This window comes from Segatella baroniae DSM 16972 = JCM 13447, from assembly GCF_000426585.1.
Classification (GTDB): Bacteria; Bacteroidota; Bacteroidia; order Bacteroidales; family Bacteroidaceae; genus Prevotella; species Prevotella baroniae.
In genome coordinates, this window is the sequence record NZ_AUFQ01000017.1 from 1 (window position 1) to 57,671 (window position 57,671).

General features: G+C 56.5%; 43 protein-coding genes, 5 tRNA genes, 2 rRNA genes and 1 pseudogene (1 of these 51 running past the window's edge). 32 read left to right on the plus strand and 19 right to left on the minus strand.

All coding sequences use genetic code 11. From position 1 onward, the window contains the following. Together K334_RS0110420 and rrf are read left to right on the plus strand one after the other, a co-directional pair. Window positions 1-112: ribosomal RNA gene (locus K334_RS0110420) — 23S ribosomal RNA — on the plus strand; the annotation flags it as partial. Window positions 113-196: 84 nt separating this feature from the next. Beyond that, a 5S ribosomal RNA gene (gene rrf / locus K334_RS0110425) occupies window positions 197-309 on the plus strand. 173 nt (window positions 310-482) lie between these two features. On the opposite strand, the gene K334_RS0110430 is transcribed toward rrf, so the two are convergent. Together K334_RS0110430 and K334_RS0110435 are read right to left on the minus strand one after the other, a co-directional pair. Further along, window positions 483-1,223 (minus strand): SIMPL domain-containing protein, encoded by a 741-nt coding sequence (locus K334_RS0110430; protein WP_021588602.1) that lies wholly within the window; start codon window positions 1,221-1,223, stop codon window positions 483-485. A gap of 310 nt (window positions 1,224-1,533) precedes the next feature. Further along, window positions 1,534-2,001 (minus strand): nucleoside deaminase, encoded by a 468-nt coding sequence (locus K334_RS0110435; protein ID WP_021588615.1) that lies wholly within the window; start codon window positions 1,999-2,001, stop codon window positions 1,534-1,536. Window positions 2,002-2,142: 141 nt separating this feature from the next. Between K334_RS0110435 and K334_RS0110440 the strand changes: the two genes are divergently transcribed. The 9 genes from K334_RS0110440 (at window position 2,143) to priA (ending at window position 12,140) form a co-directional block, all read left to right on the plus strand. Then, on the plus strand, window positions 2,143-2,718 hold the full coding sequence (locus K334_RS0110440) for a hypothetical protein (RefSeq protein ID WP_154655596.1): 576 nt from the start codon (window positions 2,143-2,145) through the stop codon (window positions 2,716-2,718). Between the two features lie 135 nt (window positions 2,719-2,853). Continuing rightward, window positions 2,854-3,075 carry a DUF2795 domain-containing protein gene (locus K334_RS0110445; protein ID WP_007134761.1) on the plus strand — a complete coding sequence of 74 codons (222 nt, stop codon included), beginning with the start codon at window positions 2,854-2,856 and terminating at the stop codon, window positions 3,073-3,075. A 104-nt stretch (window positions 3,076-3,179) separates the two neighbouring features. Continuing rightward, on the plus strand, window positions 3,180-4,112 hold the full coding sequence (locus K334_RS0110450; RefSeq protein ID WP_036890348.1) for a PorP/SprF family type IX secretion system membrane protein: 933 nt from the start codon (window positions 3,180-3,182) through the stop codon (window positions 4,110-4,112). Between the two features lie 40 nt (window positions 4,113-4,152). Further along, on the plus strand, window positions 4,153-5,604 hold the full coding sequence (porK, locus tag K334_RS0110455) for a T9SS ring complex lipoprotein PorK/GldK (protein WP_154655597.1): 1,452 nt from the start codon (window positions 4,153-4,155) through the stop codon (window positions 5,602-5,604). A 3-nt stretch (window positions 5,605-5,607) separates the two neighbouring features. Continuing rightward, window positions 5,608-6,309: a GldL-related protein gene (locus tag K334_RS0110460; protein ID WP_021588634.1), complete on the plus strand. Its 702-nt coding sequence runs from the start codon at window positions 5,608-5,610 to the stop codon at window positions 6,307-6,309. A gap of 79 nt (window positions 6,310-6,388) precedes the next feature. Next, window positions 6,389-7,942 carry a type IX secretion system motor protein PorM/GldM gene (gene porM, locus K334_RS0110465; RefSeq protein WP_025882331.1) on the plus strand — a complete coding sequence of 518 codons (1,554 nt, stop codon included), beginning with the start codon at window positions 6,389-6,391 and terminating at the stop codon, window positions 7,940-7,942. Window positions 7,943-7,953: 11 nt separating this feature from the next. After that, window positions 7,954-9,003, plus strand: coding sequence for a type IX secretion system ring subunit PorN/GldN (gene porN / locus K334_RS0110470; protein WP_027444925.1), 1,050 nt, complete (start codon window positions 7,954-7,956; stop codon window positions 9,001-9,003). A gap of 28 nt (window positions 9,004-9,031) precedes the next feature. After that, on the plus strand, window positions 9,032-9,661 hold the full coding sequence (locus K334_RS0110475) for an outer membrane beta-barrel protein (RefSeq protein WP_027444926.1): 630 nt from the start codon (window positions 9,032-9,034) through the stop codon (window positions 9,659-9,661). A 208-nt stretch (window positions 9,662-9,869) separates the two neighbouring features. Next, window positions 9,870-12,140: a replication restart helicase PriA gene (priA, locus tag K334_RS0110480; protein ID WP_027444927.1), complete on the plus strand. Its 2,271-nt coding sequence runs from the start codon at window positions 9,870-9,872 to the stop codon at window positions 12,138-12,140. A 149-nt stretch (window positions 12,141-12,289) separates the two neighbouring features. On the opposite strand, the gene K334_RS0110485 is transcribed toward priA, so the two are convergent. Both K334_RS0110485 and K334_RS0110490 read right to left on the minus strand, forming a co-directional pair. Then, window positions 12,290-13,828, minus strand: coding sequence for a porin family protein (locus K334_RS0110485; RefSeq protein ID WP_027444928.1), 1,539 nt, complete (start codon window positions 13,826-13,828; stop codon window positions 12,290-12,292). Between the two features lie 189 nt (window positions 13,829-14,017). Continuing rightward, window positions 14,018-16,087 carry an HD family phosphohydrolase gene (locus K334_RS0110490; protein ID WP_025881326.1) on the minus strand — a complete coding sequence of 690 codons (2,070 nt, stop codon included), beginning with the start codon at window positions 16,085-16,087 and terminating at the stop codon, window positions 14,018-14,020. Window positions 16,088-16,201: 114 nt separating this feature from the next. Here K334_RS0110490 and gltX point away from each other — a divergent pair, with 114 nt between their 5' ends. Beyond that, window positions 16,202-17,719, plus strand: coding sequence for a glutamate--tRNA ligase (gltX, locus tag K334_RS0110495; RefSeq protein ID WP_025881328.1), 1,518 nt, complete (start codon window positions 16,202-16,204; stop codon window positions 17,717-17,719). A gap of 72 nt (window positions 17,720-17,791) precedes the next feature. Further along, window positions 17,792-19,015: a 3-deoxy-D-manno-octulosonic acid transferase gene (locus tag K334_RS0110500; RefSeq protein WP_025881331.1), complete on the plus strand. Its 1,224-nt coding sequence runs from the start codon at window positions 17,792-17,794 to the stop codon at window positions 19,013-19,015. On the opposite strand, the gene K334_RS0110505 is transcribed toward K334_RS0110500, so the two are convergent. Beyond that, window positions 19,005-19,187, minus strand: coding sequence for a hypothetical protein (locus K334_RS0110505; protein ID WP_025881333.1), 183 nt, complete (start codon window positions 19,185-19,187; stop codon window positions 19,005-19,007). The genes K334_RS0110500 and K334_RS0110505 overlap by 11 nt on opposite strands. Window positions 19,188-19,293: 106 nt before the next feature. Here K334_RS0110505 and K334_RS0110510 point away from each other — a divergent pair, with 106 nt between their 5' ends. After that, a complete protein-coding gene (locus tag K334_RS0110510; RefSeq protein ID WP_025881335.1) occupies window positions 19,294-22,188 on the plus strand; it encodes a M16 family metallopeptidase in 2,895 nt (964 codons plus the stop codon). A 589-nt stretch (window positions 22,189-22,777) separates the two neighbouring features. Here the strand turns inward: K334_RS0110510 and K334_RS0110515 are convergent. From K334_RS0110515 to rpsT, 10 genes are all read right to left on the minus strand, one after another. Next, window positions 22,778-24,334: a sulfatase family protein gene (locus K334_RS0110515; protein WP_027444929.1), complete on the minus strand. Its 1,557-nt coding sequence runs from the start codon at window positions 24,332-24,334 to the stop codon at window positions 22,778-22,780. A gap of 8 nt (window positions 24,335-24,342) precedes the next feature. Then, on the minus strand, window positions 24,343-25,992 hold the full coding sequence (locus tag K334_RS0110520; RefSeq protein WP_025881337.1) for a RagB/SusD family nutrient uptake outer membrane protein: 1,650 nt from the start codon (window positions 25,990-25,992) through the stop codon (window positions 24,343-24,345). A gap of 6 nt (window positions 25,993-25,998) precedes the next feature. Next, window positions 25,999-29,316, minus strand: a complete 3,318-nt coding sequence (locus K334_RS0110525) for a SusC/RagA family TonB-linked outer membrane protein (RefSeq protein ID WP_051218739.1) — start codon at window positions 29,314-29,316, stop codon at window positions 25,999-26,001. A gap of 122 nt (window positions 29,317-29,438) precedes the next feature. After that, window positions 29,439-30,425, minus strand: coding sequence for a FecR family protein (locus K334_RS0110530; protein ID WP_025881339.1), 987 nt, complete (start codon window positions 30,423-30,425; stop codon window positions 29,439-29,441). A 49-nt stretch (window positions 30,426-30,474) separates the two neighbouring features. Then, the gene (locus tag K334_RS0110535) at window positions 30,475-31,053 is read right to left on the minus strand and encodes an RNA polymerase sigma factor (protein WP_027444931.1); all 579 of its coding nucleotides are present in this window, start codon (window positions 31,051-31,053) and stop codon (window positions 30,475-30,477) included. A 28-nt stretch (window positions 31,054-31,081) separates the two neighbouring features. Next, window positions 31,082-31,960 (minus strand): helix-turn-helix domain-containing protein, encoded by an 879-nt coding sequence (locus K334_RS0110540; protein WP_027444932.1) that lies wholly within the window; start codon window positions 31,958-31,960, stop codon window positions 31,082-31,084. Between the two features lie 97 nt (window positions 31,961-32,057). Further along, window positions 32,058-32,972, minus strand: a complete 915-nt coding sequence (locus K334_RS0110545; protein ID WP_025881341.1) for an alpha-L-rhamnosidase N-terminal domain-containing protein — start codon at window positions 32,970-32,972, stop codon at window positions 32,058-32,060. Next, complete coding sequence (locus K334_RS0110550; RefSeq protein WP_027444933.1) at window positions 32,969-35,410, minus strand: glycoside hydrolase family 95 protein; 2,442 nt, start codon at window positions 35,408-35,410, stop codon at window positions 32,969-32,971. The genes K334_RS0110545 and K334_RS0110550 overlap by 4 nt, the downstream gene beginning before the upstream one ends. 193 nt (window positions 35,411-35,603) lie before the next feature. Further along, on the minus strand, window positions 35,604-37,574 hold the full coding sequence (gyrB, locus tag K334_RS0110555) for a DNA topoisomerase (ATP-hydrolyzing) subunit B (RefSeq protein WP_021588611.1): 1,971 nt from the start codon (window positions 37,572-37,574) through the stop codon (window positions 35,604-35,606). Window positions 37,575-37,806: 232 nt separating this feature from the next. Next, on the minus strand, window positions 37,807-38,061 hold the full coding sequence (gene rpsT, locus K334_RS0110560) for a 30S ribosomal protein S20 (RefSeq protein ID WP_021588619.1): 255 nt from the start codon (window positions 38,059-38,061) through the stop codon (window positions 37,807-37,809). A gap of 221 nt (window positions 38,062-38,282) precedes the next feature. On the opposite strand from rpsT, the gene recO reads away from it, so the two are divergent. Next, window positions 38,283-39,008, plus strand: a complete 726-nt coding sequence (recO, locus tag K334_RS0110565; protein ID WP_025881343.1) for a DNA repair protein RecO — start codon at window positions 38,283-38,285, stop codon at window positions 39,006-39,008. 183 nt (window positions 39,009-39,191) lie between these two features. Here the strand turns inward: recO and fucP are convergent, their stop codons facing one another. After that, the gene (gene fucP, locus K334_RS0110570) at window positions 39,192-40,505 is read right to left on the minus strand and encodes an L-fucose:H+ symporter permease (protein WP_027444934.1); all 1,314 of its coding nucleotides are present in this window, start codon (window positions 40,503-40,505) and stop codon (window positions 39,192-39,194) included. A gap of 286 nt (window positions 40,506-40,791) precedes the next feature. Between fucP and K334_RS0110575 the strand changes: the two genes are divergently transcribed. From K334_RS0110575 to K334_RS0110585, 3 genes and pseudogenes are all read left to right on the plus strand, one after another. Beyond that, window positions 40,792-41,541: a hypothetical protein gene (locus K334_RS0110575; RefSeq protein ID WP_154655598.1), complete on the plus strand. Its 750-nt coding sequence runs from the start codon at window positions 40,792-40,794 to the stop codon at window positions 41,539-41,541. A 183-nt stretch (window positions 41,542-41,724) separates the two neighbouring features. Continuing rightward, window positions 41,725-42,564 (plus strand): annotated as a pseudogene (locus K334_RS13915) (DUF3737 family protein); the annotation flags it as partial. A 158-nt stretch (window positions 42,565-42,722) separates the two neighbouring features. After that, complete coding sequence (locus K334_RS0110585) at window positions 42,723-43,901, plus strand: MalY/PatB family protein (protein WP_025881346.1); 1,179 nt, start codon at window positions 42,723-42,725, stop codon at window positions 43,899-43,901. 119 nt (window positions 43,902-44,020) lie between these two features. Here the strand turns inward: K334_RS0110585 and K334_RS0110590 are convergent, their stop codons facing one another. Next, the gene (locus K334_RS0110590) at window positions 44,021-46,315 is read right to left on the minus strand and encodes a family 20 glycosylhydrolase (protein ID WP_027444935.1); all 2,295 of its coding nucleotides are present in this window, start codon (window positions 46,313-46,315) and stop codon (window positions 44,021-44,023) included. Window positions 46,316-46,471: 156 nt separating this feature from the next. Further along, window positions 46,472-47,464 (minus strand): malate dehydrogenase, encoded by a 993-nt coding sequence (locus K334_RS0110595; RefSeq protein WP_027444936.1) that lies wholly within the window; start codon window positions 47,462-47,464, stop codon window positions 46,472-46,474. A gap of 188 nt (window positions 47,465-47,652) precedes the next feature. Between K334_RS0110595 and K334_RS0110600 the strand changes: the two genes are divergently transcribed. Further along, entirely contained in the window at window positions 47,653-49,452 is a 1,800-nt protein-coding gene (locus tag K334_RS0110600; RefSeq protein ID WP_025881348.1) for an aminopeptidase P family protein, read from the plus strand. Between the two features lie 810 nt (window positions 49,453-50,262). Here the strand turns inward: K334_RS0110600 and K334_RS14875 are convergent. Continuing rightward, complete coding sequence (locus K334_RS14875; RefSeq protein WP_154655599.1) at window positions 50,263-50,556, minus strand: hypothetical protein; 294 nt, start codon at window positions 50,554-50,556, stop codon at window positions 50,263-50,265. A 264-nt stretch (window positions 50,557-50,820) separates the two neighbouring features. Here K334_RS14875 and K334_RS0110615 point away from each other — a divergent pair, with 264 nt between their 5' ends. From K334_RS0110615 to rplK, 13 genes are all read left to right on the plus strand, one after another. Continuing rightward, entirely contained in the window at window positions 50,821-52,896 is a 2,076-nt protein-coding gene (locus K334_RS0110615; protein ID WP_025881351.1) for an outer membrane beta-barrel protein, read from the plus strand. A gap of 257 nt (window positions 52,897-53,153) precedes the next feature. Next, window positions 53,154-53,345: a 30S ribosomal protein S21 gene (gene rpsU, locus K334_RS0110620; RefSeq protein ID WP_021588595.1), complete on the plus strand. Its 192-nt coding sequence runs from the start codon at window positions 53,154-53,156 to the stop codon at window positions 53,343-53,345. Window positions 53,346-53,428: 83 nt separating this feature from the next. Further along, a complete protein-coding gene (locus K334_RS0110625) occupies window positions 53,429-54,310 on the plus strand; it encodes a tyrosine recombinase XerC (RefSeq protein ID WP_025881355.1) in 882 nt (293 codons plus the stop codon). A 25-nt stretch (window positions 54,311-54,335) separates the two neighbouring features. Further along, a complete protein-coding gene (gene hpf / locus K334_RS0110630; RefSeq protein ID WP_025881357.1) occupies window positions 54,336-54,635 on the plus strand; it encodes a ribosome hibernation-promoting factor, HPF/YfiA family in 300 nt (99 codons plus the stop codon). 99 nt (window positions 54,636-54,734) lie between these two features. Next, window positions 54,735-54,808: transfer RNA gene (locus K334_RS0110635), tRNA-Thr, on the plus strand. A gap of 43 nt (window positions 54,809-54,851) precedes the next feature. After that, a tRNA-Tyr gene (locus tag K334_RS0110640) sits at window positions 54,852-54,933 on the plus strand. A 69-nt stretch (window positions 54,934-55,002) separates the two neighbouring features. Continuing rightward, window positions 55,003-55,075 (plus strand) — tRNA-Gly (locus tag K334_RS0110645). Between the two features lie 6 nt (window positions 55,076-55,081). Then, window positions 55,082-55,153, plus strand: a tRNA-Thr gene (locus tag K334_RS0110650). Between the two features lie 81 nt (window positions 55,154-55,234). Continuing rightward, window positions 55,235-56,425 carry an elongation factor Tu gene (gene tuf / locus K334_RS0110655; protein WP_021588597.1) on the plus strand — a complete coding sequence of 397 codons (1,191 nt, stop codon included), beginning with the start codon at window positions 55,235-55,237 and terminating at the stop codon, window positions 56,423-56,425. Between the two features lie 56 nt (window positions 56,426-56,481). Beyond that, a tRNA-Trp gene (locus K334_RS0110660) sits at window positions 56,482-56,557 on the plus strand. Between the two features lie 22 nt (window positions 56,558-56,579). Next, complete coding sequence (secE, locus tag K334_RS0110665; protein WP_025881359.1) at window positions 56,580-56,771, plus strand: preprotein translocase subunit SecE; 192 nt, start codon at window positions 56,580-56,582, stop codon at window positions 56,769-56,771. A gap of 8 nt (window positions 56,772-56,779) precedes the next feature. Then, window positions 56,780-57,325, plus strand: coding sequence for a transcription termination/antitermination protein NusG (nusG, locus tag K334_RS0110670; protein WP_025881361.1), 546 nt, complete (start codon window positions 56,780-56,782; stop codon window positions 57,323-57,325). 90 nt (window positions 57,326-57,415) lie between these two features. Further along, a protein-coding gene (gene rplK / locus K334_RS0110675) for a 50S ribosomal protein L11 (RefSeq protein WP_025881363.1) crosses the window boundary here: on the plus strand, window positions 57,416-57,671 show its 5' portion. 185 nt of this gene lie beyond the right edge of the window; 256 of the gene's 441 nt are visible here — the first part of the coding sequence; the start codon lies at window positions 57,416-57,418; its stop codon lies beyond the right edge, outside the window.

The following is a 57,671-nucleotide window of genomic DNA, read 5'->3' on the forward strand; positions in this document are numbered from 1 at the left end:
CAAGATTAGAACTCCTTCGAGGGTCGTCCGAGACTAGGACGTCGATAGGGCGCAGGTGTATAGACGGCGACGTCACAGCCGAGCGCTACTAATTGCCCGAAACTTTCCTTGCGCTCCATCCTTTTGGCTGTCGTGCGGTGATGGTCTTTCGTTCTTCCTTCCGTCCTTGCCTGTGTCCCGATGTCAAACCATAAAATCAGGTGGTTCTTGCGGCAGGGCCCCACCTCTTCCCATTCCGAACAGAGAAGTTAAGCCTGCCTGCGCCGATGGTACTGCAATGCAATGCGGGAGAGTAGGTCGCCGCCTTCTTTCAGAGCCGAGCCCCGGTCACTTCACAGAGTGGCCGGGGCTCTTTGCGTTTGGGGGGAGGAAGGAGAGGGAGGGGCGGAGACGGGACAGCCGCAATGCGGCTGTCTACACAGGACGGCATGGGGGCATGGGGGCGGAGGTTGTGGGGACATGGGGGAGAGGAAGGGGATTTGTCAATCTTCAACCTCGTAGGTGGTGCGGACGGTGATGCTGGCGACCTTCACCTTGCTTGACGTGTTGAAGGTGCCGCCCCAGCTGTATTCCTCTTCACTGTTGAGCCCCACAATCTGGAAGACGCCCATGGACGACGTGAGGAGGGCGCCGATGGAGGAGTGGCTGCCGCCGGCAATCGTCCGGGCACGCTCGTAGGCGTTTTCGCTGGCCTTGTTGAGCATTTCCATCTTCAGGTCGTTGAGCCTGGTGTAGTAGTAGAGGGGTGCGTTGGAACTGAAGTCAAGGCCTTGGTTGTAGAGTTCCGATATGTTTTGATAGACGCGTTCCACGAGCGGCAGGTTGCCCGAGCGGACGGTGAAGGTCTGAGAAACACTGTAACCGTCGTTATAGGTGTCATACTGGTGTGACTCGGAGTTGTAGACCTGGCGCGTCTCGGGGCTGATATCCACGCTGCTCGTGGTGAGACTTGAGTCGGCAATGCCTTGTTCCTTCAGATATTTCTTCATGACTTTGGCCGCACGTTGATACTCGTTGTACGCGCTGGCACGCGTGTTGTCCTTGGCCTTGAGGGTCAGGTTCCACACGATGAGGTCACTCGTGATTTGCTTTTCGGCCAGGCCCGTCACGTTGATCTTGGGACTTTCGGCCCGGAAATTCCTGACTCCCTGGGCCAGCAGCCAGGCACTGATGATAATGACAAGGCCGGCAAAGGCGGCCAAAGATACTTTTGTCTTGTTCATGACGCTTTATTTTTGAAAGGGTTATCTAATAAACAATCGATAATCGTGGCAAAAGTGCAATAATTTTCCATCAATTACAAATCTGTTGTCTTAATTTTTCTTTAGGGACAACCGATCCGCGCTTTCATGCCGTCATGTGCTCGTATTCCCAAAGGCCAGCTGTTGCAGCGCTGTCGCAGCCCTTTGGCACGATGAAAGCAGCCTTCTTGCACGATGGAAGCTGCCTTTTTACACGATAAAAGCTGTCCTTTTGCGAGCCAAAAGGACAGCCGTTGAAAATGAATGTCAAATGCGGTGCGCGCCAAGCGGCTCAATAGGCCGCCTTGTCTGCCTTCTGCCTCCACATCTCGAACGCCTTCTTGCCCTCTTCGGGCAGCAGCGGCTGCATCAGCTTGTGCCGCTCGGCCGGCAGACGGTCGATTTCCCGATAGATGAAGTCGTCGTCGAAGCCGATGTCGGCGGCATCCTGCCGGTCGTTGGCATAATAGATGCGGTCGATGCGTGCCCAGTAGATGGCCCCCAGGCACATGGGGCACGGCTCGCACGACGTATAAATGTCGCAGCCTGTCAGATCGAACGTCTTGAGCAGGCGCGTGGCCATGCGGATGGCGTTGACCTCCGCATGCGCCGTGGGGTCGTTGTCAATCGTCACCCGGTTGGACGCCTCGGCGATGATGCGCCCGTCCTTCACGATGACGGCACCGAAGGGGCCTCCTCCCTGCCTGACACTTTCTTCCGATAGTTGGATGGCACGTCGCATCCATGTTTCTTTTTCCATATAGTGTGATTATAAATTTGTGGATCGAGCGTTGTCTTTGTTGTCGCAAATATACGCATTCTTTTGCCAAAACAGTCTCTTTTGCGCCGCAAAATGCCGCAAAACGTCGGTTATAAGAGGAAAAGTGCTATCTTTGCAGCGATGTTTTCAAGAATCCGGATGTTTCTCGTCTGGCTGCGCCGCATCGACAAGTGCCAGGGATTTGGCGTGCAGTCGCCTTCCGCCTACCGTTTCATTCGGCAGGTGGTCAACTGCCACGAGCCTTATCCGGCCTATTCCATCCTGGAGGAAGCGCAGCGACTGAATCCCGTGGCGCGCAAGTTGGGCCGCCTGTTCTATCGTCTTTCCCGTGAAGTGGGCCAGGCCACATGGCACATCAGTCTGCAAACGCCATTCCTACCTTACTATATAAGGTGCGTCGAGCACGGTTGCGACCGCTCCGACGTGGCCCCCGTGCCGACCGGCGGCCCCGACATCCGCCGCGTGCTCCTCGCCGACGGGAGCGTGGAGAGCCGCGCCGACGCCGAGCGTTTCATGTCCTCCGCCCGCGAAGGCGACCTGCTGGTCATGACGGGCATTCATGACAGCCGCGCCAACCGTGCCGAATGGCTCCGCCGGGCTGCCGACGGCCGCTGCAGCGTGGGCTTCGACCTCTACTATTGTGGCATTTTGTTCTTTGACAAGCGGTTCAAGCAGACATATATCGTTAATTTTTGACGACAAGTGATTGATTTTGCTTATTTTACTTAATTAGCTGCTGACACTTTGAAAAATAACTGTTGAATTATTTGCGATTATAATTTATTTTGCTATTTTTGCACGCGAAATCGTAATTGCTAAATAAAAGACACTATGTATTGGACACTTGAACTTGCGTCTAAATTGGAAGATGCGCCTTGGCCCGCCACCAAGGAAGAATTGATAGACTATGCTATCCGTTCCGGAGCCCCACTGGAGGTGCTTGAAAACCTACAGGAAATAGAGGACGAGGGTGATGTGTACGAAAGCATTGAAGATATATGGCCCGACTATCCTTCCAAGGATGATTTCCTGTGGAATGACGACGAGTATTGATTCCCTGAGGATTCGCTCGAAATATACATGAGACCGTTGCCGTAAGACAACGGTCTTTTGCTCTTATAATATATTGCCCCGTCCGCCGTTATCCTATTGTGAAGATTCCGAAGACCCATTTGCTGCTGCTGGCCGGCCTGCTCCTGTCGCGACAGGCCTCGGCCCAGTACGACGCGTCGTTCAGCCATTATTTCGACATGGAGACCTCGTTCAACCCCGCCGCCGCAGGCCAGCGTGACGCGGTCAACATGACGGCGGCATACGCCATGGACTTGACCGGCTTCAAGCACAATCCGCAGACCTTCTATGCGGCGGCCGACATGCCCTTCCTCCTCCTCAACCGCCGGCATGGGGGCGGCGTCCAGCTCCTCAACGACAAGATTGGACTCTTCACCCATCAGCGTGTGGCCGGCCAATACGCCTTCCGTGGCAAGTTGCTGGGCGGCGTGGTGGCCCTCGGCGTGCAGGCCGGAATGCTCAGCGAGAAGTTCGACGGAAGCAAAGTCGACACGGAAGACCCCGGCGACCCGGCTTTCGCCACCTCGCTCGTCACCGGCAGCGCGCTCGACCTGGGCCTCGGACTGATGTATTTCCGCCCCCTTTGGCATGCCGGCGTTTCCGTCCAACATGTCAATTCGCCCACCGTCATCCTGGGCGCGACCAACGAATTGGCCATAGAACCTTCCTATTATTTGACGGCGGGATGCAATATAAAGCTGCGAAATCCGTTTCTTACTATAAAGCCCACCATGCTGTTGCGAGCCGACGGCACGGGCTGGCGGGCCGACGTCACGACGCGGCTGGTCTATACGCACGACGACAAGATGATGTACGGCGGCCTGGGCTACAGTCCCGGCAACTCGCTGACCGTGCTGGTCGGTGGCAAGTTCCACGGCATAGTGCTGGGCTACAGCTACGAAGCCTACACCTCCGGGCTCGGGGGCAACGGCAGCCACGGAGTCTTCCTGGGCTATCAGCTCGGCATCAGCCTGACCAGGAAGGGACGCAACCGCCATCAGAGCGTCAGACTGTTGTGACGACGCCGCTTTTGCATGAAACCAACGAATGAAACACGATATGAAGAAAACAATGATACGCCTCTGCATGCTCTCGACCTTGGCCGTACTGACGGGATGTCTGGGCAGCAAGAGCCTTTCGCAGGCCGGCCGAGGCGGCGAAGTGGTGGGCGTGGGGGGCAGCCGGCCCTTTGCCGAGCCCACTCCTTACGGCATGGTGAAGGTGGACCGAGGCTACCTGCACATGGGATTGGACAGCCTCGACTCGCTTTGGGGCCACCGGAACGTCACGAAAGACGTGTCGGTGGAGGGCTTCTGGATGGACGAGACCGAGGTCACCAACGCCAAGTACAGGCAGTTTGTCATGTGGGTGCGCGACAGTATCTTGCGCACTCGTCTGGCCGATCCGGCCTACGCGGGCGACGAAACCTACCTCATCACGGAGGACAAGAACGGCGAGGCCGTCACGCCGCGCATCAATTGGAAGAAGCCGCTGCCCCGTCGGCCCAACGAGGACGAGCAACGCGCCATCGAAAGCCTCTACGTCACCAACCCCGTGACGGGCGAGAAGCTGCTCGACTGGCGGCAGATGAACTACAAATACGAGGTCTATGACTACACGGCCGCAGCCTTGCGCCGTCACCGTCTCAACCCCGAGGAGCGCCAACTCAACACCGACGTCACCGTCAATCCCGACGAAGTGGTGATGATCTCCAAGGACACGGCCTACATCGACGACGCCGGCAGGGTGGTGTCGGCCACGATCGACCGCCAACTCACCGGCCCCTGGGATTTCCTCAACACCTACATCGTCAACATTTATCCCGACACGACCTGCTGGGTGAACGACTTCACCAACTCCGACAACGAACTCTATCTGCGCAGCTACTTCAGCAACGCCGCCTACAACGACTATCCCGTCGTCGGCGTCACATGGGAACAGGCCAACGCTTTCTGCGCCTGGCGCACCAACTACCTGCTGGCCGGCCTGGGCCCCGAGGCCCGGTTTGTGCAGCGTTATCGGCTGCCCACCGAGGCGGAGTGGGAATATGCCGCCCGTGGAAAGGAGGGAAACGAGTTTCCTTGGGACAACAAGGACATGAAGAACGGCCGCGGTTGCTTCTATGCCAACTTCAAACCTGACCGCGGCAACTATACCGCTGACGGCAATCTCATCACCAGCAAGGTGGGAACCTACGGCGCCAACAGCAACGGACTCTTCGACATGGCGGGCAACGTGGCCGAGTGGACCGGCACCATCTTCACCGAATCGGGCTTGCAGGCCATGAACGACCTCAACCCCACGCTGCGCTACAACGCCGCCAAGGAAGACCCCTACCGGCTGAAGAAGAAGAGTGTGCGCGGCGGGTCGTGGAAAGACCCCGAGAGTTTCATCCGAAGCGCCTGGCGAACGTGGGAGTATCAGAACCAGCCGCGGGCCTACATCGGCTTCCGCTGTGTGCGCAGTCTGGCCAATTCCACCACGAGCAAACAACCCAAAAGCAAAAAATAAGCCATGACCACTTACAGTAAATACAATGTCGTCTACCGTCTGCAGAGGTGGATAGACAGCGTTCCGGGACAGACGTTCCTGAACTACGCCTACAGTTGGGGCGCCGCCATCGTCATCTTCGGCACGCTCTGCAAGCTGACGCACATCCCCGGGGCCAATTTCTGGCTCTTCCTGGGCATGGGAACCGAAGTCGTGGTGTTCTTTCTCTCGGCCTTCGACCGCCCGTTCGACAAGACAGCCGAAGGTCGCGACATCCCGATGCACCTGTCGGGCAAGGCTCCCGAGTCGGTGACGGTGCAGGTGGAGCAGCCCGCGGGCAGCGTTCCCACGGCTCCGGTGTCGGTCGTTCCCGCCGCCCATCCCGAGATGGAAGAGGCGCAGAAGAACTATGTGGAGGAGTTGCGCAGGCTCACCGACCTGTTGCAGAAGGTCGGCGAACAGAGCCGGCGGCTTTCCCGCGACAGCGAAGAGATGGAAAACCTCAACCGCACCTTGACCGGCATTTCCAAGGTCTATGAGATGCAGCTCAAGAGTGCCAGCCGACAGATCGGCACCATCGACCAAATCAACGAGCAAAGCCGGCAGATGGCCCACCACATCGAGCAACTCAACGCCATCTATGCCCGCATGATCGAGGCCATGACCGTCAACATGCGGGCCGCCGCGCCCGTCGCCGGCGGTGTGTCGGCCTCCGGAAGCCTCTAAAGGCAGCTCCGTTCAAGTATCGCGGCATGGCCTTCATGCCCCGTCACCCTCTATTTCTCATCCATCACACACGATTTCCATGGCAATCAAAAAACGGCCGGTATCTCCCCGTCAGAAGATGATCAACCTGATGTACGTGGTTCTCATGGCCATGTTGGCGCTCAACGTGTCGACAGAGGTGCTCGACGGCTTCTCCCTCGTGGAAGACAGCCTCAACCGCACCACGGCCAATGCCTCGGCAGAGAACTCCGCACTCTATGAAGACTTTGCTTCGCAGATGAAAAGCAATCCGCAGAAGGTGCAGGCCTGGTTCGACAAGGCGACGGCCGTCAAGCGGATGAGCGACTCGCTCTACCTGTTCGCCCAGCAACTCAAGGAGGCGATCGTGAAAGAGGCCGACGGGCGCGACGGCGACGTGCGCGACATCCAGCACAAGGACGACCTGGAGGCGGCCAGCCAGATCATGCTCTCGCCCCTCACGGGCCAGGGCGGCCGGCTCCGTCGGGCCATCGACGCCTATCGCGAGCGCATTCTGACGATGGTCACCGACCCCATGCAACGCCGCATCATCGCCGACAACCTCTCCACCAGGCTGCCCCGCCAGCAGCGCACCGTGGGCCGCAATTGGCAGCAATACATGTTTGAGGACATGCCCGTGGCGGCCGCCGTCACGCTGCTTTCAAAGCTCCAGAGCGACGTGCGCCATGCCGAGGGCGAGGTGTTGCACACCTTGGTGGCCAACATCGACGTCAAGGACATCCGCGTCAACAAGCTCAACGCCTTCGTCATACCCGAGAAGACCACGCTCTATCCGGGCGAAACGTTCTCCGCCAGCATTGTGATGGCGGCCGTCGACACGACGCTGCAGCCCCGCATCTTCATCAACGGCAGCCGCGTCGACACCCGTGGGGGCAGATACAGCTTCGCCGTGGGCGCCGTGGGGCAGCACAGTTTCAGCGGCTACATGCTCATGCAGAACGGTGCCGGCGACCTCTTGCGCCGCCCTTTCACCCAGAAGTATGAAGTCATTCCCCTGCCCATGGGCGCCACGGTGGCCGCCGACATGATGAATGTGCTCTACGCCGGCTACCAGAACCCCGTCAGCGTCAGCGTGCCGGGCGTGCCGCAGAGCACCGTCCACGTGTCGATGACGGGCGGCAGCCTCACGGCGAAGGGCAACGGACGCTTCACGGCGGTGCCGGCGGGCGTCGGCAAGGACGTCACCTTCCATGTTTCGGCCACCGACAAGGGGCGGACGCGCGACATGGGAAGCTACGCCTTCAAGGTGCGCAAGCTGCCCGACCCGACTCCTTACCTGGCTTTGGGCGGCGACCGGTTCAAGGGTGGGCCGCTGTCGAAAGGCGCTCTGCTGTCGCTCCACCACGTGAACGCGGCTATCGACGACGGTTTGCTTGACATAGAGTTCCGCGTGCTGAACTTCGAGACCGTCTTCTACGACAATATGGGCAACGCCGTGCCCATGGTGGGCAACGGCCCCAACTTCTCCGAACGGCAGCTCGAAGCCTTCCGCAAGCTGTCGCGCAACCGCCGTTTCTATGTCAAGGTGACCGCCCAAGGCCCCGACGGAATCGTCCGCAAGCTGCCCGGAGCGATGGAAGTAATCGTAAGATAAACAGATAATATATGAAAAAGATACTCTTCTTGATGTTGGCCGCCAGCCTGTCGCAGGCCGTTTGCGCGCAGGCGCCCAAGCGCAGGGCCCAGGCGGAGGCCCAGGCACGGAGGTCGCCGTCCGCCGCCGTGACCACCCGTTCGCAAATCGCCTTTCCCGTGCAGCCCCGCATGGAGGAGGACGTGGTGTGGCGGCGCGACATCTATCGTGAAATCAACCTCATGGACGACGCCAACAGCGGCCTGTATTACCCTGCCGAGCCGCAGAAGGACAAGGTGAACCTCTTCACCTACATCTTCAAACTCATGCTGCGCAGGGCCCTCACGGCCTACGACTACACGATGGACGGCAACGAGGACTTCAGCGACTCGGCCGCCGTGAAGCCCCTGCGCCTGCTCGACAACTACCGCATTCACTACACCCGCACCGACCGGGGCGTCCACATCGACGACAGCGACATTCCGTCGCGCGAAGTGAAGGCCTATTACGTGAAGGAGACGTCTTATTTCGACCAGCGTTCGGCCACGTTCCACACCAAGGTGCAGGCCCTCTGCCCCATCATGGAGCGCGAAGACGACTTCGGCGACGGCGTGCAACGCTATCCGTTGTTCTGGGTGCGCTATGACGACCTGGCCCCCTTCCTGGCCCGCCAGACGGTGGTGGCGAGCAGTCTGAACGACGCTTCCGAAGTGACGGCCGACGACTACTTCACCCTGCGCCTTTACAAAGGCAAGATCTACAAGACCAACAACCTGCTGGGCAAGACGCTGGCGCAGTACTGCACCAACGACACCGCCATGGCCCGCGAGCAGAAACGCATAGAGGCCGAGCTTGCAGCGTTTGAAAACCAGCTGTGGGGAGACCGTGCCGCAAAGGATTCCCTCAGTCGGACAGACCGCAAGACGAAGGCCGACGGCAAGACGCCGAAGCTGTCGCGCAACCGCCGGGCCGAACGGCTGGCCGGTCGCCGCGCCACGGTGAAGAGCCGCGAGGCCAAGTCGGAGTCCTCGTCGGGCGGCCAAGGGTCGGCCCGTGTCACCGTTCGGCGCCAACGCCATTGAACTATCCTTGTTTCAAATACAGAAAATTATGAAGAGAAAAGTACGTTTCATGGGCCTCGCGCTCATGTTCCTGACGGCAATAAGCAGCCAGGCACAAATAAGGTTTGGCGTCCAGGGCGGTTTCGACCTGACGAAAATGTCGCTCAGCGGCAGTGCGCTCGACCCGTCGAACCGGGCTGGTTTCTACATCGGACCTACGCTGAAGATCTCCATTCCCGTCACGGGGCTGGCCGCCGACGTGTCGGCGCTCTACAACAGGCAGTCTTCCAAAGTCGACGGTGTGAAGATAAACCGCCAGTATGTCAGCATTCCGGTCAACCTGCGTGCAGGTTTAGGTCTGGGACAGCTGCTGAGTGTCTTTGTCACGGCGGGCCCGCAGGTCAGTTTCAACGTCGGCGACGGCTCCTTCTCGTGGGGCGACGCGAAGAGCTACAAGAGCACCTTCCAGTTGAAGAAGTCCTTGTTCAGCGTGAATCTGGGCGGCGGTGTGCTGATCAAGGACATCCAGGTGAGCGCCCGCTACAACATTCCTGTCGGCCGTACCGGCGACATCACCTTGCAGGACGTGCTGACGACGCCGGGCACAGGCCTGTCGGCGGGTTCCTTCGACGTGAAGAGCAAAAGCTCATGGCAGCTGGGACTCACCTACTTCTTCTGACCACTCCGTCCCGAAAGCCCAGCTGACGTTTCTGAAAGCAGCTCTTTCAGCTTCTGAACACGGCTCTTTCACCTTCTGAAAGCTATCCTTCCAGCCTGCAAAAGCAGCCCTTTTGCCGGCTGGAAGGATAGCTTTTGCTTACGGAAAGCGGCCCTTTTGAAAACCATGGGCCGACGGTATCGTTTTTTTTACGTATCTTTGCCGCGCGATGAGCTATGTAGACGTAATCCTTCCCCTGCCGCTCGACGGTCTGTTCACCTATTCGGTGCCTGCCGAAAAGGCTCCGCGAGTGGTGCCCGGCGTGCGTCTGCTCGTGCCGTTGGGCAAGAGCAAGACCTACACCGCCATTGCGGTGGAGCTGCACGAGCGGCAGCCCGACTTCGAGGCGCGGCCCATTCTCGACGTGCTCGACGCCGCGCCGGTGCTCCTGCCGCAGCAACTGAAGTTGTGGCAGTGGATTGCCGACTATTATCTCGCGCCCCTCGGCGACGTCTACAAGGCCGCCCTGCCGGCCGGCTTGAAGGCCGAGGAAGGCTTCCGGCCAAGGACCGAGACCTACATCGCGCTGTCGGAATCTTGCCGGAACGAGCAGACGCTCCATGCCTGTCTCAACATGCTGACGCGGGCGACCAAGCAACTTCATACATTCACCACTTTCCTGTCGCTCTCGCATTGGGACACGCTCTCGGGGACAGCCCCCGGCAGCCCCGTCGTTGAGGTCACCCGGGAGGAGCTGATGAACGCGAGCCACTGCACGGCGGCCGTCGTCAAGGCACTGGTCGACAGGCGTTTCCTCTTTGTCTATGAAAAGACCGTGGGGCGGCTCAATGTGGGTGGCGAGCCGCGGCTCGACTCCATCCAGTCGCTCAGCCTGCCCCAGCAGGACGCCTATAATCAAATCGTCTTCCAGTTTCTCAACAAGCCAGTGGTGTTGCTCCACGGCGTGACGTCGAGCGGCAAGACCGAGGTGTATATCCACCTGATAAGGAAGGCCTTGGAGGAGCGCAAGCAGGTGCTCTACCTGCTGCCCGAGATTGCGCTGACGGTACAGATAACGACCCGGTTGCAACGGATTTTCGGCAATAGGATGGCCGTCTATCACAGCAAGTACAGCGACGCCGAGCGGGTGGAGATATGGAACAAGCAGCTGTCGGCCGCTCCTTACGACATCATCCTGGGCGCACGCAGCGCGGTGTTTCTGCCTTTCCGCAACCTGGGGCTCGTGATTGTCGACGAGGAACATGAGACTTCGTTCAAGCAACAGGACCCCGCGCCCCGCTACCATGCCCGCAGCGCCGCCATCATGCTGGCCCGGATGTGTGGGGCCAGGACGCTGCTGGGCACCGCCACGCCGTCGATGGAGAGCTATTACAACGCGCACCAGGGCAAGTATGGGCTGGTCGGCCTGATGACACGCTACCGCGACATCCGGTTGCCCGAGATACGGGTGGTGGACATCAAGGACTTGCAGCGGCGCAAGATGATGAACGGGCCGTTCTCGCCCGACTTGCTGCAAGCCGTCCGCCAGGCCTTGCACGACGGGCGGCAGGTCATCCTGTTCCAGAACCGCCGCGGCTTCGCGCCGATGGTCGAGTGCCGGACGTGCGGTTGGGTGCCCAAGTGCGGCAACTGCGACGTTTCGCTCACGCTGCACAAGCGGCTGAACCAACTCACCTGCCACTACTGCGGGTTCACCTACACCGTGCCGACGGTGTGTCCCAACTGCGGCGGCACCGAACTGCAGGGCCGCGGCTACGGCACCGAGAAGATAGAGGACTACATCCGCGAGCTGTTTCCCGAGGCGCGGGTGGCCCGCATGGACCTCGACACCACCCGCACGCGCAATGCCTACGAGCGGCTGATCGGCGATTTCTCGCGCGGCAAGACCAACCTGCTCATCGGGACGCAGATGGTCAGCAAGGGGCTCGACTTCGACAAGGTGAGCGTGGTGGGCATTCTGAATGCCGATTCCATGCTCAATTATCCCGACTTCCGGGCCTACGAACACGCCTTCATGATGATGAGCCAGGTGAGCGGGCGGGCGGGGCGCAGGGGCGACCGCGGATTGGTCATCCTCCAGACCAAGAGTGCCGACCTGCCTGTCGTCCGGCAGGTGGTGACGAACGATTACGAGGGCTTTTACAACGACCTGCTGGAGGAGCGGCAGCTGTTCCATTACCCGCCGTTCCACCATCTGGTGTATGTCTTTCTGAAGCACAAATACGAGAATGTGGCCGAAACGGCGGGCCTGGAGCTGGGCGGCCGGCTGCGGCAGTATTTCGGCGGACGCGTGCTGGGTCCCGACAAGCCCGCCATCGCCCGTGTGAAGGCCCTCCACATCCGCAAGCTCGTGCTGAAGTTGGAGAACGGACTCAACCTCAGCCAGGCGCGGGAAGCCCTTCGCTACGTGCAGAAACAGATGATGCAGGACAAGCGTTATGCCGCCCTGCAGATTTATTACGACGTCGACCCACTCTGAAAAGCCCTCGTCCGGCTCTTGGAGCTGTCTCCCGTCAGGCGTATGAAAAAGTGCAAGCCCCTACAGAACTCACGTCCTATAGGGGCTTTTGTCATTTCAGTTATGTAATTATCTATGGATCTTATTCTTGGAAAAACAAGGTTGGCTTGTTAGAAGTCGATGTCCACGCCGGCGCCGAACAGGTTGTTGTTGCGGGTGAAGTCGGCTTTGTAGTTCACGGTGTTGCCGCCCAGCTGCGAAGGCGTGTCGGTCTTGTAGTGCTTGTAGAACGTGTGGAAGTAGGCCAGGTTGAGTTTCACCTTCTTGCTGACGTTCACCTTCACGCCGCAGGCCACCGAGTTTGAGCTGGTGACGAACGATTTGTCGTCCATGTACTTGTCGGACAGGCCGTAGCTGGTGTTCTGCCATCCGGCGCTGACGGTCAACAGTTTGCTGGCATCGTACTCCACGCCCGCGTTCCACTCCATCGTGCCGCGCTTCAGCAGGTCTTCGCGGTGGTTGTAGGACGTCGCCTGTTTGTCGAAGAAGTAGTGGAAGCCCGCATTGACGCGCAAGGGGTCGACGGGGTTGTAGCTTACGCCCAGGGTGAGGTAGGCCGGCAGGTCGGCCGCCACCTTCCTTCCGTCTTCATATTCGCCGATGGCTTCGCCGAGTTTGCTGTCGAACTGGTCCTTGATGGCCTTCATGCTGCCGGCCACGGCGGGTGCCGTCAGCACGGCCTGGGCCTGTGCCTGCGACATGCCGCCCTTCACCATCTGCGTGGCAAGGTTGCCGGGCAGGTTGCCGATGCTGGGAATGGAGTTCACACTCTCGTTCTTCAGGCGCATGCGGGTCTTGAACTCGTATTTGGCTGCGAAGTTCCAGCGGCCCAACTTGTAGTCGATACCGAGGATGGGGGTGAAGCCCACGCCGCTCTGGTCGCAGTTCAACTCGATGTCGGCGGCATTGGTGCGCGTCGGGTCGAGTACGGTGTAGAGGGGGACGCGGCCCACCTTGATGTCGCGCACGTAGCCGTAGTAGTTGCTCAGGCCGTAGACGCCGCGCACGCCGGCATAGGCGCTGAGGCTTTCGTTGAGCTTGTAGGCTGCGCCCAGCGAGAAACTGTAATAGTATTGGCGGCCGCGCATGAAGCTGTTGTAGCTGTAGCTGCCGGTCTTGCCGAACATCTGGTCGCTCGTGAAGGCTTCGCGGCCCATGGTCTTGTCGATGGCGCCGGCCAGGGCTGTAGCCCCCATCGCCGTTTCGGCCACGATTTTCTCAAACGACCCCAGTCCGTCGTCGAAGGTGCACTTGCCGCCGCCGCCCGTTACGCCGAACATGGCTTGGAAGGAGAAGCCCTTCCAGTTGTAGGCGGCCTGTATCGAGGGCAGTACCGGCGCGAAAGCCGTGCCCCGGAACTTGCGGGTGGTGGTGTTGTCGTTCTGGTTGCGGGCGAAGAGAGGATATTCGTTTTGGATGATTCGGCTCTGGAACACGAGCTGCCAGTTGAGCGAGAGGTGGAGTCCGTCGCTGAGGAAGGCCACGCCGGCGGGGTTGGAATAGACGCCGTCAATGCCGATGGCACCGTCGCGGCTCAACATTCTGTCGAAAGCTACATTCTGATTGGTGTTTGTCAGCAGTCCTCCTGCCCAAACGGATTGCGTCGCTGCCATTGCAAAAGCAATGATTGCGAATTTTACTTTATTCATCTTAATTACCTTAAAAAGTTTGGTTGCAAAGTTAGAAGCATTGTTCTAAACTTCGGAAAAGAAAGGCTTTTATTTAAAATCAGTTAACAATAAAAGCGCGTTTTGCTGCACAAAAAAAAGTTTTTGTGCAGCTTTTTTGGCACAATCGCTTTGCTTTTGTGCAGAAAAAGAGTGTGTTGAAAGCCTTTTCTATTCCGCTTCGGCGGTTTTGTGGGTGCCCTTCAGTTCGGGATAGGATATGCGGGTGTGGTAGATGGCTTTGAGTCGTTCGGTCAGAATCAGCTTGGCCTGGCTGATGTCGCGGAACGTGATGGGGCAGTCCGTGAAGTAGCCGTTGGCCACCTGTTCGTCGATGAGCTTGTTGACGAGGCTGCTGATACTCTCCTCCGTGTATTCGGGAAGCGAGCGCGAGGCCGCTTCCACCGTGTCGGCCATCATCAGGATGGCCTGTTCACGGGTGAAAGGATTCGGCCCGGGGTAGCTGAAGAGCTTCTTGTCGACCTGCTCGTCGGGGTGCTCGTTCTGATATTTGATGTAGAAATACTTCGTAATGCCCAGTCCGTGGTGGGTCAGTATGAAGTCCTTGATGAAGGAGGGAAGGTTGTATTTCTCGGCCATCTTGACGCCTTCGGTGACGTGGCTGATGATGATTCGTGCGCTTTCGGTGTAGGGCATGTTCTTGTGTGGGTCGATACCGACCTGGTTTTCGGTGAAGAAAACGGGGTTTTCCATCTTTCCGATGTCGTGGTAGAGGGCGCCGGTACGCACCAACAGGCTGTCGGCCCCAATCTTGTTGGCGATTTCCGAGGCCAGATTGCCCACGGTGATGCTATGCTGGAAGGTGCCGGGCGCTATCTCGCTCATGTCGCGCAGCAGCCCTTTGTTGGTGTTGGAAAGCTCGAACAGCGTCACGTTTGAGGTGAATCCGAACGCCTTTTCAATCAGATACATCAAGGGATAGGCCAGCAACAGCAGCACGCCGTTGACCGCGAAGTGGTAGTACATGGACTGATCCATCTTGATCAAGTCGTAGTTTTGTATCATCTGGAGCGAGAAGTAGACCAAACAGGAGCTGACGGTTACGAAGAGGGCGGTCTTGAACAGCTGCGCACGCTTCGACAGTTCGCGCAGCGAATAGATGGCCACCAGCCCCGCCACCAGCTGGATGATGATGAATTCGTATTGATATTTCACTGCTGCCGCGCAGATGAGAATCATCACGGCATGGGCGATGAAAGCCGTCCGCGTGTCCATGAAGACGCGGATGAAGATCGGCACCATTGCGAAAGGTACGATGTAGACGCTGAAGAAGTTGTGTTGCATCATCTCGGAGACGATGATGGGGAAGACCGTTATCATCGAATAGAGCATGAGAATGCTGCGGGAATCGTCGAAATAGTCCTTTCGGAAGAGGGTGAGAAAGACGGTGAAGAGCGACACAAGGATTGTCACGTAGAGCAATTGGCCTATCACCGTGTTGGTGATCGTGGTCTTGCTGGCGTCCCGCCGTTGGAGTTCCCGGTCGAGAGAGTTCAGCACCCTGTAGGTGTAATCATTGATGATTTCGCCTCGATCGATGATTTTCTGGCCGCTCATCACCATGCCGCTGGCGATGGGAATGCTGCTCATGAGGTCGTTCTGTTCGGTTTCCGACCGGTCCTTGTCGTAGATGAGGTTGGCCGTGATGTAGTTCGTCAGGTTCATCCGTTGCAGGATGTGTCGCTCCTTGGCCAGAATCTCGTCGTCGAAAATCATCTCGTAGGCCGACATGGTGGAGTAGATGCAGTTGATCTGCAGGCTCGATGCCTGCTTGCCCTTGACCACCCTCACCATGCTCGTCGAGTCTTTGGCGAGGTTGTTGTACTCCGGCGTGTTGATGATGCCGGCCTGGTAGAGCCTGTGGAGCCGGTCGATGATGATGCGCATGTAGCCCGGTGGCAGGTTGTCGAAGCCTTCCTGGAAGTCGTGTCTGAACTTGGCAATCTCTTGTGCTTCGACCTTTGTGTTGTAATTGTAGTAGGGTTGGAACAGTTCCATCACGGAGTCTTGCTCTGCCTTGATGGTTTCGTCGGTCTTGTAGATGGGGAAATCGAAGTTGGCGATGAAGGAACCGTACATCCAGGGCTTGCCCACGTCGTATCTGAACTGCTGCTTTTCGTTGCGGGGCATGAACCAAACGACCAGCGTTACGGTGATGATGACTACGGCGATGCGGATTGCCAGACTGCGCCAGTAGTGCTCTTCTTGTCTTATTTTCATGTTGTCAATACGCTTCGAGTACCATATTATATATGCGAAATTACAAAAAATATATGCAATAGTCGAGAAATTGTATTAATTTTGCAAAAAATATATCTTATATTAAGTAGCAGAATGGCAGAAAGAAAGGTACGGGTGCGCTTTGCCCCCAGCCCGACGGGCGCGTTGCACATCGGCGGTGTCCGCACGGCATTATACAACTATCTGTTTGCACGCCAGCATGGAGGCGAACTTATCTTTAGAATTGAAGACACGGACTCCCACCGTTTTGTCCCGGGAGCAGAAGAATACATCATAGAATCGTTCCGTTGGCTCGGCATCAAGTTTGATGAAGGCGTCAGCTTCGGCGGCAACCACGGCCCCTACAGGCAGAGCGAACGCCGCGATATCTACAAGGAGTATGTCGATCGGTTGCTCGACGAGGGCAAGGCATACGTCGCTTTCGATACACCCGAGGAGCTGGAAGCCAAGCGCAACGAAATCCAGAACTTCCAATACGACGTCCGCACGCGCTCGCAGATGCGCAATTCGCTCACGCTTTCCAAGGAGGAAGTAGACCGGCTCATCGCCGACGGCGTGCAATATACCGTCCGTTTCAAGATAGAACCGGGCCGGGAGGTGCATGTCGACGACATGATTCGCGGCGACGTGGTCGTCAAGAGCGACATCCTCGACGACAAAGTGCTCTACAAGAGTGCCGACGAGCTGCCCACCTATCACCTCGCCAACATCGTCGACGACCATCTGATGGAGGTCACCCACGTCATCCGTGGCGAGGAATGGCTGCCCAGCGCGCCGCTCCACGTGCTGCTCTATCAGGCTTTCGGCTGGGCCGACACCATGCCGAAGTTCGCCCATCTGCCCTTGCTTCTGAAGCCCGAAGGCAAAGGAAAGCTCAGCAAGCGCGACGGAGACCGCCTCGGTTTCCCCGTATTCCCCTTGGAATGGCACGACCCAAAGACGGGCGAAGTGTCGTCGGGCTACCGCGAGAGCGGCTATTTCCCCGAGGCGGTGGTCAATTTCCTGGCCCTTTTGGGATGGAATCCGGGCACCGAACAGGAACTCTTCACGCTCGACCAACTCGTCGAGGCCTTTGACATTACGAAGTGTTCGCTCCACGGTGCCAAGTTCGACTACCAGAAAGGAATGTGGTTCAACCATGAGTATATCCTGCGAAAGAGCGACGATGAGATTGCGAAACTCTTCGCGCCGATTGTCGCCAACAACGGAATTGACGAGTCGTTGGAGCGCGTCACGCAGGTTGTCCACATGATGAAAGACCGCGTGAGCTTCGTCAAGGAGCTGTGGCCGCTGTGTTCCTTCTTCTTCGTCGCGCCGACCGAATACGACGAAAAGACCGTCAAGAAGCGTTGGAAGGACTATTCCGCCCAGCAGATGACGGAGCTTTCCGACGTGCTTGCGGGCGTGGAAAACTTCTCCATCGAAGGCCAGGAGCCCGTCGTCATGAAGTGGGTGGAGGAGAAAGGCTACAAGCTCGGCGACATCATGAATGCCTTCCGCCTGGCTTTGGTGGGCATTGGCAAAGGTCCGGGCATGTTCGACATCACGGCATTCCTGGGCAAGGAGGAGACCTTGCGCCGTCTCCACACAGCCATCGAGGTGTTGAAATAAACTTCTTGTTCGGAAATCACCCTTTGTCAGGGGTGGTTTCCGGATGTTTTTATATCGTCAAAATCCGAAAGCGTGTATCAAGTCATCATTTATCTGTATCTGTTTGGCGTTGCCGTGGCAAGCCTTTTCAGCAAGAAAGTCAAGAAGATGTGGGCCGGCGAACGCCGGGCCATCCGTCTCTTGAAGGAGAAAGTGGATCCCTCGGCACGCTACATCTGGTTCCATGCCGCCTCTTTGGGCGAGTTTGAGCAAGGCCGTCCGCTCATCGAAACCATCCGGTCGCGCTGTCCGGAATACAAGATACTGCTCACTTTCTTCTCGCCGTCGGGCTATGAGGTGAGGAAAAACTACGAGGGAGCCGACATCATCTGCTATCTTCCCTTGGACACGATACGCAACGCCCGCCGTTTCTTGCGCGCGGTGAGGCCCGAGATGGCTTTCTTCATCAAGTATGAGTTCTGGTACAACTATCTTCATATCCTCAAACACCGTAACATTCCCGCCTACAGTGTCAGCAGCATCTTCCGCCCCGACCAGATATTCTTCCGTTGGTACGGCGCGCAATACGCCCGGGTGTTGAAGTGTTTCACGCATTTCTTCGTGCAGAACGAGGAGAGCAAGGGGCTTTTGGCCCGTCTGGGAATCACCGAGGTCGACGTCGTGGGCGACACACGCTTCGACCGTGTGCTGCAAATCAAGGAAGCCAGCCGCCAGTTGCCGCTGGTGGAGCGGTTCGTCAAGGACGCGCCCAAGGTGTTTGTGGCCGGTTCTTCATGGCCTCCCGACGAGGAAATCTTCATCAACTACTTCCAGCAGCACCGTGACTGGAAGCTCATCGTGGCCCCCCACGTCATCGGCGAGGGCCATTTGGCTCAAATCCAAAGCCTGCTGAAAGGCCGGAAGGTCGTTCGCTACACGCAGGCGACTATGGAACAGGTGGCCGAAGCCGATGTCTTGATCATCGATTGCTTCGGTCTGCTGTCGTCTATCTACCATTACGCCACTGTGTCGTATGTCGGTGGGGGCTTCGGTGTGGGCATTCACAATGTGCTGGAAGCCGCCGTGTGGAACATCCCCGTGCTTTTCGGGCCCAACAACAAGCGGTTTCAGGAAGCCCAAGGCCTGCTTCGGGCCGGTGGAGGCTTTGAAATTGCCGGCGCACGGTCGTTTGCCGATTTGATGCAAACGTTTGAAACTGACGCGGACAGCACAAGAGCGGCAGGCGACGCGGCCGCCCATTATGTGGTGAGTCGTGCGGGAGCGTCGGACCACATACTCTCCAAGATTACTTTTTAGCGGTCTTCCGGTTCAGCCATTTGCGAACCGGAAGGTCGTAGAACCTCAACAGCAGATAGGCCAAGAGGATGTTTCCGGCCATCACGCCGACCGAAAGCCAGGGGCAGGCGTCGAACGCGTAGGCCTCGTGGCGTATCATCCGCGCGTAGAAAGATACGGCCTTCTTAGCCAAAAAACTATAAAAACCATGCGAAAAGTCAGGCGCTTGGTGCCACCTTGTTATAATTATACTACTTTTGAAAGACACTTTGTTCCATCATTCATCAATCTTCTTGCGCATGAAACGCATTCTTCTGTTTTTCCTGTTGTGCCTGGTTGTCACGCCGACATGGGCCGACCGCCCCCAATCGCTTCGCGTCATCGAAAAGACCTTGCCCAACGGACTGACCGTCTGGCTCAATCCCGACGACACACAGCCCAAGGTCATCGGCTATGTCGTCGTGCGGGCCGGTGCCCGTGACTGCCCCAACACGGGCATAGCCCACTACTTCGAGCACATCATGTTCAAGGGGACGCCGACCATCGGCACCACCGACTACGCGAAAGAGAAGCCTTTTCTCGACCAAATCGCACGGCAGTACGACGCCCTTTCGCGCACGGCCGACCCGCAGGAGCGTCGCCGCATCCAGCAGGAAATCAACCAACTGAACCGTCAGGCGGCCGTCTACGCCATTCCCAACGAGTTCTCCAAACTCCTCACCCGCTATGGCGGCAGCCGCGTCAACGCCTTCACGAGCCTCGACGAGACCGTCTATCACAGCGAGTTCGCGCCGCAATACCTGCGTCAGTGGTGCGCCCTCAACAGCGAACGCTTCATCCAACCCGTCTTCCGGCTGTTCCAGGGCGAGCTTGAAACGGTGTATGAAGAGAAGAACAGGGCCGCGGACGATTTCGGCCACAGCCTGATGGACCGTCTCCAGAGGCTTGTCTTCAAAGGCAGCAGCTACGGCTATTCCGTCATCGGGAGCACGGAGAACCTGAAGAATCCCCGCCTTTCCGACATGGAAGCCTTCTTTCAAAAATATTATGTGGCCAACAACATGGCGCTGATCCTTTGCGGCAACTTCGCCACCGACTCCATCATGCCGCTGCTCGAACGGACGTTCGGACGCATCCGCAGCGGGGCGGCACCCCATCGGGCCGACGTCGGCCTGGCGCCGTTCAACCCCCAGAAGCCGTTGGGCCTGAAGATTCCCTTCCCGTTGGTCAAGGCCACGGCCTTGGTGTTCCGCGGCCCGAAGCCTTACAGTCCCGATTACCTGACCGCCCAGGTGGCGATGGGGCTCTTGAGCAACGACAATGGCAGCGGACTCGTCGACTCGCTGATGAGCCATCACAAACTGATGTACACCATGGCGGGTGCCGAGTCCATCACGTTGACCAAGGAGGTGGGGCTGATGGGGCTGCTGGCCGTGCCCAAGTTGCCTTTCGGGACGAAGCGGAAGGCCGAACGGCTGTTGTGGGAGCAAATCGACAAGCTCCGCGACGGGCGGTTTTCGGAGGAGGCTTTGGCCGCGGCGAAGCTGGAATATCAGAAGATACTGGCCCAAAGGCTGGAGAAACTCGACCAGCGCATCTACGCCATGGCCGACGCCTATTCGGGCGGAATGAGCTGGAATGCCTATTTGCAGGACGTGGAACGACTGCCGCAGCTGACCAAGGCGGATGTCGTGGCGTTTTGCCGGCGGTATTTCGCCGATGAATATCTCGTCATTCACAAGAAATTCGGGCGTTACAAGAAAGACCGAATCGCAAAACCGCCCTACCAGCCTGTGCGGACGGCGGACGAAAACCTGTCTTCGGCCTTCGCCAAAGCGCTGGCGCAGTTGCCCACGGAGGAACTTTCGCCCCGCTATGTCGACTTCCGGAGCGATGTGGAACGGGCGTCCTTGGGCACCAACGCACAGCTCTATACGGCCGCCAATCCGCTGAACGACCTCTTCGAGCTGACGCTCACCTGGCACCAGTTGCATGGTGACAAGCCCATTCACCTGATGAACGACCTCTTCGACTACCTCGGTACGACGTCGCTTGACAAGCAGGCCTTCGCCAAACGGCTGCAGACGCTGGGCACCACGCTCACCGGCAGCTACGACTACCGGCAGATGACGCTGCGGCTGACGGGCCCCGACCGCAACCTGGAGGCCTCGCTGCGGCTTCTGTCCGACCTTTTGGCCCATCCCAAGACCGACGCCCGCTTCATGGCCACGGCCCGAAAGGACGCCCGTCTGGGTGACAAATACTTCGGTCGAGACATGAACGACATCGTCAGGGCCATGTTGTGGCGCATTGGAATGGGGCGGAAGTCGCCCATGTTGCTGGACATGCCCACGGCCGAACTCGACCGGCTGACCGCCAGCGATGTAGAGACGGAGTTCAAACGGGCGCAGCAGGGACAGCTGACGGCCTGCTACACGGGTCGCCTTCAGACCGATTCGGTGGCACGGATGTTGTGCCGAGCCGTGCCCACCGCCGAACGCATGCCCTACGGGGGCTACGTGTTCGACGCCACACAGGTGACTACGCCCGTCGTCTATGTCTACGACAAGCCCGACGCCCGTCAGGCCATGGTGGGTACCTACGCCGCGTTGCCGCCGTTGTCGTCGGACGACGTGGAGGCGAAGTTCACGGTTTGGCAGAACTATTTCAGCAGCGGCGGGCTCAACTCGGTGCTCTTCCGTGAGCTGCGCGACCTGCGTTCGCTCGTCTACTCATGTCAGGGTATCAGCCTCGTGCACAGCCACAAGACATTGAAAGACAAGCCCATCGGCTTCTATACGCTTGCCGGCACGCAGACGGACAAGGCCCTGACGACGCTGCTGCTCATCGACAGCCTTCAAGCCCACATGCCCTGGGACGAGCAAGACATGCTGACGGCGCGCCAGGCGTGCGTGAACAATGTCAACAACGCCAGTCCCAACTTCCGTGAGCGGCCCGACTATGTGGCCGGACAGGAGCTTTGCGGCCATGCGCAAGACCCCAATATCGCCTTGGTGGAGGCCATCCGCCGCACGACGCCGCAGTCCGTCCGCGACTATTATCATGCTTCGGTGCAGCCGGCACCCCGCGCCTACTTCGTCATCGGCAACCTCAAGGCCATCGACCGTGCGGCGTTGCGTAGGCTGGGACGTATTGTGGAGTTGAAGAAGGGAGATATCAGGAGTACTCGATGAAGCCTCCCTGTAGCCTCCCCCGCCCCTCCAAAGGAGGGGGGTGCCTGCCGGCTTGAAGCGGGTGGGCGGTGAATGCCTGTTTCATGCGTCGCACTTGGTGTTCGTTTGCGTGTGCCTGTCGGTTTGAAGCGGGCGGGCGGTGATTCTTCATTTTGTGTTTTCCGTTTTTTCATTTTGTGTTTTCCGCTTGCTTTCCGCTCTTCGGCCTTGATTGTAGCGGTGCAGTTCGGCTTTTCATGGTTTTCTGTGGCCGCTTGCGGCCCTTGCTTGTGCCTCGAAATCCAAATTGGAAATACGTTCTTATGCCCCTATGTCTTTGAAGGAACCTGCCTTTATGTCCCTCTGTCTTTACAGAAAACCTGTACTTATGTACTTCTGTCTTTAAAGAAAACCTGTCTTTATGTCCTTATGTCTTTACAGAAACATGTACTTATGTACTTATGTCTTGAAGAAAAGCATGTGGTTATGTCTGCAAAGCATGTCGGTTGCGCCGCAAACGGGCTGCTTTCACCTTTCAAAAGCAGTCCTTTTGTCGTGTGAAAGGGCTGCTTTGGAAAAGCGAAAGCACTGCTTTGGCAAATGTATCCTGCTATTTCGCCTTGCCGGCGCGTTCCCTTCTCAGGATATTCTGCAACTCGTAGACCACTTCGGGATGGGCCGTGGCCACGTTGTCCTGCTCATAGCGGCTCTTGGCGCGGTCGTAGAGTTGCGGCTGCGGCAGGTTGCCCGTCTCCACCTTGGGCCCCCACGTGATCATCTTCGGGCCGTCGCTGGGTTCTATGTATCGCCACTTGGCCGTCTGGACAGACAGCACGTGCGTGTTGGACTGCCCGAGCACATAGTCGCGTCCATGCCTGTCGGTGCCGACGATGGTGGCGAGATGGTCGCGGCTGTCGGGCGCGCTGCCCTGCGGCAGACGGGCTTTGACGAGGCTGCCGAGCGACGCCATGAGGTCTATCTGGCTGAGCAGCGCGTCGGAAGTGTCGCCGCCGGCGATGCGTGCGGGCCAACTGGCGATGAAGGGAACGGCCGTCCCGCCCTCGAAGGCACTGTATTTGTTGCCCCGGAAGGGTCCGGCCGGACTGTGGCCGTTGAGCAGTTCCTCGGCGCGGTCGTCGTAGCCGTCGTCCACCACCGGCCCGTTGTCACTCGTCAGGATGACGAGCGTGTTGTCGGCGAGCTTCAGTTGCTCCAGTGTTTTCATGATTTCCCCCACCGACCAGTCGAACTGTGCGATGGCGTCGCCGCGCAGTCCCATGCCGCTCTTGCCGCGGAAACGCTGGTGCGGGAAGCGGGGCACGTGTACGTCGTTCGTGGCAAAGTACATGAAGAAAGGCCTATTGCGGTTCGCTTTGATGAAGTTGACCGCGTTCGCGACGAGCGAGTCGGCGATGTTCTCATCCTTCCACAACGCCTTTCCGCCCCCCTTCATGTAGCCGATGCGGCCTATTCCGTTCACGATCGACATGTCGTGGCCGTGGCTCGACCGCTGGTTGTAGAGCAGTTCCGGGTTTTTGGCCCCCGTAGGTTCGCCCGGGAAGTTGGCCTTGTAGCTCACTTCGATGGGATGTTCGGGGTCGTAGTTGGCCACGCGGCCGTTCCGGATGAAGACACAGGGCACGCGGTCGGCCGTGGCCGCCATGATGTAGTGCTCGTCGAAGCCCAGGTCGCCGAGGCTTTGAGGCAGTGGCGCGTTCCAATCTTGCCGTCCCGTCTGGTCGCCTAAGCCCAAATGCCATTTACCGATGGCACAGGTGGTGTAGCCCGCGCTCTTAAACATGTCGGCCATCGTGAACTGGCTCGGTTTGATAATCATGCCCGCATTGCCGGCGGCCACGTCGGTATCGGGCTTTCGCCAGGCATATTCGCCTGTCAGCAGCGAGTAGCGCGATGGCGTACTCGTAGCGGCGATGGCATGCCCGTTGGTGAAACGAATGCCGTTGCGGGCCAATCGGTCTACATTCGGCGTCTCCACGTTCTTGGCGCCATAGCATTTCAGGTCGCCGTAGCCCAGGTCGTCGGCCAGGATGATGACCACGTTGGGCGTCTTCTGTCTGTCGGTTGTTGTCTTGGAGGCCTTGGCGGCGCCTGTCGTCGGGGTGACGGCAGGTGCCAAAAGGGCCAAGGTCAAAAGTTTGTTGTTCATATTTTTCTTTATTTTTGAGGTTCGCGAAGGTTCGGATTGATGTTCTGTTCCGACAACGGAATGGGCCATGTGTAGTCCTGCGGATTACGGAACTCACGTTTCCCTACATACCAACGGCAGTGCCCTGTGGGGTCAACCTCCTTCGAAGCCTTGGCATATTTGGCTGAAGCGGGATAGGGAGCGCCCCATATCTTGCCCACCAGCACCTCATGGGCGATGTTCCAACGCAGCAAATCCCAGTAGCGAATGCCCTCGTAGGCCAGTTCGATGCGGCGTTCGTGGCGCACGATTTCGCGCAGTTTGTCGGCATTGATCTCATGGATGGCAGGCATGTTGACGTCGCCGCGGCCTCTTACCTTGTTGATGGTTTGGTCGAGTAGCGTCTGTGAAACAGGCTGTCCGCTCTCAAGGACACACTCCAGGTAGCCCAACAACACTTCCGCATACCTGATGATAGGCGTTACTGCGCTGTAGCTCGTGATGTCTCCAATGGCGTTTTCGTCGAAGTATTTGCGCCACATGAAGCCCGTTCGTGAAGCCTCGGACGAGTAGTCGAGCCGCTCTTTCTTAGCCGCGTCGAAGTCGGGGCTGCACCGATAGACGCTGCCTTTGAAGGTCGCGCCGTTGTAATAGATGGTGTAGTCCAAGCGGGGGTCTCTGTTTTCGCCCAAATTCTCGGGGTTGTAGCGCGGGTCTTCATAGCTGAAGGGCGTGCCGTCGTTGAACTCATACGCTTCGAAAAGACCGCCCGAAGGGTTGGAAAGGCTCCATCCTCCATCCTTGGCGGCAAGGTTGTGTTGCGGCAGACCGCAGCCGAAATAGTTGGCGAGATAGGAAATGTAGAAGATGTTCTCCTTGTTGCCTACGCCGGACTTCGGCTGGAACAGCTCACGATAGTGCGCGTGGATATCGTTGTCGCCCAGGTCGATGATTTCCTTGTAGGTTTCCGCACCGTGTGTCCAGTCTTTCATGAGCATGTAGGTGCGTCCGAGGAAGGCGAGGGCAGCCTGTTTGCAGGCGCGTCCCGTCTCGGTGGCAGCGATGTCCTTGAACCGTGGGAGGTCGGCCGCGGCCGCCTTGAACTCCTTGGCGCACCATGTAAGGATGTTGGCTTGGGTCTCCTTCTTCACATTGTTGGCCTCTTCGCCGGTCAACACCTGCTCTACGAGGGGCACATCCTTGAAGTAGCTTGTCAGATAGAGGTACTGCGTGGCCCGCAAGAAGCGTGCTTCAGCTGTTATTCGGGTCTTGGCGGGGCCGTCGGTCATCTTTTGCACGCCTTCCAAGAAGCGGTTGCAACGTTGTATGCGTTGGTTGGCAACGGTCCAGTACTGCTTGATGAAGTTGTTGGCGTTGGTCAGTTTGCCACTTGAAATCTGGAAGAACGCGTTGTTTTCGCCCCTTCGGTCGAAGGCGTTGTCGGTCAGATGTTCGGTGTAGAGCAGGCCGGCATACGACCAGAAGTCTGAGGGTGAAAATTCAACGCCATTGGTTATGTTGCCACGGTAGAGTGCCGTGAGGGCCAGTTCGGAGTTCTTGTTGCTATCCCAGAAAGTCTTTTCCGACAAGTCGGTGAGCGGCGAGCGTTCCAGACTGCATGACTGGAAGGCCGCCAGCATGGCGAAAGCGCAGAGAGAGGTGTATATTGAACGTTTCATAGCTGCTTAGAAGTTTAAAGTTAGACCTAATGTATATGTCGACAAGGTTGGATAATAGCTGCCGTCGGTTTGGGTGTTTTCAGGATCCCAACCCTTTCTGTACTTGTCGAAGGATATCGGATTGTCGAGTGAAAGATAGAGGCGCAGGGCTGAGAGTCCGACAGGCTTCAGGAGGTTCTTGGGCAGTGTGTAGCCCAACTGGATGTTGCGTACTTTTACAAACGAAGCGTCGAGGAGCCAGAAGTCGGACGTGAGCGTGTTGTTGCTGCCCGCATTCGACGTAATTTCCAGCCGGGGGTATTTGGGATAGCGGTTGTCCTGCTGCACATTCCAGTTCTCTTCCATCTGCCAACGCTGGATGTTGCCCTCCTGGTTGAACGCCAGTCCGGCGAAACGGGACAACATTCCCTTGACACCGGCCACGCCCTGGAGCAACATGCTGAAGTCCAGACCTTTGTATTCAAAGCCCATGTTCAGGCCGAACGTGTATTTCGGTATTCTTGAACCCAAGTAAACGCGGTCGTCGGCTGTCACCTTGTTGTCGCCTGTCGTGTCGACATAGCGCAGATCGCCGGCCTTGCTGCCCTTGGCGATGGCGCTTTGGTCGTACCATTGAGCCACCTCTTCGTCCTTCAGGAATACGCCGTCGGTCTTGTAACCATAGAAGATTTCCATAGGATAGCCGATGAAGAGGCTGCTGCCATTGCCCACCATGCCGTTGTTTTGTTTGACATTACCCATACCCAGAGTGAGGACCTTGTTCTTGATAATGGAGAAGTTGCCGTTTAGATGGTAGTTGAACTTTCCGATATGGTTTTGGTAACCTGCTTCAAACTCCCATCCCTTGTTCTCCAAAGCACCTGTGTTCACCTGTGAAATGTTGAGGCCGAAGATGGCCGAGTAGCTGGCTGCCGGCTTGTAGAGCACGTCTGTGGTCTTGCGGTAGAAGTAGGTGGCGTTGAAAGTCAGCCGGTTGTTGAAGAAAGCTGTCTCGATACCGATGTCGGACGTGCGGGTACGCTCCCATTTCAAAGTGGGGTCGACGTAAGTGGTGATGGCCGCCCCCTGCTTATATACGCCGCCGAACACGTAGTTCTGCTTGGAATTCAGGGTGTAGACCGACTGGTAGGGATAGTTGCCGATGTTGTTGTTGCCCAAGACACCGTAGGAAGCCTTGAGTTTCAGGTTGCTGATAAAGTCGAGCGTGCTGATGTTTTTCCAGAAATGCTCCTCAGAGATACGCCAACCGATGGCCACGGAGGGGAAGAAACCATACTTGCTGTCGGTGGGGAAGCGTGATGAACCGTCGTAACGGGCCGTGGCTTCAAAGAGATAACGCTGGTCGTAGTTGTAAGTAAGGCGACCGAAAAGTGACTGGATGGCCCAGTCATAGCCGCCACCGCCGTTGAGTTGTCCGTCGGCTCCTCCTGCATCGAGATAGGGAGTCTCGTCGGAAGGGAAGTTGTTGCGGAAACCTGAGAGTGTACGTTGCCCCTCGTCTTCCCATGTGTAGCCACCGAGAACGGAGAAATCGTGAAGGCCTATTTTCGTATTATAGTTGGCAATGAACTGGAAAGTCTTGTATGCGGTGCGCGCCATGCCGTGTGAGAGTGACGACGGACCGGTGCCTTTGCCGTTGGTCAGTGTCATGTCGCAGCGGTAATCGTAGACATTCGACAATCTGTAATTGTATCCGCCGATGGCTCTGAGCACCACTCCTTTGACAGGCGTGTAGGCTAATTCCATGTTTGCTTTCATTCTATCGAGGTCTTCCCGATAGTAGGAAGCACTGTTGGCCCAGGCTATGGGAGAGCCTTGAAGCTTGGGCCCCAGGCCGATACTGCCGTCTTTCAGATAGCTGGGGGTAAGCCCGGGGAAGCGCACGGCCTGTTGGATAATGCCCGTTACGCCCGCTATGTCGAGCGCGCCGGGGGTCGATGGTTCGTGCCGGTCGGAGATGGTGCCGCTCAACCGGATGTCCAATTTCAGCTTGGAGGTGAGGTCTGCGCTCAGATTTACACGTGCGTTGTAGCGGTTGAAGTAGTTTCTTTCCATCAAACCGTTCTGTCGCAGGTAGCCCATCGAGGCCATGTATTGCAGTTTTCCCGTGCCTCCATTCACGCTCACTTCGTGCTTTGTCTGGAAAGCGCAGCCTCCCAAGAGCTTCTGAAGGTAGTTTTCATCGGCATAATTGTCGGGGTCGGTTCCGTCCTTGTACTTCTGAATCATTTCAGGGGTGTAGGTCTGTTTGCCGATTGCCATGTTATAGTATTCCGCAAACTCGTGGGAATGGGCAAAATCAGGCAGTTCTATGGCTTTGCTGAAGCCGACGGAACCATTGTAGATGACGCGTGTTCTGCCTTCCTGGCCACGTTTGGTCGTCACCAGGACGACGCCGTTGGCGGCGCGTGAACCGTAGATGGCAGCTGACGAAGCATCTTTCAGGATGGAAATGTTGTCAATGTCGGAGGGTATGAGCTCGCTGAGCGTGCCCGGCATGCCGTCGATCAGCACCAGCGGTTCGGGGGTTGCGCCAAAAGAACCGACGCCACGCACGCGGATGGTTCCTCCGTCTTGTCCTGGATTGCCGCTTTTCTGCGTGATGGTGACGCCCGCCATGTGGCCGGTGAGCATGTTCGACACGTTGCTGACGCCACGGCCTTCCAGCTCTTTGCTGTTGACGGTGGAAATGGAGCCGACCACGTCGACTTTCTTCTGAATGCCATAGCCCACGACAACAACCTCGTCGAGGGCTTCGATGTTGGCGCTGAGCGTGACGGTCATGTCCTGCTTGGCGTTCACGGTCTTGTCGGCATAGCCGATGTAGGATATCGTGAGCGTGCAACCTTCGGGCGCGTCGAGCACGAAGCGTCCATCGAGGTCGCTGATGGTGCCGTTCTTGCCGCCTTGTTGCTTGATGGTGGCGCCGACAATCGGCTCTCCGTGTTCGTCGAGAATGGTGCCGGAGACTTTGTGCAAGGCTGTTTGTTGAGGGCGCTTGGCCGCCTCTTGGCGGGTGATGACGATGGACTTGGCTGAAACAAGCTCGTAGTGGAGGTTGAAATCGGGCAGCACCTGCGTGAGTACGTCGGCCACCGACACGTTTTGTCGATTGAGTGTCACCCGCCGTGGTGAGCTGACGACGTCGGTCTGGTAGGAGAAATGAAGATCGGTTTGCTTCTCGATTACGCTGAACAGTGATTGCAGCGTTGCATTTTTGATGTTGATGTTGACTTTCTGTGTCTGCGCATTCATGACAATGGTCATGAAAAGACAGAATAGAAAGGTCAAAAGCCGGTAGGTAGATAGAAGGCTTCGTTTCATGTAAAGATAGGTTTTAGTTAATAAAGAGATGAGAATGAAAGTTCATTCTACATGTAAGACTACATGATACACAAAAGGTACCATCGCTTTTTTATGTTTCACAACATGTAAAAGCTGCCTTTTTACTTCTTGATAGGATTGAAATGGACGTCGTTGCCTTCTATCGTGTAGTTCAGTCGATAGGTCGCCGCAATGATTCGGATGGATTCCATGAGGTTGTCGAGGGGCAGTTTGCCCGTGAATGTGCCCAGCGGCTTGTCCGTATGGACGATGAAGCGCATGCGATAGGCGTCTTCCAGTTCGGGCAGAATGCGGCTCAAGGCCTGTCCGTCACACACCAGCAGGTTGCTGCGCAAGGCCTGCAGCGTGCTTTCGGCATGCTTTCGGCTGACCTTGATTTCTCCCGTGGCGTAGTAGAGCGTTGCCGTTTCGCCCGGATGCACGAAGGCCTCCTTGTTGGTCTTCAGTGCAGTGAGCTTCACGAGCCCCTCCTCCAGGGTCAGGCGGGCCATGTCGCGGTCTTGTCGGGCGTCGAGGTAGAACTTTGTTCCCAAGACATGCACCTGTAGTTCGTGCATGTGGATGTTGAAAGGACAGTCGGCCATCTTGGCCACTTCGAAGCGGGCGTGTCCGTCGAACGTGATGTTGCGTTCCCGGTGGTTGAAGTCATGGGCGTAGTAGGACAGCCGGCTGTTGTAGTTGAGGCTGGCGATGGAGCCGTCGGGCAGCACGACGGTGGCTTGTTCGCCCTTGTTTGTGGCGACGGTTATCCGGTTGTCGAAGGCTTGCCGGCTTTCGTGATAGAAGTAGTAGGTGGACGCCAGCAGGATGGGAATCAGGAGCGAGGCGGCCGCCAGGGCCATCCGTTTGGGGAGGGAGGCCTTCGGCTTGCGGCCGTTTGTGGAGAGGTCGCGGTCGATGCGCTCCTTCAGCGCGTTCACGCGGTCGTCGGAGACAGTCGCTTCGGCCGGCTCTTCGTCGAACCACGAGGGGGCTATCAGCTGCTTCATTTCGTGCTCCTCCATGGCGGCCACCTGCTTTTTCCACGCTGTTAGTTCCGCGGGTGTCAGCCGGTCGTGCCTGTATTTGTCGTTCAAATGATTGTCCATAGTCCTGTTTTTATAGTATAGACGTTGAAGCCGTGCAAAGATACCACGGTCATTTGTTAATAATCAGTAACAGCGCGAGCAGCAGCAAGGTGGCTCGGGCGGCCAGTTTGCCGCGCAAAGTCTTCATTCCGACGGACAAGGCGTTCTTGACCGTCTGCTCGCTCAGTTGGAGTTCGGCGGCGATGTCTGCGTTGCGCATGCCCTGAAACTTGGCCCTCCGGATGACGTTTCGCTGCGTTTCGGGCAGTGATTCGAGGATGGAGTTGAGCTTGTCGACAAACTCTTCGTATTCGATTCGCTCGCTGCCGTCGGTTTCCGGAGCTGCTTTGTACGCTACATACTCCTCATAGGTGGGCGAAAGGAGCCGACGGCGGTAGGCGTCGATGACCGCGTGGTGGGCGATGGTGAACAGCAGTGACTTGAGCGACTGCCTTTCCTTGATTTGACCGCGGTTGACCCACAGCTTGCAGAAGACGCCTTGCAGGATGTCTTCGGCGTCTTCCGTGCTCTTGGCGTATTGCATGCAATAGGCATAGAGACGTTTGGCATACATATTATATATGATGTTAAACGCCTGGTAGGAGCCTCGGCTCAGGTCTTCAATCAGTTTTTCTTCAGAGATTTGCATGTCTTCCAGATTACGAAACAGCCCTGTGTCAGCCTCGCCGGTATTCGGTGGGGCTCACGCCGACATGCTCCTTGAAGTATTTGCCCAGGAAACTCTGGGTGGGGAAGTGCATGTCTTGTGCGATTTCCTTAATGCTCTTGGTGGTGTTGCGCAGTTGGTTGCGGATTTCGAGCACCACATAGCGGTCTATCCACTCGTTGGGCGTCTGGTGACTGATGGCCTTGATGGTCTCGGAAAGGTATTTGGGCGAGATGCAGAGCTGCGCCCCGTACCAGCCGACGCGGCGCTTCTCCCGGAAGTTCGCTTCGACCAGTTGGATGAATTCCTTGAATATCTTGTCGGCACGGGAAGGCTTTGCCTCCTTGGTGTTCATGATGTGGTAGAGTGAGTTGCTGACGTCGTAGAACACGGTGGACAGCAGTGAGCGGGCGACGTTGCGCCGGAAGTGGTGGCCGTTGTCGTCCACCTTGTTCTTCAGCATGCGGTAATAGCGCATGATCATGTTCGACTCGTCCTCGGAAAGCGTCACGACGGGGTGGTTGCGCGAGAAGATGAAGAGTGAAGACAGCTCGTGCACGTCGGAAACGATGTCGCGGTAGAAGTCATACGACACCATGATGGCGATGCCGCTGCAGTCGCGGCTCAGCAGGTAGTCGTCCACCACCTGGCCGTTGCTGATGAGGATGATGTCGTTGGGCTTCACCTTGTATTCTATCGTGTCGACGGTGTACTGGGCCTTGCCTTGCAGGCAGAGTGCCATCAGCAGGCTTTTCATCCGTCGGGGGTCGCTGGGCAGCGGGATTTCGGCCACCTCGTCGATGAGCAACAGGTCGTTGTCGATGTGGCTTCCTTGGTAGAATTGCAAGGCGGATTCCACCGAGATGGGTTCAATGTTGGTGCTGGTCATAGGCATTGGGTTGATGGATGGGGCTTCACTTGATGGAAAATGGGGGATGGTAGGGGTGGTCTGGCGGGGCGGACTGGTCCGACCTGCTGCAAAAAGCTTAGAAGTCGGGCCAGGCGGGGGCCACTTCGACGGCCTCGACATGCTGTATCTGTTTGTTGTCGAACCTGCTGTCGCCCCAGATGGGCACCCTTCTGTAGAACCCGGGGGCAAAGCGTGAGATGGCTTGTTCGTCGGTCTTGCCATTGCAAGTGTAGGTGATGTTGCCGATATGGATGACCTGTCCGGGGCGGGCGTCGCGCAATGTGACGCGCAGGGTGCCGTAGAATCCCCTCCCGAACTCGTAAAAGACGGTGTCACCCATCAGGTCGAAGTAGTTCTGCGACCGCCTGCGATGCGCTTTCAGCTGCGGCCTGAACCGCTCTTCCAGCCTGTATCCCACGCTCGGCAAAGCCTTTGCGTCGACAGCCGGCCGCCAGAGGGCCAGGTCGGTGAAGGCTTCGTTCCACTTCGCGGGATGGCCGCGGCCGTCGATGTCTTCGCCGCCGTCGGCGTTGAGGCGGCGGGTGGCACGGCGACAGAGCCACCCCCGGTCGGACTCGAGCGTGCGGGTGCGGCCTTGCGGGTCGGTCATGACGAGCGAAACCGACAGCTGGCGTGGTTCGATATGTGGGAAAACGGGACTGTACCACACGGCCACGACATTGGTGTCGCGCCGCATGTAGCGCGTCACGTCGTAGCAGACGCCCCTGGCCAGCGTGTCGCCATAGGCTCGATAGGGCGCGATGGAGGCCAGGTCGACCTTCCACTTGTTCACGTAGACGGCGAAATAGCCTGTGGAAAGCACCGTCAGCATGGCTCGAAGAGGCCGCCGGGGCAGGACGAACGACTGCTTGAACCACACCTGCGACGTGGAGTCGACCTGTGGACTGGCTATCCAATGCGTGCCGAAACTCTGGCTCCGGGCCGCCAACAGGCTTGTCAGGAATAATCCAAAAGCAATCAACGCTTTCATCGGATGGTCTTGCTGCGGCCCGGTTTCAGGCTGACGACGCGCGTCTTGCCGTTATAGTTGACTTTGATTTTGCCCTTGTAGCCGCGCTTGTTGACGATGGTGGCGCTGACGATGCGGCCCGACTCCCATGTCATGTCAACCTCCAGGCCACCCCGTGCGCAGAGTCCGGACACGCGCCCCGTGCCCCAAGTCGACGGAAGGGCCGGCAGCAGATGCAGGGTGACTGCCGGTGTCGCGTCGACGGCATACTCGCTTTGCAGCAACATCTCGCAGACGCCGGCCGTTCCGCCGAAGTTTCCATCAATCTGGAAGGGCGGATGCGCGTCGAAGAGGTTGGGATAGGTGCCGCCACGGCGTCGTCGGTCGGGGCCGCGGTAGCCGTCGGGCGTGACGTAGGTGAGGAGTTTGCGGTAGAGTTGATAGGCTTTGTCGGCCCGTTGGAGCCGTGCCCAGAGGTTGATGCGCCATCCCGTGGACCAGCCGGTGGTCTCGTCGCCCTTGATTTCGAGGCTTCTCGTGGCGGCCTGGGCCAGCTCCGGCGTGCGTGCGGGGGTGATCTGATGGCCCGGGTAGAGGCCGATGAGGTGGCTCTGGTGGCGATGCTTGAAGTCGAAATCGTCCCAGTCGTGGTACCATTCGTTCAGGTCGCCCATGTGACCGATGGTGTAGGGGGCGAGCTTGGCGAGCGTTTTGTCGATTTGTATGATCTTGGGTAGGCTTTGATTGACGCCTTGCAGGTCGATGGAAGGGGCCGTTGCGAGTGCCGAACGCGTGTTGTCGAGCAGTTCGCGGACAATCGCCAGGTCGGCCGTTCCGCCATAGCAGGTGGTGCCGTGGTAGCCTTGGGGCGTCACATATTCGTTCTCGGGCGACGTGCTGGGGGCCGTAATCCACTCGTCGGGCCTGTCGGGATGATGCGTAAGCCAGCGTAGCATGAAGTCGGTTGCGCCCTGAAGCAGTGGCAAAGCTTGTGTTTTCAAGAACTGTTTGTCCTGTGTGAAAGCGTAATGTTCCCACGCAGCTTGCGTCAACCATGCGCCACCCATGTTCCAATTGCTCCATTCGGGACTCTCCCGCTTCTCCCCCACCGGATTAGTCATAGCCCAAATGTCGCTGTTATGACTTGCGCTCCATCCCTCGTTGATACCATAATAATTGCGACTGGCGTAGCGGCCGTTGTCGGCCAAAGCCTTCATGAAGTCCCATAGCGGCATAGCCATCTCACTGAGGTTGGCAACTTCTGCCGGCCAGTAGTTCTCTTCGAGATTGATATTCATGGTGTAATTGCTGCGCCATGGTGCTTTTAGGTAGGGATTCCACAGTCCTTGCAGGTTGGCGGGTACGCCCGGGGTGCGCGAACAGCTGATGAGCAGGTAGCGGCCGTACTGCATGTAGAGCGTTTCAAGGTAGGGATTGTTCTCCTTCTGATCGGTATAGGCTTTCAGTTGGGCCTCGGTGGTGCGTAGCGTATCGAGCTTCGCGCCGTCGAGTTGCAGCGAAAGGCGGCCGAAGAACTGCCTGTAGTCGGCGACATGGCGCTGCTTTAGGATTGTAAAAGCAGTGTTGTGCGTGTGCCAAATGCCATCGGTTGCAAGGTCAAAGTAGGCCTTTCCCTGGCTCACGGGGTGTCGGTTGTAGCCGTTGAACGAGGTTTCGTTCACCAGGAAGACCGTAGCCTCGGTCGCGCCTTCAATCAGCAGGCTGCCGTTGGCCGTCGACACGCGGCCGTCGTTGGCCGTCGCCCTGACAATCGTGCAGGCGTGGATCGTTTGCAGCGGGTCGCCGGTGGCGTGGCTCAGCATGGTGAGCTGGTTGTCGCTGGCCTTCACGGTGTGGGAGAGCAGCGATTGCAGGCGGAGGCATAGGAAGAGCTTGCCCGGTTGTGAGCTTCGGATTCTGACAGCGATGCACTTGTCGGGATTCGACGCCAGATACTCGCGCTCGAAGTCCACGTCGCCACGCCGGTAGGTCACCCGGCAGAGCGCGCTGTCGATGTCCAGCTGGCGGCGGTAGCCCGTGACGGGGGCCGTGGCGTTGAGGTCTTCCATGTAGAGCGTGCCCAGTGGCATGTAATAGGCGCTGTTGGGGCCTTGGACGTGCAGCTGCAGCGAGTCGGCCTTGGCGTAGTCTTCGTTGAAAAGGGCCTTTCTGATGGGGTCGATCCACCGCCAGGCGTCCTTGTCTTCATTGTGGTCGACGGGTTTTCCGCTCCAGAATGTGATGTCGTTGAGCTGCAGCGAGTCGGTTTCGGCTCCGCCGTAGACCATCGCGCCGAGCTTTCCGTTGCCGATGGGCAGTGCTTCTTCGAAGTAGCGGGCCGGCGTCTGATACCAAAGTCGCAAGGGAAGCGGTTTGTCCGGTTGCGTCTTGGCACTGCCGGAGAGGGTGCCCAACGCCATGGCGAGGCACGAGAGACAAAGGAGTGGTGAGAAACGCATAAGTCGTTAGGGATTAAGATACCCTGCAAAAATAAGCATTTCGTTTCGGCCTGCCAAATATTTTCGAGGCTACGTGGCGGCGAATGGCGAAAAGAAGGGGCTTTCTGTGGCGGTGCGTGTCGGCCGGTCGTAAAACAGGCAAGGCATACTCACGTGGTGTAAGTATGCCTTGCCCGGTATGTCGTCGTGCCGTCTACGCGTCGATGTTGGCGTAGGTGGCGTTTTTCTCAATGAATTGGCGGCGCGGTTCCACGTCGTCGCCCATCAACATGGAGAAGATTTCGTCGGCGTCGGCCGCATTTTCAATCGTCACTTGCTTCAAAAGACGCGTCTTGGGGTCCATGGTCGTTTCCCAGAGCTGCTCCGGATTCATCTCGCCCAAACCTTTGTAGCGTTGCGTATGCAGGCTCTTGTCGTCGTCCTTGCCCTCGCAGTACTTGTCGATGAAGGCCTGTCGCTGTTGTTCGGTGTAGCAGTATTCGCTCGCCTTCTTGTAAGTGCACTTGTAGAGCGGCGGGGTGGCGATGTAGAGGTGGCCCTCCTGGATGACTTTCGGCATGAAACGATAGAACAAAGTCATGATGAGCGTGTCGATGTGTGAGCCGTCGACGTCGGCATCGGTCATGATGATGATCTTGTCGTAGCGCAACTTGTCGGTGTTGGCCTCCTTGCTGTCTTCGCTGTCAATGCCGAAACGCACGCCGATACTTTGGATGATGTTCATCACCGACTCAGCTTCGAACACCTTGTGCCACTGCACTTTCTCCACATTCAGAATCTTTCCGCGGAGCGGCAGGATGGCTTGGTGGAAGCGGTCGCGGCCCTGTTTGGCCGAACCGCCGGCCGAGTCGCCCTCGACGAGGAAGATTTCGCACTCCTTGGGGTCCTTGTTGGAGCAGTCGGCGAGCTTCCCCGGCAGCCCGCCCCCGGTCATGAAGTTCTTGCGTTGCACGCTTTCGCGAGCCTTGCGGGCGGCTATTCGCGCCGTGGCGGCCAAGACAACTTTCTCACATATCTTCTTGGCTTCGTCGGGATGTTCCTCCAAATAGTTGGCCAAAGCTTCGTTCACGGCCTGTTGAACGGCCCCTTGCACCTCGCTGTTGCCCAGCTTCGTCTTGGTCTGGCCTTCAAACTGAGGCTCTGCCACCTTGATGGAGATGACGGCGGTGAGGCCTTCCCGGAAGTCTTCGGGGGCTATTTCGACTTTCGCCTTCTCTATTTGCTTGGAGATGGTGGCGTCGGCTTCGGCGTAAGCCTTGAGCGTTCGGGTGAGCGCCATGCGGAAACCGGTGAGGTGGGTGCCGCCTTCTATGGTGTTGATGTTGTTGACATAGGAGTGGATGTTCTCACTGTAGTCGGTGTTGTACATGATGGCCACCTCGATGGGGATACCCTGCTTCTCGGTCTTCAGGTAGATGACGTCGTCGAAAAGGTGGGTGCGGTGGCGGTCGACGAAGCGCACGAACTCCTTCAGACCATCCTTGGCATGGAACACTTCCTGCTTGGTCTTGCCTTCATCGTCGGGCCGTAGGTCGGTCAGGGTTATCCGAATGCCGGCATTGAGGAACGCCAGTTCGCGCATGCGGTTGGCGATGATGTCCCAACGATAGACCGTGGTGGTGAAAACCGTGGGGTCGGGCCAGAACTGCTGCCGTGTTCCACGAAGCTCAGTGTCGCCCACCACTTTGACGGGATAGAGCGGTTTGCCCTTTTCGTACTCCTGTTGGTAGACCTTTCCGTCGCGGAACACCTGCGACTTCATGTGACTTGAGAGGGCGTTCACACAACTGACACCCACGCCGTGTAGGCCTCCGCTGACCTTGTAGGAGCCTTTGTCGAACTTGCCGCCTGCGTGGAGCACGGTCATGACGACTTCGAGCGCCGACTTGTGGAGCTTCTCGTGCTCGTCTACGGGTATGCCGCGGCCGTTGTCCTGGACCGTGATGGAGTTGTCTTCGTTGATGGTCACTTCAATATCGGTGCAATAGCCGGCCATCGCTTCGTCGATGGAGTTGTCGACGGTTTCGTTCACCAAGTGGTGCAAACCTTTCTCGCTGATGTCGCCGATGTACATGGCGGGGCGCTTGCGCACGGCTTCCAGACCTTCCAGAACTTGGATGTTCGAGGCTGAATAATTAGCCTCGGTGTGTTGATTCTCTGCCATTTCTCTGTTTAGTGATATTTCTTGCAAAGATACTAAAAAATAAATAGACCGCGATAGGATTGGACGCTAAAATACATTAATGCGCCATGTGGGCTTCGTCGCTTGCAAACTACTTCACCCACAGGCCGCTTTTGTGTGGCGTCCGTTCGATTGGGGGAGGGAGGGGAAACGAAATCAGGTCGGCATTCGTTCGAATGTCGACCTGTATGCGGGGCTTTCACAAATCCGGCGGTTAGCCGAGCTTGTTGATATGGAAGGCCAAACTCGACTTCAAGTTGGCAGCCTTGTTCTTGTGGATGATGTTTGTCTTAGCCAATTTGTCCAACATCTTCTGAACGGCAGGATACAGCTTGATAGCTTCATCCTTGTTTTCGAGAGCGCGCAACTTGCGAACGGCGTTGCGCATGGTCTTTGCATAATACCTGTTATGCAGAGTTCTCGTCTTTGTCTGACGTATTCTCTTTAATGCAGATTTGTGATTTGCCATCTTTGTTTGAATCTTTTTCTTTATAATTTGTAGTCCCTAGCAGAATCGAACTGCTCTTTAGAGAATGAAAATCTCTCGTCCTAACCGATAGACGAAGGGACCGTGTGACTTATTTTAAGCGGGTGCAAAGTTATGTCTTTTTTTTATTACGGCCAAACTTTCTGTCGATTATTTTTGTAAAGGGTTGATTTTTCGTGCTATTTTGCCTATCTTTGCCGTGTATGATGACGAAGACAAGGGCTATTGTGATAGGAAACGTGAAGTATGGCGACCGCAAAATGATCGTCGACTTGTTCACGGAGGTGAAGGGAAGGCTCTCTTTCATCACGACGATATCCAGCTCGCCCAGCAGCCGGCACAAGCGTCTTTACTTTCAACCGCTCACCTTATTAAATATAGAATTTGACGACCGACCCAACCAGAATTTGTTGCGCATGCGCGATTTTCAGGTGGAACGGCCTTACGCGACGATGCAGTTGGAGATGGAGAAGGTGGCCGTCTGCATGTTTCTGGCCGAGTTTCTGAATCACGCCACGCGCGGCGAACAGGACAACCGGCCGTTGTTCGACTACATTCTGCGCAGTCTGCTGTGGCTGGATGCCTGCCCCGACCGCTATGCCAACTTCCATTTGGTGTTCATGTTGCGCTTTTCGATGTTCGTGGGGTTCTTTCCCAATCTGGAAGATTACGCCGACGGCGACTTCTTCGACCTGCGCGAAGGTTCGTTCGAGGCTGCCGCTCCCTTGCACGGCGACTATCTCGGCCCTGAAGAGGCCGCCCGCTTGCAGCAGGTCATGCGCATGTCGTATGAGAACATGCACCTGTTTCGCATGTCGCACACGTACCGCAACTGGTTCACGGAGATGATTCTGAAATACTATCAGCTGCACATCCCGGGCTTCCCGCAGCTGAAGAGCCTGGAGGTGCTCAAGTCGTTGTTCGCGTGAAATGTGAAGTTTGGAATGTGAAATGTGAAGTTTGGAATGTGAAATGACGTTCCGGTGAAATATGAAAGCAGCCTTTTCAACTTGTAAAAAGGCTGCTTTCATCTGCTCAAAGGGCTGCTTTTGGAAAGTGAAAGGGCTGCTTTTGCATGACGAAAGGACTGCGATGACAAAGTGGAGGAGGGCTTATGCGCGTGCAAGTCGCCATGTCCTGCATCCATAGCGGCACACCACGGCGAAGCACAGCAGCGGCAGCAGGAACGAAACGTTGACTGCCGGCAGGCCGAAGAGCCGCCCTTGGTCGATGATGGCGGCCTGGAGGGGCGGCAATACCGAGCCTCCGAGAATGCTCATGATGAGCCCCGCGGCCCCGAATTTGGCGTCGTCGCCCAGTCCGGTGAGGGCTATTCCGTAGATGGTGGGGAACATCAGCGACATGCAGGCCGACACCGCTATGAGGCAGTAGAGCCCCCTGACGTCCTGAAAGACGATGACACCCACGGTGAGCAGCCCACCCGCGCAGGCCAACAGGGCCAGCAGCTTGCCGGGGTTGACGAACCGCAGCAGGAAGGTGCACACGAAACGGCTGCCGCAGAAGAGCACCATGGCCGCGATGTTGTATTGCTGCGAGAGCACCTCGGCGGCCTTTTCGTCCATGCCTTGGCCCATGAAGACGCGGGTGCCGTACTGGATGATGAAGGTCCAACACATGATTTGGGCGCCCACATAGAAGAACTGCGCCACTACGCCGTCCCTGTATTGTCGGATGGAAAGCACGTTGCGGATGGACTGTCTGACGCCGACCACCTTGCCCGTGTCGCCCAAACGCGGCATGCGCGTGAAGCTGAAGAGCAGCAAGACGACCAGGATTGTCGCGCCGATGAAGAGATAGGGCGCAATGAGGACGGCCAGGTCGTCGGCCTTCATGGCCTCGAACGCGGTGTCGGAGAGCGTCGCGCGCGTGGCGGAGTCCATCGGATTGAGGCGTGCCTGGATGAAGTGCATGGCCACATACATGCCCAGGAGCGAGCCGATGGGGTTGAACGACTGCGCCAGATTGAGCCGGCGGGTGGCCGTTTCCTCGGGGCCCATCTGCAGGATGTAAGGGTTTGCGCTCGTTTCGAGGAACGACAGGCCGCACGTAAGGATGAAGTAAGCCAGCAGGAAAGGGTAGTAGCCGCCGCTTGTCTTGGCCGGATAGAACAGCAACGCGCCGCCGGCATAGAGCGCCAGGCCCAGCATGATGCCCGCCTTGTAGGAGTATCGGCGGATGAAGACGGCTGCCGGCAGCGCCATGGCGAAGTAGCCGCCGTAGAAAGCCAGCTGGACGAGGGCGCCGTCGGTGACGCTCATGCGGAAAATCTTGGAGAAAGCTTTCACCATAGGGTTGGTGATGTCGTTGGCAAAGCCCCACAGGGCGAAACAAGTAGTGACGAGGATGAAGGGAATCAGGTAGCTGACTCCGCCTTTCGTGAACAAAGAATGCTTGTTTTCTTTCATTGTGATTCTGTCATGACGATTCCATCAGGTCTTCAACAGCGAATGCGCATGCCCGTAAAATGCGTGGAATCCATCTGATTATGCCTTGCAAAAGTATGAAAAATGATTCGCCGATGCTCTTGTTTTACATATATTAACGCCGCACCTGCCCCCTCCCGCCATCTTTTATGGCCTGATGATGGGGGAAAAGGCCGCCGCCTGCGTCATCAGCGATAGAAAGTGAAGCGTCGGCGGGAGGCCTTTTGTCCTGCCGGCGCATGAAAACAATCTGATAAAAACGTAGACGATGAAGCACGATTCGCGTTTTCCGACCTTCATGTTGTCGGTATTTCTCATGACTATAGGGCTGTTGCCGTGCGGCGCGCAGCGCGTAAACCTGGATTCACTTGCCCGTGTCAATGACCGACATGACCCGCTGCCGAAGTTCTCGGCCACGTTGCAGGCGGGCTTCAATGTCAGTTCCAATGCCAGTGTGGCCTGGGAATTGGGGGCGGCTTGGTATCCGATGACCTACGCGGGCTTGAGTCTGTCGCTGGAGTTGGACGACAACAAGGGCAACGACGGCCTGCTGTCGAGCGTGGAGAATGGTCGTGAGGAGTATAATCCCGACCGCATCGTGCGCTTCAATCTCCATCCCTCGCTGGCTTTCCGCACGCCAAGATGGTGGATGGGACGCCGCCGCAACGTGGGTGTGATGCTGCAATGCAATCCCGGACTGGTGCTTTCGTTTCCCCGCAACGACAGCAAGTGGGTCGACACGTGGCCTTTTGGCGAGGACGTGAAGGGGATGGACGGTCGGAAAATATACACGCGTCGCCACTTGAAGAACCGCGACGGCGAGTGGCTCGCTTGGCGGGTGCGCACGGCTTTGAGCTTCTGTACCGACGACGGAGCCATCTCCATCGGCTACAGCGTGTCCAACTACGACATCAATTCCTGCCGCAACAACTTGTATTATAAAGGTAAACGCGTGGGAGGCGTCGACCATTTGAGCATGACCCACTCGCTTTTCATCTCCCTTTCGCTCTTCTTCTGACCCGCTGCAGGGGCTTGGACGTCATCGGGCGCGGCGCATTATAAAAAATGTCAGCATTCTACTGGATTGCATTGGTCGGCGTGCAATCCGGCTGTCGCTTGCCGTTGTTTGGCATGTTTTTTGTACTTTTGCAAGCGATGATGAAAGGATGATTTTCCAACCAACACTTTATTCAATTCAAAAATGGAGATAATCAAGAATCAAGAGTTCGGCGGCGAGCGTCCACTCTTTGGGATAACCGACACCCGTCTGGAAGGTATTACAATCGTAGACGGCGAGTCCGGCGTGAAATGTTGCAAGCACTTGGAGTGTGACAACTCGAAGTTTTATGGCAAATATCCCTGGTGGCATGTGGACGGTTCGGTCATTACGAACTGCTATTTTGCGCCCGAGAGCCGGTCGGCGATATGGTATAGCGACAATATGGTGATGAAAGACTGCGTGATCGACGGGCCGAAGTTCTTCCGAGAGATGAAGAACCTGGAGCTGGAAAACGTGAAGATCACCGACGCCGACGAAACGTTCTGGAAGGTGGACGGCCTCAAGTTGAAGAACGTGGAGCTGCACGAGGGCACCTATCCTTTCATGTTTTCAAGAAACATCTATGTAGATGGGCTGGTGAGCGACGCCAAATACGTGTTCCAGTATTGTGAAAACGTGGAGGTGCATCATGCCAAGATCACGACGAAAGACAGCTTCTGGGAGTGCGAGAACGTGACGGTGTACGACTCGGAACTCGACGGCGAGTATCTGGCGTGGCACTCCAAGAACGTGAAACTCGTGCGTTGCCACATCAGCGGCGAGCAACCTTTGTGCTATCTCGACGGTATCACGCTGGAAGATTGCACCTTCGACGCGGCCTGCGACCGTGCCTTCGAGGACAGCCGCAACATCGACGCGACCATCAAGGGCGTCATCACCGAGATCAAGAACCCCATCAGTGGGCGCATTGTGGCCGATGCGGTCGGGCGCGTGACCTACGACGCCTATGCCAAAGGCCACGATTGCGAGATCGTAAGTCGCGACAACAGCCTACTCCGACCCTCCCAACAACCCACCCCGACCCTCCCAAAGGGAGGGAGAACTAACGGATAGAAAATACCAATAGTTCATTTCACACTACTCACTTCACATTTCTCATTTCTCACTTCACATTTCACACTTCTCACTTCACATTTCCAATGGCAAAATACGATTTTGACAAACTGACAGAGCGTCGGGGCACGAACTCCTACAAGTGGGACAGCCCCGTTGACGCCGATGTGCTGCCGATGTGGGTGGCCGACATGGACTTCGAGGTGGCTCCCGCCATCACGAAAGCATTGCAGGAACGCGTGGCTCAGGGCATTTTCGGCTATACGATGGTGCCCGACAGCTATTATGAGGCCATCGTCGGCTGGTTCAAACGCCGTCACGGCTGGACGCTGGAGCGCGACTGGATCCTTTATACCACAGGAGTGGTGCCTGCGGTCAGCTGCGCGCTCAAGGCATTGACGCTGCCGGGCGAGAAGGTGCTCGTGCAGACGCCGGCCTACAACTGCTTCTTCTCTTCCATCGCCAACAGCGGTTGCCAGCTGGCGGAGAACGAGTTGGTCTATGAAGGCGGCACCTATCATGTCGATTTCGATGATTTCGAGCGCAAGTGTGCCGACGAGAAGACGACCGTCTTCCTGCTTTGCAATCCCCACAACCCGGCCGGCAGGGTGTGGAAGCGTGAGGAGTTGGAGCGGATGAACGACATCTGCCTGAAGCACGGGGTGAAGGTGGTGTCGGACGAGATACACTGTGAACTGGTCATGCCGGGCTTCCGCTTCGTTCCCTTTGCGTCGGTGTCCGCCGCGTGCCGCGACAACTGCGTCGTCCTGAACTCGCCGTCGAAGGCCTTCAACATAGCGGGTTTGCAGATTGCGAACATCATCTGCGCCGACGCCGCCGTGCGCCGCCGCATCGACCGCGCCGTCAACATCAACGAGGTGTGCGACGTCAATCCGTTCGGCGTGCTGGCCTTGCAGGCCGCCTACACTGCGGGGGAGGAGTGGTTGGACGAACTCAACGCCTACATCCATGGCAACTATGAACTCGTGAAGGACTTCGTGGCGGCGGAAATGCCGAAGCTGAAGGTCGTCAGGATGGAGGGAACGTATCTCGTTTGGCTCGATGTGATGGGTCTGGAGTCCACTTCCGACGAACTGACGGACAAGCTCTTGAAGGAAGCCAAGGTGATGGTCAACAGCGGAACGATGTACGGGCGGCGTGCCGGCGAGGGCTTCATTCGCCTCAATATCGCCTGCCCGCGGGCACGATTGCTCGAAGGTTTGAAGCGCATGGGCCGTTGCCTGGCCGAATACAATGGTGGATGAAGCGCGTGGATGTCCGGCTTGACGGAAGCCGGTCGTAAGGAAATGAAACATAAAAGCCAAGAGGCTGACAACACGTCATGACGCGTTGTCAGCCTCTTGGCTTGATAGGGATAGGATGTTCAGGGCTTGGCGGCCCCCCAATAGCTCACCCGCACCTCGTCGCCTTGTGCGTTGTAGACACGCAGTCGCAGCTGTCCGCCGTTGTGGTCGAAGTACTTCACCTCGATGGGATGCAGCCCGGCTTTCATCGCGTGCTGGCCGATGATTTCACGGGGAGAGTGCTCTCCGTCGTTGTCCACCACCATTTGGTGGTCGATTTTCAGCGTACTGCCGTCGTCGGAGAGCAGCGCGAACGTGTAGATACCGTCTTCCGGCACCTGGATATAGCCTGTGATGATGAGGCCGATGTTGCCTTTCACACTGTCGGGAATCACCACGTCATTCACGATATAGCAGCCGTTGACGGGCGCGGCCTCGATTCCGGCACAGTCGGCACCGGTGTATTCGTGCCATTCGGCGTTGAGACCTTCGGTCAGGTCAGCCACTTCGACAGCCTCGGCGGGCGTCTCCTTGCGGTAGGAAGCCTTGACGAAGGCGTCCTTCCGGCCATCGGCGGCAAACGTGCGGAAGATGAAATCGGTGCTGCGGTCAATCTCGAACGGCCCCGTATAGCGTTGGGAACGCTCGTTGGGCAGCGTGCCGTCGGTGGTGTAGCGTATCACCGCATGCGGATCCTGGCAGCCGACGCTGACCGTTCCTCGGTCTCCCGTGAAGACATTGGTGGTGTGGAAGCCGGTCAGGTCGGGCAGACGATAGGTGACGCCCAGCTTTCGGAGGCGCGTGTAGTGGGTGATGAGGCGGCGGTTGAAGTCCTCGAACGTCATCTTCTCGGGCTTGCTCCAGCCCAATTCGGCCACGGCCAGCATGCGCGGGAACGCCATGTACATCATGCGGTTGCGCGACGGCACCCACTCCGTCCACAGATTGCCCTGCACACCCAGCACGAGTGCCTTCTCGGCGTCGGTCAGCTTGTCGGGCTGCGGGTTGAAAGCGTAGAGACTTTTCAGCGATTTGCCACCCTCGTCGTAGTCCAAGTAGAACGGAACGTTGGGCGTGCAGATGAACTTGTTGCCGTGGCTGGTGGTCTGCTTCATGGCGTCGGGCGCCCAGGTGCGCCACCACATGACGGTGGAAGTGGCCCCGAGGCCGCCTTCTATGATTTCGTCCCAGCCGATCATGGTGCGTCCGTGGCGGTTGAAGAACCGTTCCATCTCGTGGTTGAACCACGATTGCAGCTGCGATTCGGTCTTCAGGCCGTGTTCCTTCATGCGTTTCTGGCAGTCGGGGCACCGCTTCCAGTTCTTCATGTCCACCTCGTCGCCGCCGATGTGTACGTATTCGTAGGGGAAGAGGTCGAAAATCTCGCTCCACACGTCTTGGCAGAAGCGAATCATCTTGTCCTTTCCGGGGCACAAGGGCGTCGTGAAGACGGTGCCCCAGCCCGTCTGTGGGAAGCACGAAAGGCCGTCGTAGTTGGCGATGGCGGCCAGGCTGTGGCCCGGCATGTCGATTTCGGGAATGACGTCAATGCCCCTTGTCCTGGCGTAGGTCACGATGTCGCGCACCTGCTGCTGCGTGTAGAAGCCGCCATACTCCTGCTGTCCCCTCTCGTTCGTGCGTATCCTGTCGGCGGGAAGGTTGAAGTCGGGGTTGTCTTCGACCACGGCACGGCGCATGCAGACCGAGTCCTGGTCGTTGAACGTGCGCCAGCCGCCGCGTTGCGTGAGCAAAGGATACTTCTTGATCTCGACTCTCCAACCCTGGTCGTCGGTCAAGTGCCAGTGGAACTTGTTGATTTTATAGAGCGCGAGCACGTCGAGCAGCTCCTTCACCTCGTCCACCGAGAAGAAGTGGCGCGAGCAGTCGAGTTCCATGCCGCGCCATTCGAAGCGGGGTTGGTCGGCAATGCTGACATGGGGCAAGGCCCATTGGCGGCGGCCGACAGCCTGGCGGGCCTCGATGTCGTCGGGGAAGAGCTGGCGCAAGATGGCTATTCCGTTGATGACGCCACGATAGTCGTTGCCCGTGATGGCCACGCCCTGCGCGTCGACACGCAGCCGGTAGCCTCCGGCGACGCCCTGTCCGGCCATCGAAAGGCGGATGTGGCCTTTGCCTTTGTCGTTGACTTTGACCTGACAACCTGTCGGTCGGGCCAGCAGCGCGGCGAGATAGTCGGCCGCGGGGCGCAGTTGCGCGCTGCCGCAGCCGATGGTGATTTGCTTGGAGGGCAGGGTGTAGGTGCCCGAAGCCCAGTCCACGCTGCTCGGAACGGGGATGAGGGCGGGCTGCTGGGCCACGGCCGCCATGCCGAAAGCCAGCAGGCAGAGCGTGATAAATGTGCGGATTCTTTTCATTTGAAGTATATTTGATGGATTGTCACCGCAAAAGTACGGCTTATTTTGTTTATTCCCAACGGTTTTCCGCTTATTCCCAACCGACAAGAGCAAAAAGAAGAGGCTGAACCCGTGCAGGTCCAGCCTCTCGTCTGTCATTGTGTTTGATTTGTCCGATTAGAGATTGGGATTCATTTCCTTCCACTGGTCGACAGCGGGAACGATTCCGAGTGCCACAATCTCGTCGCGCATCTTGCAGAGGTGCTCGTAAGACTTCTGCAAACCGGCCAGTTCCTCCTCGGTGCCGGTAGGCTCCGTGAAGTGGACCCCCGTCTTGTCGATGGTTGTCGGCATGGCCATCATGACGTTCTTGAAGCCGAGTTTGTCGTTGCAGACGTAGCAACCGGCGGGCAAGGTGAACGTTGCGCCACCCATGGCGGCCTCGATCATCTTCACGGCGTTGTATGCCGGGCTTTGGAAAGAGCTGCGACCACGGAGCTTGATGATGTTGGAACCACCCTGAACGGTGTGGTGTTTGATCTCCTCCCAGCGTTCGTCGCTGAGTCCCATCTCGGCCAATGGCTTGCCGTCAACCTTCACCTGAGAGGCGAAGACAGCCATTTGCTCGCCGTGTCCGCCGTAAGTGTGGGCGCCGGTGACCTTGTCTTGCTGCACGCCGAACTCCTTGGCCAAAGCCTGTTGCAGGCGGGTGGAGTCGAGCGCGGCCAACGAAGTCAGCTGGTTGGGCTTCAAACCGGAGTGGATCAAGGTGGTGAGTGCGGTGACATCAGCCGGGTTGAAGATCACGACAACGTGCTCCACCTCTGGGCAATACTTCTTGATGTTGTCTCCGAACTCGGCGGCGATCTTGCAGTTGCCCTTCAGCAGGTCTTCGCGGGTCATGCCTTCCTTGCGGGGAGCGCCACCGGAAGAGATGATATACTTGGCTCCCGTGAAAGCCTTCTCGGGGTCGGTGGTCCAACTGAGCTTGGCGCCTGGGAACGCGCACTGTGCCATTTCGTCGTAAACGCCATGCACACCCGGCTCAAAGATATCGTAGAGACAAATGTTGGGAGTGAGACCGAGCATCAATGCGCTCTGTACCATGTTGGAACCGATCATGCCGCCTGCGCCGACGATGACCAGTTTGTCATTAGTTAAATAATTCATAACTGTGAACTTGTTGTTTAATTTATAAATATGTAAGGATTTACAAACGCGTTGAAACGAAATCCTGAGGTTTCGATTCACCCGCAAAGATAGTAAAAAAAGCCTATCGTCTTCATTTATTCAGCCATTAATTTGTTGTTAATTATTAAAAAAGAATATCTTTGTAACGTCTATATTACAAAATGAAGATGCAAGAACGAATACGCAAACGATTGGCAGCCCTGCGTGCATTGATGAGCCGTGAAAAGATGGCGGCGTTTATTTTTCCAAGTACCGACGCACACAACAGCGAATACGTGGCCGACCATTGGAAGAGCCGCGAGTGGATTTCGGGCTTCAACGGGTCGGCCGGCACGGTGGTAGTGACGATGAACGAGGCTGCTCTATGGACCGACTCGCGCTACTTTCTGGCAGCCGAAGAGCAGTTGGAAGGCACTGGAATCGAGTTGATGCGCCTCAGAGTGCCGGGCACACCCACCGTCGCCGAATGGCTGGGACGCGTCTTGGCCGACTCCGAAAGCAAGGAAGTGGGGCTGGACGGATGGGTGAACAGCGCCGCTGAGGTGGACGCCCTCACGCAAGCACTGCGCAAACAGGGCGGATTGACCCTGCGCATGAACCTCGACCCGATGCGGACGCTGTGGACCGACAGGCCCGCCATCCCGCAAGACCCCGTCGAGGTGCAGCCGATGGAGCTGGCCGGCGAAACCGCCGCGGCCAAGTTGGCGCGCGTCAGGGAAGCGTTGCGCGAGCGGCATTGCGAAGGCATGCTCGTGTCGGCCCTCGACGACATCGCCTGGACGCTCAACCTGCGTGGAACCGACGTGCACTGCAACCCCGTCTTCGTGGCCTATCTCGTGATAGAGCCCGAGAAGGCGACGCTCTTCGTGCACCCCGGCAAACTGACGGACGAGGTGCGGGACTATCTCCGGGCGCAAGGCGTGGCCGCAAGGGACTACGATGACGTGGCCGACTACCTGCGCCACGACTACTTCGCCTACAATATTCTGATGGACGAAGACGAAACCAACAGCTATCTGATGGGCTGCATGAAGGACAACCGTGCGCAGGTGGTGCGGCAGCCGTCGCCCGTTCCGCCGATGAAAGCCGTGAAGAATGCCGCCGAAATCGAGGGTTTCCGCCGAGCCATGACCCGTGACGGCGTGGCGATGGTGAAGTTCTTGAAATGGCTGAAGCCCGCCGTCGAGGCCGGAGGCGTGACCGAGATGACCGTCGCCGACAAGCTCCTGGCCCTGCGCAGGGAGCAGCCGCTCTTCCGCGACATCTCCTTTGACACGATAGCGGGCTACGAAGCCCATGGCGCTATTGTGCACTACGAAGCTACGCCACAGACGGATGTGGCGCTGGAGCCCCACGGACTCGTGCTCATCGACAGCGGAGCGCAATACCGGGACGGCACGACCGACATCACCCGCACCGTGGCGTTGGGCCCCGTGACCGAGGAACAGAAGCGCGTCTACACGCTCGTGTTGAAAGGTCACATACAACTGGAGCTGGCCAAGTTCCCCGACGGTGTCAGCGGCACGCAACTCGATGCGCTGGTTCGTGAAGCGATGTGGCGCGAGGGGATGAACTATCTCCACGGAACAGGTCACGGCGTGGGCAGCTATCTCAACGTGCACGAGGGGCCGCACCAGATTCGGATGGAGTACAAACCTGCGCCGTTGCGGGCCGGAATGACCGTGACCGACGAGCCGGGGCTTTACTTGGCCGACCGCTTTGGCGTGCGCATCGAGAACACTTTGCTCATCACGCCCTATCGGGAGACCGAGTTCGGCCGCTTCCTGGGGATGGAGTCGCTCACCCTTTGCCCCATCGACACGGCACCCATTGCCCGCGAGTTGCTGACCGAAGAGGAGCGGGCGTGGCTCAACGACTACCATCTGCTCGTCTACGAACACCTCTCGCCGCTGCTCGATGCCGACGAACGAGCTTGGCTGCGCGAAGCCACGCGGCCGTTGGCATAGGCCGTTGGCCAGCCGAACGTCGACAGGCGATGATCGATGACGACGAACAGGCTTGATTGCGCGAAGCCACGCGGCCGTTGGCATAGGCCGTTGGCCAGCCGAACGTCGACAGGTGCTGCTCGATGACGACGAACAGGCTTGATTGCGCGAAGTCACGCGGCCGTTGTCATAGGCCGTTGGGCCAGCCGAACGTCGACAGGCGATGGTGGTTCGACGTGCTGGAGGCTGTCGTTTGCTTGACTTCTTCCTTGAAATGACGCCCTTATTTTCGCCCAACCCCATTGCTTTGTCGGTTTGGGGCGAAGGTAAGGGCGTGTTGTTGTCGGTTGACAATCAGTGTGTTAATGCCTGTTGCGCGACAGAAGGCCATCCCGTGTTTTCAATTAGCCTGCTTTTAGCTTCCAAAAGCAGCCCTTTTGGCTTGTAAAAGCAGCCCTTTTGCAAGGTAAAAGCATAGCTTTGAGAAACTCGTTGCTATGCTTTTGTTGGATGAAAACACGACGGATATTCTGTTACAGTTCGTGTGGTCTTGTGATAACCCCAAATCGCCGTTAGGATTTAAAATGCAAATTCTTATTTCAAATTGGTCGTTGAACAATGACCATGGTGCATTGAGCCTGCAACCGCTTGGCGGTTGATCTTATTTATATGTCCGGCTTCATGGGCCTTGACGCACAATGTAAGACGGTTGTGGGCACAGCGCCAACAACCGCCTGGCGGTTGGTCCTTTTAGAGGGCGGGGTTGCGAGCGCAGCGAGCTACCCTGCCTGGTCTGTAGCAGAGACTTCTAGGCCGAAGGCCTTGGTCTTTTTAAGTTTGTGGTGGCTGTTGTCGGGTATAAAAGGTGAGCCGTCGGATTTGCCAATTGGATTTTGAAGCATGTGGAGGCACGAGCTGCAAGGGCGATATGCTGGTCATGGTCGCCGCCGACTGCCCCTTGATGACGGGAGCACAGGCTTGCGTGCCGGCACCCGAGCCTTTCCTGCGGGTGCTGAAGCCGGCGGCTTCACCTCTCCGTAACCCCCGGTCATGCCGCAGGATGACCGGGGGAGGTGTGCCCGCCATCCATCCGTCGACCCTGGAGGGGTCGCCCACGTTCATCACGGCTGTTTTTGGGCGACCCTTCCAGGGTCGATTTCCGCTTGGTCTTTTATCCCCTGGTCACTCCGCTTCGCAGAGATGACCAGGGGCTATCGAACGATGAAGCCTCCAGCTTCACTTCCAACGCAGCTTGCGACAGGCTTTTTTGATACCCACCGGTCGATTTATGACAAATCAACATGAATCAATTTGTGATAAATCAATATGAAATGTTGTTGAAAAGAGGCTTTTTGTTTAACTTTACCCCTATAAAGTTGTATAAGTGTTATGAAGATATTGTTGATTCTCTTGTCATTACTGACTCCGAAAGGGGGCTTTGCCCAGCAAGCGGATTCGCTGCGAATGGACAGTATCGTACATCGGTTGCCGGATGTGGTCGTCAAAGGCGAGCGACCCATCGCACGGGTGAAGGGCAGTACCATCACCTATGACTTGCCGAGGCTCATCGAGAAGAAAGCGCTTGATAACATCTATGAGGCCGTGAAGGAGCTGCCGGGCGTCACGGAGACGGACGGAAAGCTGCGGTTGGCGGGTCGGCCGGCGCATGTCGTGCTGGATGGAAAGGTGACGACGATGACCGTTGACGAACTGAATGCGCTGCTCAAGAGTCTGCCCCCAAGCAGGATCGAGAGGGTGGAGGTGATGTATGTGGCGCCCGCCCGCATGCAGTTGCGCGGCGCGGTCATCAACATCATCCTGAAACATCGCACTGCCGACGGCATGCCGTGGCAGGGAGAGGCCAATCTCGCATGGAACCAGGACCACGACGCGACGTTCGGCGAGCGGGCCGTCGTGCAGTATCAGCGGGACAAGTTGGGCGTGGACTTCCTGTATCAGCACAGCCATGGCGATGCCTACAGCACGACGGGCGAGGATTCTCGTCATGCGTTGGATGATGGAACGGTGCATGATGTCGAGACGACAGGGCGGCGGCGTTCGCATGGTTATGGGCATACGCTCCGGTTGGGGATGGATTACGACATTGCCAAAGACCATCAGTTGAGCCTGGTCTACAATGGCGCGTATGACAAACATGCCGCCCGACAGCTGATCGTGGGCGATGTGGCCGGCGCGGCCGACTTGCGTTCACATTCCTGGCTGCACAATGTGCGCATGGATTATCATGTGCCGTTCGGGTTGAAAGCCAGTGTCGAGATGACCTATTACCAGCTGCCGCAGCGCCAGGAACTGTCGTCGGTGATTCCTACGGGGGCGTTGCGCTACACGGTGGACAACCTGCAGCGGGTGAACCGGTGGCGGTTCTCGCTGTCGCAAGCCCACGAACTGGCGGAGGGATGGGGCATAAACTACGGCATGTTCTATCTGACGAGTGTCAACCACAGCAGTCAGGATTACTTGTCGGTCAGCACGACGACCGGCCATCGGCCCTCTTCCACGGCCACCCGACAACGCGAGGAAAACGTGAACGTGTATGCCGGACTTAGCAAGAGCTTCGGCCGGAAGTTTACGCTGGAGGCTTCGCTGGCTGCCGAATACATGCACAGTCCCGCATGGCACCGGTGGAATCTTTTCCCAACGTTCAGCCTCACCTGGCTGCCGGGGCCGGGACACGTGTTCATGTTGTCGCTCAGCAGCGACCGTAGCTATCCCGACTATTGGGAAATGACCAACTTCATCACCTACAGCAATGGCGGTTACAACGAGGTGACGGGCAATCCCGACCTGAAGCCGTCGAACGAATATCAGTTGCAGTTGGTCTATCTGCTCAAGAACAAATACCAGTTTGTGGCTTGGATGAGCCGCGATGACGACTATTTCGTGCAGACGCCGTATCAACGCCACGACCGCTTGGCTGTGAGCTACAAGACCCTCAACTTCAATTACCAAGACCAGGCCGGCGTACAAGCCACCTTGCCGTTCGCGCTTGGACAACGGTTGTCTTCGAGCCTGACGCTCACGGGCGTGTGGCAGCACGAGCGGGCCGACGCCTTCTACGACATTCCGTTCAATCGCCGCATGGCTTACGGCATGGCGCAACTCAAAAATGTCGTCACCCTCTCGACTCGACCAGACCTCGTGCTGGCTGTCGACGGCAACATCCGGTCGAAAGCCATCCAGGCCACATACGACCTCCCGGGTTCCGGCAGCGTGGATCTTTCCCTTCGCTGGCTGTTCTTGAAGAAGCAGGCCACGCTGCGTCTTTTCTGCGACGACCTCTTCCGAACGGGCGTCATCAACCCCCGCATCGACTTCAAAGGGCAGAGCCTGCGCATGAAATTCTCGTGTTATCAATACCTGGGCGTGTCGTTTACCTATAGATTCGGCAGCTATCAAGAGAAAAAGCGCAAGGAAGTGGACACCTCCCGCTTCATGAAGAACTGACATTTTTGCTTAGGGCACAGCCACTATGCCAGACCTCGCAAATTGCAGTAAATGTGTTTGATGTGAGTTTGGATGAATGTTTTCGTGAGAAATGGAACTAAGTGTAGGCTGAGTGGTGCAATAAAGCAAGGAATAATTTGGAAGTTAACGAAAATAGATGTAACTTTGCGCCCGCTTATAGTGGTATTGTGCCCGATAGGGGCTTGACCGCGTGGGCTTTAGGTAAATAAATAACAATTTTAAATTCAAAACAAAAGATGATTATTGTACCCGTAAAAGATGGTGAAAACATCGAGAGAGCTCTCAAGAAATTCAAGAGAAAATTCGAAAAGACAGGTGTTGTAAAGGAGCTTCGCGCTCGTCAGCAGTACAACAAGCCGTCTGTCTTGAAGAGACTCAAGATGGAACACGCTGTTTACGTACAGCAGTTGCGCACGAACGAGGAATAATTGCGTAAATTCCCGTTAAAAGTTTGGTAGTTTAAAATTATTTCCGTATATTCGTTGCCAAAAGAAAGTCTTAGCAACGCATGATGACGATAGCAGATTTTTTGAACTACTTGCAGTATGAGCGCAACCGCTCTGTGCTGACAGTAAAGGGCTATGGGGAAGACTTGAGTGCTTTCGAAGCCTATTTCAGAAAATTGGACGGTCATCTCTCTTGGGAGTCGGTAGACTCTGATGTAATCCGTGACTGGATGGAGAGCATGATGGATAAGGGGAATAGTGCGACTTCGGTGAATAGACGCCTGAGTGCATTACGCTCCTTTTATCGCTTTGCCCTTTTGCGAGGATGGGTTTCGAAGGATCCCGCAAGGTTGATTCGTGGCCCGAAAAAGGAGAAGCCCCTGCCGCAGTTCGTGAAGGAAGGCGACATGGACAAGCTTCTTGATTCTTCGAAATGGGGCAATAATTATAAAGATGTACGCGCGCGTACTATTATAATGCTCTTCTACGAGACCGGCATTCGTCTTTCAGAGCTTACAGGGTTGGATTGCTCTTCTTTGGATTTCGCCTGCAAGCAGTTGAAAGTGACGGGCAAGAGAAACAAACAGCGTATAGTTCCTTTCGGTGAAGAGCTCGACCGGCAGTTGAAAACCTATCTGTGCTGTCGTGAGGAGAAGGTTGCCGACGATGAGCAGGCTCTTTTTCTGACGGAGAAAGGGGGGCGCATGACCGCGGCACAGGTCAGGAGTGAAGTTCGGAAAGGCTTGTGGAGAGCGTGTACGTTGAAGAAGCGGTCTCCCCACGTGTTAAGACACTCTTTTGCCACGGCGATGTTGAATCATCGTGCCGGCCTGGAAAGTGTGAAGAAGCTGCTCGGGCATGAAAGTCTCTCTACGACGGAGATTTATACGCACACAACTTTCGAGCAGTTGAAGCAAGTTTATACCGAAGCCCATCCGAGGGCGTAACCTTATTTTAAAATTGGAGGTCACTATGGAAGTAATGATTAAGTCGATTCATTTCGACACTACCGAGAAGTTACAGGCGTTCATTGGGAAGAAAATCGCCAAGTTAGAGAAAACTTACGAAGATATACAGAAAGTAGAGGTGCAATTGAAAGTCGTGAAGCCGGCGACAGCCATGAACAAGAACGTGAGTGTTACGGTGAATGTGGCTGGCAAGGCGCTCTTTGCCGAGAAGACGTGCGACACATTTGAAGAGGGTGTAGACCAGGTGGTAGACTCCTTGAAAGTGCAGTTGACCAAATTCAAGGAAAAAGTGCGTAGCCGGTAAAAAAAAAGACAAAAGTTTTGGAATATAAAAAATAAGTCGTATCTTTGCAGCCGTTTTACAACACGTCTGTTTAAGGCCGCTGGGCGGCTGCAAAGGCATGCCTCTTTAGCTCAGTTGGCCAGAGCACGTGATTTGTAATCTCGGGGTCGTTGGTTCGAATCCGACAAGAGGCTCGACGGAGATTTTGTAAAGAGTCTCTGGTTGAAAACAAGGCAAGGGTAGTTTCCAGAGTGGCCAAATGGGGCAGACTGTAAATCTGCTGCTTCTAGCTTCGGTGGTTCGAATCCATCACTACCCACTCCTGTAGAACTAAAGGTTTTCTGCTTGCTATATATAATAATGTATAGAGAAGATGGAAAACGTAAATGCGGAAATAGCTCAGTTGATAGAGCACTAGCCTTCCAAGCTGGGGGTCGCGGGTTTGAGCCCCGTTTTCCGCTCTCTTTGCTGTAATAGCTCAGTGGTAGAGCACTTCCTTGGTAAGGAAGAGGTCCTGAGTTCAACTCTCAGTTACAGCTCTTGCTTCGGTTCTAAATGAAATTCTAGGCGGAGAAAAACAAAGATTATTCAATATAAATTACAAATAAAATTTTTAAGCTATGGCTAAAGAGACATTCCAGCGTACCAAGCCGCATGTTAACATTGGTACTATCGGTCACGTAGACCACGGTAAGACAACTTTGACAGCTGCCATTTCTAAGGTTCTTCATGAGAAGGGCTTCGGTAACGAAGAAATCAAGTCTTTCGATCAGATTGACAATGCTCCTGAGGAAAAAGAGCGTGGTATCACCATTAACTCTGCTCACATCGAGTATGAGACTGCTAAGCGTCACTACGCACACGTAGACTGCCCGGGTCACGCCGACTATGTGAAGAACATGGTTACTGGTGCTGCTCAGATGGATGGTGCAATCTTGGTTGTAGCTGCTACTGACGGTCCTATGCCTCAGACACGTGAGCACGTGCTTTTGGCTCGTCAGGTGAACGTTCCTCGTTTGGTTGTGTTCCTCAATAAGTGTGACATGGTTGAAGACGAGGAAATGCTTGAGCTCGTTGAGATGGAAGTTCGTGAAATCCTCGAACAGTATGAGTTTGAAGAGGATACTCCTATTATTCGTGGCTCTGCACTCGGTGCCTTGAATGGTGTTGAGAAGTGGGTTGACCGCGTAATGGAACTCATGGATACTGTTGACGAGTGGATTCAAGAGCCTCCTCGTGCTACCGACAAGCCGTTCTTGATGCCTATTGAAGACGTGTTCTCAATCACGGGTCGTGGTACTGTGGCTACCGGTCGTATTGAAACTGGTGTCATTCACGTTAGCGACGAAGTGGAATTGCTCGGTCTCGGTGAAGACAAGAAGTCTGTTGTAACAGGTGTCGAGATGTTCCGTAAGATTTTGGACGAAGGCCAGGCTGGCGACAATGTTGGTTTGTTGCTCCGTGGTATCGACAAGAACGAAATCAAGCGTGGTATGGTGCTCTGCCATCCTGGACAGATCAAGCCGTTCAAGAAGTTCAAGGCTTCCATCTATGTATTGAAGAAGGAAGAAGGTGGTCGTCACACTCCGTTCGGAAACAAGTATCGTCCACAGTTCTATCTCCGCACAATGGACTGCACAGGTGAAATCACATTGCCGGAAGGTGTTGATATGGTTATGCCTGGTGACAACGTTGAAATCACTGTTGAGTTGATTTACGCGGTAGCCTTGAACCAGGGTCTGCGTTTCGCTATCCGCGAAGGTGGCCGCACAGTTGGTTCTGGTCAGATTACTGAAGTTTACGAAGACTAATATCGCATAACGATATAGAATCGGTTGCCACTGCCTGTGGTGGTGGCAACTTTCTTACGGGTTTAGCTCAGTTGGTAGAGCACTGGTCTCCAAAACCAGGTGTCGGGGGTTCGAGCCCTCCAACCCGTGCCAATCATAAGATAATATGAAGAAGATCATAAAGAAGATTGTAAAATCTTTGAAAGCTTGTTACGACGAGCTTGCCCATAAAACAACTTGGCCTACACGTGCCGAACTGACCCACAGCGCAATGGTTGTATTATCTGCTTCCCTTGTCATTGCGATTGTTGTCTTCTGCATGGATAGCGTATTCAAATTTGTTATGGGGATGATTTACCCTAATTAAACAAGGAGATGGCAGATACAAAGAAAAATTGGTATGTAGTAAAAGCCGTTAGCGGAAAGGAAGCCAAACTCAAAGAGTATATTGAAGCGGAAATGAAGCATAACGACTTGTTGGCTGCCAATGTCTATCAGGTTTTAATTCCGATTGAGAAGCATGCTTCTCTTAGAAACGGCAAGCGCGTAGTCAAGGAGAAAGTATCTCTTCCTGGCTATGTTTTTGTTGAGGCTACCTTGAAAGGTGACGTGGCTCACACGTTGCGCTTCATGCCAAATTGCTTGGGTTTTCTGGGTGGACTTGACAATCCGTCTCCCGTTCCTCTGTCGGATATCAACCGCATGTTGGGTACGGCGGAAGAAACGGAAATCGAAGATACAATGGATATTCCTTACATGGTCGATGAGACCGTGAAGGTCACGGACGGGCCTTTCAGCGGTTTCAGTGGAGTCATTGAGGAGGTGAACACCGAGAAGCACAAACTGAAGGTCATGGTGAAGATTTTCGGCCGCAAGACCCCGTTGGAACTCGGTTTCATGCAAGTGGAAAAAGAAGGATAGAATCATTTTGTTACGGCGGTTTTATCCGAACTGGTTGAAGTAGCTTCCATTCTTCAACCGCTATATAAATCATTTAATTATTAACAAGAAATGGCTAAAGAAGTTGCTGGATTAATCAAATTACAGATTAAAGGTGGCGCTGCGAATCCTTCCCCTCCAGTAGGACCTGCACTTGGTTCTAAGGGTATCAACATCATGGGATTCTGCAAGGAGTTCAATGCCCGCACCCAGGATAAGGCAGGAAAGATTCTTCCTGTTGTTATCACTTACTATACCGACAAGTCATTCAGCTTCGAAATCAAGACACCTCCTGCAGCTGTTCAGCTGAAAGAGGCTGCCAAGGTCA

Excerpts from the sequence above, each read along its gene's own strand:
- K334_RS0110430 (WP_021588602.1), bottom strand. The coding sequence starts at position 1,223 with ATGAACAAGACAAAAGTATCTTTGGCCGCCTTTGCCGGCCTTGTCATT.
- K334_RS0110435 (WP_021588615.1), bottom strand. The coding sequence starts at position 2,001 with ATGGAAAAAGAAACATGGATGCGACGTGCCATCCAACTATCGGAAGAA.
- K334_RS0110440 (WP_154655596.1), top strand. The coding sequence starts at position 2,143 with ATGTTTTCAAGAATCCGGATGTTTCTCGTCTGGCTGCGCCGCATCGAC.
- K334_RS0110445 (WP_007134761.1), top strand. The coding sequence starts at position 2,854 with ATGTATTGGACACTTGAACTTGCGTCTAAATTGGAAGATGCGCCTTGG.
- porK (WP_154655597.1), top strand. The coding sequence starts at position 4,153 with ATGAAGAAAACAATGATACGCCTCTGCATGCTCTCGACCTTGGCCGTA.
- K334_RS0110460 (WP_021588634.1), top strand. The coding sequence starts at position 5,608 with ATGACCACTTACAGTAAATACAATGTCGTCTACCGTCTGCAGAGGTGG.
- porM (WP_025882331.1), top strand. The coding sequence starts at position 6,389 with ATGGCAATCAAAAAACGGCCGGTATCTCCCCGTCAGAAGATGATCAAC.
- porN (WP_027444925.1), top strand. The coding sequence starts at position 7,954 with ATGAAAAAGATACTCTTCTTGATGTTGGCCGCCAGCCTGTCGCAGGCC.
- K334_RS0110475 (WP_027444926.1), top strand. The coding sequence starts at position 9,032 with ATGAAGAGAAAAGTACGTTTCATGGGCCTCGCGCTCATGTTCCTGACG.
- priA (WP_027444927.1), top strand. The coding sequence starts at position 9,870 with ATGAGCTATGTAGACGTAATCCTTCCCCTGCCGCTCGACGGTCTGTTC.
- K334_RS0110485 (WP_027444928.1), bottom strand. The coding sequence starts at position 13,828 with ATGAATAAAGTAAAATTCGCAATCATTGCTTTTGCAATGGCAGCGACG.
- K334_RS0110490 (WP_025881326.1), bottom strand. The coding sequence starts at position 16,087 with ATGAAAATAAGACAAGAAGAGCACTACTGGCGCAGTCTGGCAATCCGC.
- gltX (WP_025881328.1), top strand. The coding sequence starts at position 16,202 with ATGGCAGAAAGAAAGGTACGGGTGCGCTTTGCCCCCAGCCCGACGGGC.
- K334_RS0110510 (WP_025881335.1), top strand. The coding sequence starts at position 19,294 with ATGAAACGCATTCTTCTGTTTTTCCTGTTGTGCCTGGTTGTCACGCCG.
- K334_RS0110515 (WP_027444929.1), bottom strand. The coding sequence starts at position 24,334 with ATGAACAACAAACTTTTGACCTTGGCCCTTTTGGCACCTGCCGTCACC.
- K334_RS0110520 (WP_025881337.1), bottom strand. The coding sequence starts at position 25,992 with ATGAAACGTTCAATATACACCTCTCTCTGCGCTTTCGCCATGCTGGCG.
- K334_RS0110525 (WP_051218739.1), bottom strand. The coding sequence starts at position 29,316 with ATGAAACGAAGCCTTCTATCTACCTACCGGCTTTTGACCTTTCTATTC.
- K334_RS0110530 (WP_025881339.1), bottom strand. The coding sequence starts at position 30,425 with ATGGACAATCATTTGAACGACAAATACAGGCACGACCGGCTGACACCC.
- K334_RS0110535 (WP_027444931.1), bottom strand. The coding sequence starts at position 31,053 with ATGCAAATCTCTGAAGAAAAACTGATTGAAGACCTGAGCCGAGGCTCC.
- K334_RS0110540 (WP_027444932.1), bottom strand. The coding sequence starts at position 31,960 with ATGACCAGCACCAACATTGAACCCATCTCGGTGGAATCCGCCTTGCAA.
- K334_RS0110545 (WP_025881341.1), bottom strand. The coding sequence starts at position 32,972 with ATGAAAGCGTTGATTGCTTTTGGATTATTCCTGACAAGCCTGTTGGCG.
- K334_RS0110550 (WP_027444933.1), bottom strand. The coding sequence starts at position 35,410 with ATGCGTTTCTCACCACTCCTTTGTCTCTCGTGCCTCGCCATGGCGTTG.
- gyrB (WP_021588611.1), bottom strand. The coding sequence starts at position 37,574 with ATGGCAGAGAATCAACACACCGAGGCTAATTATTCAGCCTCGAACATC.
- rpsT (WP_021588619.1), bottom strand. The coding sequence starts at position 38,061 with ATGGCAAATCACAAATCTGCATTAAAGAGAATACGTCAGACAAAGACG.
- recO (WP_025881343.1), top strand. The coding sequence starts at position 38,283 with ATGATGACGAAGACAAGGGCTATTGTGATAGGAAACGTGAAGTATGGC.
- fucP (WP_027444934.1), bottom strand. The coding sequence starts at position 40,505 with ATGAAAGAAAACAAGCATTCTTTGTTCACGAAAGGCGGAGTCAGCTAC.
- K334_RS0110575 (WP_154655598.1), top strand. The coding sequence starts at position 40,792 with ATGAAGCACGATTCGCGTTTTCCGACCTTCATGTTGTCGGTATTTCTC.
- K334_RS0110585 (WP_025881346.1), top strand. The coding sequence starts at position 42,723 with ATGGCAAAATACGATTTTGACAAACTGACAGAGCGTCGGGGCACGAAC.
- K334_RS0110590 (WP_027444935.1), bottom strand. The coding sequence starts at position 46,315 with ATGAAAAGAATCCGCACATTTATCACGCTCTGCCTGCTGGCTTTCGGC.
- K334_RS0110595 (WP_027444936.1), bottom strand. The coding sequence starts at position 47,464 with ATGAATTATTTAACTAATGACAAACTGGTCATCGTCGGCGCAGGCGGC.
- K334_RS0110600 (WP_025881348.1), top strand. The coding sequence starts at position 47,653 with ATGCAAGAACGAATACGCAAACGATTGGCAGCCCTGCGTGCATTGATG.
- K334_RS0110615 (WP_025881351.1), top strand. The coding sequence starts at position 50,821 with ATGAAGATATTGTTGATTCTCTTGTCATTACTGACTCCGAAAGGGGGC.
- rpsU (WP_021588595.1), top strand. The coding sequence starts at position 53,154 with ATGATTATTGTACCCGTAAAAGATGGTGAAAACATCGAGAGAGCTCTC.
- K334_RS0110625 (WP_025881355.1), top strand. The coding sequence starts at position 53,429 with ATGACGATAGCAGATTTTTTGAACTACTTGCAGTATGAGCGCAACCGC.
- hpf (WP_025881357.1), top strand. The coding sequence starts at position 54,336 with ATGGAAGTAATGATTAAGTCGATTCATTTCGACACTACCGAGAAGTTA.
- tuf (WP_021588597.1), top strand. The coding sequence starts at position 55,235 with ATGGCTAAAGAGACATTCCAGCGTACCAAGCCGCATGTTAACATTGGT.
- nusG (WP_025881361.1), top strand. The coding sequence starts at position 56,780 with ATGGCAGATACAAAGAAAAATTGGTATGTAGTAAAAGCCGTTAGCGGA.